Origin of the sequence: Lysobacter defluvii IMMIB APB-9 = DSM 18482, from assembly GCF_000423325.1 — a bacterium.
Taxonomy (GTDB): domain Bacteria; phylum Pseudomonadota; class Gammaproteobacteria; order Xanthomonadales; family Xanthomonadaceae; genus Novilysobacter; species Novilysobacter defluvii.
The window spans coordinates 1-53,849 of record NZ_AUHT01000012.1 but is presented as its reverse complement, the minus strand read 5'-3'; the positions used below and the strand labels follow the sequence as shown (position 1 = coordinate 53,849).

Sequence of the window (53,849 nt, the reverse complement as noted above, 5' to 3'; positions counted from 1 at the left end):
GTACAGCGCGTCGATGTCGGCGCGGATGTTGTCGGCCAGTTCGCCGGGCAGCTGGTCCAGGCGTGCGTACAGGTCGCCGATGCCGTTGTTGGCGTCGAACCCGGCCTCCATCAGCTCGCGGTCGTACTTCGCCAGCACCGGCGCGTAGAAGCGGTTGACCGCCACGCCGAAGATGATCGGGTCGGAGACCTTCATCATCGTCGCCTTCAGGTGCAGCGAGAACAGCACATCCTTGGCCTTGGCATCGTCGATCTGGTCGTCGATGAACTGCGCCAGGCGGCGGGTGTCCATCACCGCCGCGTCGATCACCTCGCCTTCGATCAGAGCCGTCTTGTCCTTCAGCACCGTGGTCACCCCGTCGGTGCCGATCAGTTCGATCCGCACGTTGCCCGCGTGCTCGACGGTGACGGACTTCTCGCTGCCGTAGAAGTCGCCGCCGTCCATGTGCGCGACGTGGGCGTTGCTGCCGGCGGTCCACTCCGCCATGCGGTGCGGGTGCTTGCGTGCGTACTGCTTCACCGAGGCCGGAGCGCGGCGGTCGGAGTTGCCCTCGCGCAGCACCGGGTTCACCGCGCTGCCCTTGACCCGGTCATAGCGCGCCTTGGCGTCGCGCTGGGCGTCGTCCTTCGGCTCGTCCGGGTAGTCGGGGATCGGGTAGCCCTTGCCCTGCAGCTCCCGGATCGCGGCCTTCAGCTGCGGCACCGAGGCGGAGATGTTGGGCAGCTTGATGATGTTGGCTTCCGGCGTCTTCGCCAGTTCGCCCAGCTCGGCCAGGTCATCCGGGACCCGCCTGTCGTCGGAGAGGAGCTCCGGGAACTGCGCCAGGATGCGGCCGGCCAGGGAGATGTCGCGGGTCTCGACCTCGACCCCTGCGGTCTCCACGAAGGCCTCCACGATCGGCAGCAGTGACTGCGTGGCCAGGAACGGGGCTTCGTCGGTGAGGGTGTAGATGATCCTGGGGGTGTTCGACATGGAGCCTCCGGTGGGGGAGCGCGCCGGCGACGGCTGCGCGGGAAGGTGGGTTGGCCATTGTCGCGCCCGGGGCGCGGTTGGGCAAAAGACCGGTAGGATGCCGAAGTCATGGACAAACCCGCATCACACAGCACGGCCGCCAGGGTCTTCTTCTGGCTGGCGGTCATCCTCGCCGGCCTCAACCTGTTCCGGTTCTTCTTCTCGGGTTGGGCGCTGGACGACCTGTTCGCCGGAGCCGGCTTCGTGCTGATCGCCTACGGCGCGACCCGCAATGGCTTTGGCCGGCCGGTCGACGCGGATGGCGAGCCGCTTCCGGTGGATCCGCGGGCGCGAATCGCGACGCTCGCCGGCATGGCGCTGGTGGTGGTCGGCCTGGTGCTGGAAGCCGGCGCCCGGGGTTGAACATGCAGGAAATCGGCTGGGAAGACTTCAGCAAGGTCGAGCTGCGCGTCGGCCGGATCAGCCGCGCCGAGCCGTTTCCCCAGGCCCGCAAGCCTGCGTACATCCTGCACGTCGACTTCGGACCCGACATCGGCGTGCGCAAATCCAGCGCGCAGGTCACGGCCCTCTACTCGGCGGAGGAGCTGGTCGGACGGCAGGTGGTGGGGGTCGTGAATTTCCCGCGGAAGCAGATCGGTCCGCTGATGTCGGAATGCCTGGTCACCGGCTTCGACGACGGGGAAGGAAGGGTGGCCTTGTGCGTGCCCGATCGCGAGGTTCCGCTGGGCACCAGGCTGCTGTAGGCGGAGCCCGCCGGAACGGCGCTACATTGGCGCTTCCTGTCCAGAGGGCGGCGGCATGAACGGGCTTGGTCGGAAGATCCTCGCGGTAGTGGCCGGCCTCGTCGCCGGCAGCCTCGTCAACATGGCGGTGCTCGGCATCGGGGGCCAGGTCATCGCGCCGCCGGCGGGCAGCGACACCAGCACCACGGAGGGGCTCGCGGCCTCGATGCACCTGTTCGGTGCCCGGCACTTCGTCTTCCCGTTCCTGGCGCACCTTGTGGGCACGTTGGCCGGTGCCTGGCTCGGGACGCGCCTGTACCCGGGCCGGCGCGCGCTGCCGGCGGTGCTGGTCGGAGCGTTCTTCCTTGCCGGCGGGATCGCCGCCTCGGTGATGCTGCCCGCCCCGGCGTGGTTCATCGCCGCCGACCTGGTGCTGGCCTACGGACCGGCCGCCTGGCTCGGCTGGCGCCTGGCGCAGGTGCGGGGGCGCTAGGGTCGCGCACCTGCGGCGCTCAGGACGACAGCTTCATCAACACCAGCCCGGACACGATCAGCACCGCGGCGGCCACCCGCATCGGCGTGAGCGGTTCGCCGAGCATGGCAGCGCCGACCACGAACGCGCCCACTGCGCCGATGCCGGTCCACACCGTGTAGGCCGTGCCCAGCGGCAGCGTGCGCATCGACCAGGCCAGCAGCACGAAGCTCACGATCATCGCGACGATCGTCACCACGGTCGGGCCGAGCTTGGTGAACCCGGCCGACTGCTTCATCGAGAACGCCCAGACCACTTCGAACAGTCCGGCGATGAAAAGGGAAATCCAGGCCATGCGGCCCTCCTCGTGTTGGGGCCGGGCCGTCCCGGTCGTGCTTCCCGTCGCGGGGGAGGTCGTCCTCCTGGCGCGGGATCCTAGTGCCCTTCGAGGTAATCCAGCGTGACCTGCAGCATCGCCCGCAGCCCCACGTCGAGCGAGGCCTCGTCGAGCAGGAACTCGGGCGAGTGGTTGCTGGGGGCGGTGGCCGGGTCGATGCCCTCGGACGTCGCACCCACGAAGAAGAACATCGACGGCACCTCGCGCGCGTAATAGGCGAAGTCCTCCGCGCCCATCTGCAGCGGCGGCTCGATGACGTTTTCCACCCCCGCGGCCGCGCGCAGGCTCGGCAGCATGCGTGCAGTCAGGTCCGGGTCGTTGACCGTCACCGGGTTGCCCGTCCCCGCCGGGATCTCGGTGGTGACGGTGGCGCCGTGGGCGGCGGCGACGTGGCGGGCGACGTTGTCCAGGTCGGCGTGGATCTTCGAGCGCATGCCCTCGTCGAAGGTGCGGATGGTGCCGGCCATCTCCACCTGGTCGGGGATGATGTTGTAGCGGATGCCGCCGTGGAACTCGCCGAAGCTGACCACCGCCGGCTGGTGGGCCAGGTCGCTGCGGCGGCTGACCACGGTCTGCGCGCTGCCGACCAGGTCGGCAGCGGCGACGATCGGGTCCACCCCGCCCCAGGGGCGCGAGCCGTGGGTCTGGCGCCCCTGCACGGTGATGGTGAAGCGGTCGGACGCCGCCATCAGCGGTCCGCCGCGCACCGCGATGGTGCCGACCGGTAGCGAGGAGAACACGTGCAGGCCGAACATCGCCTCCGGCCTGAAGTCGGCGAACAGGCCCTCCTCCAGCATCAATGAGGCGCCGCCCTCCTCGCCCGGGGGCGCGCCCTCCTCGGCGGGCTGGAACACCAGCATCACCTCGCCCGGCAGCTCGTCGCGCATCGCCACCAGCGCGTCGGCGACGCCGAGCAGGATCGCGGTGTGCGCGTCATGCCCGCAGGCGTGCATCACGCCGGTCTCCTGGCCGTTGAAGGTGGTGGTCACCTCGGAAGCGAAGGGCAGGCCGGTGCGCTCGGTTACCGGCAGCGCGTCCATGTCGGCGCGCAGTGCGACGCGCGGGCCCGGACGGCCGCCCTTGATGATCGCGACCACGCCGTGGTGTGCGATGCCGGTGCGGGGTTCCAGGCCCAGCGCGCGCAGGTGTTCGGCCACCTTCGCCGAGGTCTCCACCTCGCGGTTGGAAAGCTCGGGGAACTGGTGGAAGTGGCGGCGTAGCGCGACCACCTCCTCGCGAAGGCGCTCGGCGGCGGCGCCGACCTCGGGACGTCCGGATGCGTCCTGTGCGGTCGCGGCAACGGGCGTGAGCAGGCTGGCGAGCAGGACGGGCAGGAGCAGCTGGCGCATGGTCGGGTTCCCCGGGGCGGTCCGCCGATCCTAGCGCCCCGGTCCTGACGGCGTCAGGCGCTGCGCGGCAGCGGCGACCAGCCAGGCCCGTGCGGATCGTTCCAGGTCTCCGGCGTCAGCGCCGGCAGCCCGTGGGCGGCGCGGGCGCGATCGCATTGCGGGCTCGGCTCCCCGTTTTCCCACGCCGGCTGCAGCTCGCGGCAGGGCGAGGGGCGCAGCTCATAGATGCCACAGTTTGCCGCGACGCCAACCTCGCCCTGCAGCGACACGCAGCGCGGCGCGTGGCCACCGCGGGTGCCACGCATCGCCACCCGGTGAGGATCGAGCTTCTCGGTCAGCGACGCCGGTGTGGCCCCGCCCATGAACGGCTCGGTCTCGGACCAGTGGAAGGCGACGCGGAAGTGGGCGCAGCAGGCGCCGCAGGACAGGCAAGGGTGTTCGGGCATGGCGCGGCGTTCGCGGGTCGCGTTCAGTCAGCCCCGCAGCACTTCTTGTACTTCTTTCCGCTGCCGCAGGTGCACGGGTCGTTACGGCCCGGTGCCTCCTCGCGGCGCACCGGCTCGCGCGGCGTCATCGCCTGCACGCGGTGGTGGTTGAGGTCGGCGAGGATGTCCGGCAGCCCGGCGATGATCTCCAGCCGGTCCCTGTAGGCCAGCGGCGTGCCGTCGGCCGTTGGATCCTCGGCCATCACCTCGCCGCTGGCGAGCCGGTCGAGCAGTTCGAAGGCGTGGTCGATCCAGTCGTGGTCATCCAGCCACTGCTCCCACTCCATCTCGCGCAGCTCGACGGCGGTGAAGAAGCCCAGCGCCCAGTCGCGGCCGACGTCGAGCTCGTCCAGGTTCTCCTCCGCCTCGGCTTCCTCGTCGGTGGGCAGCCACAGCAAGGGCGCGAGGTGGTCGGGCAGGCTGTCGCCGTCGTGGCGGACCCGGGCCGTCGCCATCGAGTGGTGGGCCTGCAGCAGGCGCTCGATCGACGCGCGCTCTTCGGCATCGTCCCAGCGGGGCGGCGTGCCCCAGACGGCGGGTTCCCACTCCTCCATCGGCATCGGCTCACCCGGGCTTACCGCCAGTGCCGACAGGTATCCGTCCAGCGCCTCCAGGTTGAAGCCGCGGTGCGGCACCGCGCGCTGGTCGAGCAGGTCGGCGAGACGCTCGATGGCGGCATCGTCCAGGTGGGTCTGGGGGGTCTGGGCAGCCATGGGACGCTCCTGGCCTGGCGGGGGCTCCATGGTACGTGGCCCTCGTGGTCAGAAGTAGAAGCCGACGTTGAGGTTCAGCCGCGAATGCCAGCCGGCGTTGGCCTCGTCGACGATGCCGATGCCCGGACCCCCGGCGAACCACATGTTGCGGCCGGCGATCCAGTCCAGGTAGGCCACCATCGGTCCGCGGGAAAAGCTGCAGCCGGTGACGTTCTGGATCGAGTCCGCCAGCCTGGTCCCGTGCACGCGGGTGCTGCTGGCATCGTTGTAACAGGTGATCGAGTCGAACCAGCCGGCCGGCTCGAAGGTCCAGGCGACGTTGCCGGTGAAGACGTCCGCCTCGGCCGCGACCTCGAACGGCGCACCGAACGCGGACAGCGCGATCCGGTTGCCCGGCACGTCGTAGCGGTAGCGGATCCACTGTGCCTGCAGTTCCAGCGGCCCGCGGGTGGCCATCGCGTGCAGCGCGCCGGCGTGGTGGTCGAAGTGCCGGCCGTCGGGTCGTCGCTCGATCCGCCCCAGGGAGGCCGAGGCGCCCAGGTCGAGCGTCCACTCGCCGTGGTCCAGCGTCCTTCCGATGCGCCCGACCACGCGCTCGCGCTCCCGGTAGGGGTGCGCCTCGACCGTGGCCACGTCGAAGGAGTAGCGCTCGTGCCTGCGCCCGGTCCCATACTCGTCGGACACGAACACCGCCAGGTCATGGCGCCATCCGTCCCGTTCGCGCTTCCAGGCGACGCCCAGGTCGTAGTCGTCCTCCAGCCCGAGGTAGTAGCCCGACCCGAACCAGAAGCTGTGCGACGCGACCGGAAGCAGGCCGAACGGCACCTGCTGCACTCCTGCGCGGATCCGCTGCGAATCGTCCGGCTCCCAGCCAACCCAGGCGTGCTGCAGGGTGTCGAACCCGTCGTACCAGCGGTGCTGCAGCGAACAGGTGATCCGCCCGGCCCCGCAGGACAGGTCCACCCGCACCAACTCGAGCTCCACGTCGGTGTCGGGGCCGAAGTCCGTCCATCCGTAACTGAAGCGCACCGCCCCGCCCACATCGAGGAACGGCTCCCGCGCGGCGGGCTCCGCCTGCGCCATCGCCGGCGCGGCCGCCGTGGCGAACGACACGGCCAGCAGCACGGCAGTCATTGTCTGCATGCGGAGGAACATGTGGCCGGAAAAAAGAGGGCGCGGACCCACCCGCGCCCAGCTTGCCCGCTCAGGGCGGGAGAGAGAGGGTTACTGCACGGTGAAGCTGGTCGAATCGGCGCGCACGCCGTCGACCATCACCTCCACCGTGTAGGTTCCGGCAGGCCAGGCACTGGCGTTGTCGAAGGTGATGTTGGTGGTCTCCTGGCCGGTGGTGTTGAGCGCCTGGCGCTCCTCGCCAGCGACCTGGCCGTCCTGGTAGATCAGCCTGGCGCCGATCTCCACGTTGCTGGCGGCGCCGTCGGTCTGCACTGACACCACGACCGGATCGTCGGCACCGAAGGTGGTGGTCGGGTTGGCGATCGAGCGGTCGGCACCGGCCTCGGTGCCCAGGGTCACCGAGGTGACGTTGACTGCGGTTTCCGGGGCGGTGGTTGCCGGCGGCGGCATGGTCCCCGCCGGTGCCGGCGTGGTCGCCGGGGCGGCCGGTGCCTGGGACAGCTCGCCCGCGTCGGTGCGCTCCGCCTCGCGGTTGCAGCCGGCCAGAGCGACGGCGACCACGGCTGCGGCCAGGGCGAGGTGCATGGGCTTGTACGTCATCGGAGGCTCCTGGTGGAAACGGTGGGCGCGTTCAGCGCTCCGGGCTGATCTGGGGGATCCTGAGCACCTGCCCCGGCTGGATCCGGTCCGGGTCGTCGAGCTGGTCGCGGTTGGCCTCGAAGATCTCGTGCCAGCCGCTGGCCTTGCCGTAGAACCGCTGGGCGATGTGGGACAGGGTGTCGCCGCGCTCCACCACGTAGGTCTGGGTCGCGGGATCACCCACCTGCCCGGCGGTGCTGTCGGTGCTGCTGCGCACGCCGGAGAAATCGGCCTTTCCTTCCGCGGCAGGTGCGGCACTGCTGTCCACAGTCGATGCAACGCCCGAAAAGTCGGGCCTGCGGTCGCGGTTGCCGGTCATCCGTTCCTCCTGCCATGGCGGCTTCGGCACACCATGGCAGCGCGATTGTTAAGAACGGATCGTGCCGCGGTGAAACCGGCTACTGGCGCAGGTCGCGGCCCGCCGCGGGTGGCGGGACACCCGGGCTCGCGCGCCACGGGTTGATGTCCAGGCCGCCGCGCCGGGTGTAGCGCGCCTCCACGGACAGCCACTCGGGAGCGGCGACACGCACCAGGTCGAGGAAGATCCGCTCCACGCACTGCTCGTGGAACTCGCAGTGGTCGCGGAAGGACACCAGGTAGCGCAGCAGTGCTTCCCGGTCGAGCCGAGGCCCGCGATAGGAGATGGAAACGCGTGCCCAGTCCGGCTGGCCGGTGACCGGGCAGTTCGACTTGAGCAGGTTGCTGGTCAGGGTCTCCTCGACCACGCTTGCCGCGTCCGCGGAGAGCAGGGTCGCATCGGGAGGACCGTAGCGGTCGATCGCCACGTCCAGGCCGTCGATGCAGGTGCCCCCGGCAGTGTCATCGAAGCCCGGCAACCCGAACGTCACCGTGACCGGAGCCCCGGCGCAGGTGGACAGGTCGGCGGCGATGCGCGCGCGCACGTCCTCCGGATCCGCGAAGCGGCTGGCGTTGAAGGAGTTCAGGTACAGCTTCAGCGACTTGGACTCGACCAGGCGCGGCGACGTGGCCGGCACGGTCAGCGTCGCGGTAGCCACCACCGGCTTGCCGCGCAGGTCCAGCCAGCCCAGTTCGTAGGCATGCCAGCGATCGTGGCCATGGAACGGCAGGGCGGCCCCGGCCAGCCCGATTTCGTCGCGGCCGTTCGCGCGCGGGATCGGGAACAGCAGGCTGGCGTCGTATTCGCGCGGGTACTCGACCTGGCGGCCGAGGGGGAGATCGCTGGACATGCGCGCATTATCCCGCACGATGCGTGTCGACTCAGCCGCGGTGTTCGCGCGCCAGGTACTCGGCCGACTGCATCTCGATCAGCCGCGAGGCGGTGCGCTCGAACGCGGCGGTGAGGCGGTGCCCCTGGTACAGCCCGGGCGGCTCGGCGGCGGCGGTGCAGACCAGGTTGACCTGGCGGTCGTAGAGCTCGTCCACCAGGTGCACGAAGCGCCGCGCCGGGTCGTCATTGCGCCCGTCGAAGAGCGGGACGCCGCCGACCAGCACCGTGTGGTTCTCGGTCGCGATCTCGATGTAGTCGCTGGCCGCGCGCGGGCCCTCGCACAGGGCGGCGAAGTCGAACCAGGCGTGGCCGGCCGCAAGCGCGCGCGCCGGGATCGACCGCCCTTCCACCTCGAGCTGCCCCGGGGTCGCCGGCTTGCCTTCGGTGATGTCCTGCCAGCGCCCATGCAGCCAGTCGTCGGAGCCGGCGTCCAGCGGCGCCCGGTACACCGGAGAGCGGGTCAGCGCACGCAGCCGGTAATCGGTGTCGCTGTCCATGTAGAGCACCTTGCAGTGCTTCTCGATCTGGGCGATCGCCGGCAGGAAGCGCTCGCGCTGCAGGCCGTGCTTGAACAGCCCGGACGGCTCGATGTTGGACGTGGTGACCAGGGCCACGCCCTCGGCGAACAGCCGCTCGGTCAGCCGCCCCAGCAGCATGGCGTCGCCAATGTCGTCGACGAAGAACTCATCGAGCACCAGCACCCGCAGGTCCTGCCGCCAGCGCGCGGCGATGCGCTTGAGCGGGTCGGATTCGCCGGCGTGCTCACGCAATTGGGCGTGCACCTCGCGCATGAAGCGGTGGAAGTGCGTGCGGCGCTTGCCCACGCCCTCCTCGAGCGGCAGGCCCTCGTGGAACAGGTCGATCAGGAAGGTCTTCCCGCGGCCGACCCCGCCCCACAGGTACAGGCCCTTCGGCGCCGGCCGCGGGCGGCCGCGCAGGCGGTCGAGCAGGCCGCGCGGGTCGGGCTCGAGCAGCGCGGCGTGCAGCCGGTCCAGCTCGGCCAGCGGCGGGTGTTGTGCGGGATCGTCGTTCCAGTCACCGCGTGCAACCCCGCGGGCGTAGCGCTGGCTCGGCAGGGCCGCACCAGCGGCTTCAGCCATCGGCGCCTTCCACCGGGGGCGGCAGCCATGGACGGACGCCGTTCTTCACCGCGCCGCGCAGGTCGACCAGCTTGCGGTGGAAGAAGTGGCTGCTGTCAGGGATGCGGACCAGCTCCGGACGCTGCGGCAGCCGGTCGACCCAGTCATAGACCTTCTGCGGGTCGACGATCTCGTCGGCCTCGCCCTGGATCACCAGCCACGGCCCGTCGAAGGGCGTGATGTCCTCGAAGCCGTAGCTGGAGCGCCCGGCGGGGGGGGCGATCATGATCAGGGCGCCGGGCTTCACGTCGGCGGCGACCTTGTAGGCCATGCCGGAGCCGAAGCTGAAACCGGCCAGCCACAGCTCCGCCCCAGGGCGCTGCTCGCGGACCCAGGCGCAGACCGCGCGCACGTCGTCGGCCTCGCCGTTGCCCTCGTCCCAGCTGCCCTCCGACCCGCCGACGCCGCGGAAGTTGAAGCGCACCGTGGTGGCGCCGCTCTGCTGCAGCGCGCGGGCGGTCATGGTGACCACCTTGTTGTGCATCGTGCCGCCCTCGGTGGGCAGCGGATGGCACACCACCGCGACCAGCTCGCGGCGCGGGCAGTCGGTGTCGTGGCCCTCGACCACCGCCTCGATGGCACCGGCCGGACCCCGCAGGGTGACGGGAACGGCCTTGCCCTCGTCGAGCGCGGACCGGGAGGGGAACTCGGGATTGCTCATGGGCCACATGATACCGGCGGGCCTCCGCGGCTCCCATCACCCCGCGGCCACCGGCGCCGGAAACGACGACGCCGCCCGGAGGCGGCGTCGTGGAGAGCGGGCGAGGCGGGGCGCCTACTCGAGGTTGTCGAGCATCCAGTCCACGGCGGCGACCACCTGCTCGTCGGTCAGGGCCGGGTTGCCACCCTTGGGCGGCATGATGCCGCTGTTGCCGGTGAAGCCCTCGATCGCGTGGGTGTGCAGAGTTTCCACGCCCTGGGCGATGCGGCTGGTCCAGTCGGCACGGCTCAGGGTCGGCGCGCCGCCGACACCGCTGCTATGGCAGCTGCCGCACAGGTTGTTGAAGATCACCGAGCCGTCCAGGGTGCCGTCATAGGCGACGTTGGCACTGGCCGCGGCGGCCGCGGCGGCCGCGGCGGCGGCCTGGGCCGCGGCGCCGGTGCTGCCTGCGTAGACGGCGCCGACGGGGGCGATGCGCGCCTCGACGGCCCGGGTGACGGACTCGGGCACCTCGACCGGCTGGGACTTGTGGATCCACCACGCGCCCACCAGCAGCCCCAGCGTCAGCAGCGCCAGCAAGCCGATCATCAGCGAGAACTTCTTGAGGAATTCCAGGTCGTAGTTGCGCACGATCCACCCTTGGCAGAGATGGCGCGCCTGGAGGGATTCGAACCCCCGACCAATGGCTTCGGAAGCCACTACTCTATCCGGCTGAGCTACAGGCGCGCTGTCCGGTGCGGCCCGGGGCCGCGCGGAGGGGCATTCTACCGGCAAATCCGCGCGCGCTGCACGCATTCGCTGCCGGCCCCGGAACGCTGCTCCATAATTGCGCCATGAGTTCCCCCGCTCCGCACCTGCCGGCCCGTCCGGCATGGAAGTCGCGCCTGGACGCGTACTGGCGCCTGACCCGCAACGACCGCCCGATCGGCTGGCTGCTGCTGCTGTGGCCGACGTGGTGGGCGCTGTGGATCGCGGCCAGCGGCGTACCGCCGTTGTGGACGCTGTTCGTGTTCACCGTCGGGGTCTGGCTGACCCGCTCCGCGGGCTGCGTCATCAACGACTACGCCGACCGCTGGCTGGATCCGCACGTGGAGCGCACCCGGGACCGTCCGCTGGCGACCGGCGAGGTGTCCGGCCGCGAGGCGCTGGCGCTGTTCGCGGTGTTGATGCTGGCGGCGTTCGCGCTGGTGCTGACGATGAACCGGCTGACCATCGCGCTCAGCTTCGTCGGCCTGTTCCTGGCGGCCACGTATCCCTACCTCAAGCGCTACACCCACCTGCCGCAGGTGTACCTGGGGATGTCCTTCGGCTGGGCGATCCCGATGGGCTTTGCCGCGGTCCAGGGCGAGGTGCCGGCGGTGGGCTGGCTGCTGTACGTGGCCAACATCATCTGGTCGACCGCCTACGACACCTGGTACGCGATGGTCGACCGCGAGGACGACCTGAAGGTCGGCGGCAAGTCCACCGCGATCCTGTTCGGCGAGCTCGACCTGCACATCCAGGGCGTGCTGTACGTGCTGGTGTTCCTGGCCCTGGCGCTGGTGGGGCAGCGGGCCGGGCTCGGCGCTCCCTATTACGCCGGGCTGGCCGTGGCGGTGGTGCTGGTCGCCTGGGAGTTCTGGATCTGCCGCCGGCGCGGGCGGGGGCCGTGCTTCCGGGCCTTCCTGCACAACCACTGGGTGGGGCTGGCGATCTTCGCGGGCATCGCCGCCGACTACGCGCTGCGCTGAAGCCGGGCGCCGGCCTCACAGCGCCCGCCCGCAGACCCAGGCGTCCACCCGCGCCGCCCCGGCGTCGAGCAGCGCCTCTGCCGCGGCGTGCAGGGTGGCGCCGGTGGTCATGACGTCGTCGACCAGGGCGATGTGCGCGGGCAGGGGCTCGGTGCCGGGCACCACGAAGGCATCGACCAGGTTCTCCCGGCGCGTCGCTGCGTCCAGGGTGGACTGCGGTTGCGTGTGGCGCTGGCGCACCAGCAGGTCCGGGCGCAGCGCGATGTCCAGTGCGCCGGCGAGCGGCCGTGCCAGTTCGAGCGCCTGGTCGTAGCCGCGGCGCCGCAGCCGCGCGCGATGCAGGGGGACCGGCACCAGGGCGTCCGGCCGCGGCACCCCGCTGAACGCCCGCGCCATCAGCTGCGACAGCAGCCGCCCGGCGGCCAGGTCGCCATGAAACTTGAAGCGCGGCAGCAGCCGGTCCAGAGGCGCGTCGTACAGGCAGGCGGCACGGGTGGCGGCGAGCGGTGGCGGGTCGAGCATGCAGGCGGCGCAGGTGTCGTCGCCCGTCGGTATCCGGAGCGGCAGGGCGCAGCGGATGCACGAAGGAGGCTGCCACGGCAGTGCCGCCAGGCAGTCCGCACACAGGTCCAGGCCATCCACTCCGGGCTCGCCGCAGGCCAGGCAAACGGAGGGAAACAGCAGCCGGGTGGCATCGTTGCGCAGCCAGAACCCGATCCGTTCGCGGATCCCGTAGGCGGGGCCTGCTTGGTTGACAGTGTCCGGCATGCTTCCGAGACTGCCGGTTCGGCCACGTGGCCGCTGTCGGAAAACCTCGATGAACGCCGTCCTACAACCACTCGTCGAGGTGCCGCTGCGCCATGATTGGGAGCGCGACGAAATCCTCGCGTTGATGGGGTTGCCGCTGCCCGAGCTGCTGTTCCGGGCCGCCGCCGTGCATCGGGAACACTTCGATCCCGCCCAGATACAGGTCAGCACCCTTCTTTCGGTGAAGACCGGTGGCTGCCCGGAGGATTGCGGCTACTGCCCGCAGGCGCAGCGCTACCACACCGGGGTGGATGCCTCGAAGCTCATGGACACCGGAGAGGTGCTCGAGCGTGCCCGCGCCGCCAAGGCGGCCGGCGCTACCCGTTTCTGCATGGGCGCCGCGTGGCGTTCGCCCAAGGACCGCGACATCCCCAAGGTCGCGGCGATGGTCGCCGGGGTGAAGGCGCTGGGGCTCGAGACCTGCGCCACGCTGGGCATGCTCGGGGCCGACCAGGCCCGCACGCTCAGGGACGCGGGGCTCGACTACTACAACCACAACCTCGACACCGCGCCGGAGTTCTACGGCCAGGTGATCGGCACCCGCGCATACCAGGACCGGCTGGATACCCTCGGGCATGTCCGGGACGCGGGGTTGAAGACCTGCTGCGGCGGCATCGTGGGCATGGGCGAGACCCGGCTGCAGCGCGCCGGGTTGCTGCAGGGGCTGGCCAACCTGCCGGCGCATCCGGAGTCGGTGCCGATCAACCTCTTGGTCGCGGTGCCCGGTACTCCACTGGCTGACGATCCGGAGCGGAGCGAACTGGATCCGTTCGAATTCGTCCGTACCGTCGCGACCGCACGACTGCTGATGCCGCGCTCGATGCTGCGGCTCTCCGCGGGACGGGAAACCATGGGTGACGAGTTGCAGGCGCTGTGCTTCCTGGCGGGCGCGAACTCGATCTTCTTCGGGGAGCAGCTGCTGACGACGCCCAATCCGGCGACGTCACGGGACGTGGCGCTGTTCGAGCGCCTCGGGCTGCAGGCGATGCAGGCCTGACATGTCGCGCCCGGGCTGGCGGCAGCGCATTGAGGCGGCCCGGCTGGTACGGGAAGCCACCTCGCGCAGGCGCGTCCGACGGCTGGTCGAGCGCCGCCGGGGCATGCGCTTCTTCGTCGACGGCCGCGAGCTGCTCAACTTCTCCAGCAACGATTACCTAGGACTGTCCCAGCACTTCACCGTTGCGTCCGCGCTGCAGGACGGCGCCGCCCGGGAAGGGGCCGGCGCGACCGCCCCGCACCTGGAATGCGGCCACCACGCCGCGCACCAGGCGCTGGAGCGGGAGGTCGCCGATTGGCTGCAGGTCCCGGCCGCGCTGCTGCTGGGGAGCGGCTACCTGGCCAACCTGGCGGTGCTGCAGTCGCTGCTGGGCGAGGGCGACGCCTGCGTGCAGGACCGGCTCAACCACGCCAGCCTGGTCGATGGCGCGCGGCTGGCGGGCTGCAAGCTGCGGCGCTACCCGCATGCCGACGCCGAGGGCGCGCTGCGCCAGCTGCGGGCGCACACCGGCGGCATGGCGGTGGTGGCGACCGACGGGCTGTTCGGCATGGACGGCGACCTCGCCCCGCTGCGCCAGCTCGCGGTGGTGGCGCGGGTGCAGGGCGCGCTGCTGTACGTGGACGATGCCCACGGCGTCGGCGTGGTGGGTCCGGAAGGACGGGGCAGCGTCGCCGCCGCCGGGCTGGACCATGTCGCCGTGCCGCTGCAGCTGGTCAGCCTGGGCAAGGCGCTGGGCGGCTATGGCGCGGTGCTGGCGGGGGACACCGCCCTGGTCGAGCACCTTGCCGAGACGGCACGGCCTTACGTCCACAGCACCGCACTGCCGCCGGCGCTTGCCCACGCCAGCCTGGTCGCGGTGCGTCAGGCGCGGTCGCAGGAGTGGCGGCGCGAACGCCTGCAGGGGCTGATCGCGACCTTCCGCGCCCTGGCCGGGACGGCCGGGCTGGACCTGCTGCCTTCCGATTCGCCGATCCAGGCGGTGCTCGTCGGTGCGGACCACGCCGCGTTGGCGATGTCGGCGGACCTGGAGGACGCCGGTTATTGGGTCGGGGTCGTCCGCGCGGCACCGGGGCAGGCGCGCCTGCGCGTGGGCCTGAGCGCGCTGCATACCCCGGCGGAAGTGGTCGGCCTGGTCGAGGCGATGGCCAGGGCCCGCGACCGGGTGGCCGCCGCATCCCCCTCCCCCGACCCCACGATTCCCGAGCCGGCCTGATGCGCGTCGAGACCCGCGGGCAGGGGCCGGCGCTGGTGCTGGTCCACGGCTGGGCCATGCACTCCGGGCTGTTCGGCCCGCTCGCCGCCCGCCTGGAAGACCGCTACACGCTGCACCTGGTCGACCTGCCCGGCCATGGCCACGCACGCACCAGCACCGCCGCGCTGGAGCCGGCGGCCCTTGCCGGCGAACTGGTCGGCCAGTTCCCCGGCGCCGCCTGGCTGGGATGGTCGCTGGGTGGCCTGCTTGCGCTGCATGCCGCGCTCGGCCACCCGGAGCGCGTGCGCGGCGTCGTGATGGTCGCCTCCTCGCCGCGCTTCGTCCTGGGGACCGACTGGCCGCACGGGGTGGGGGCGAGCCTGTTCCGCGAGTTCGGCGAGGCCCTGGGGCGGGACTTCCGCGGCACGCTGGAAGGCTTCCTTGCGCTGGAGGCGCTCGGCTCGGAAGACGCGCAACGGGAACTGCGGCAGCTGCGTGCCCAGGCCTTCGAGCGCGGGGAGCCGGACCCCCGCATCCTGCAGGAAGGACTGCGCCTGCTGGACTCGGTCGACCTGCGCGACGACCTTGCGCAGCTGCGAGTGCCGAGCCTGTGGCTCTCCGGGCGCCGCGACCGGCTGGTCCCGCAGGGGGCGATGCCCGCCGCGGCGGCGCTGGCACCCGGGGCACGCGCTGTGCAGATCGACCAGGCCGGTCATGCCCCGTTCCTGGGCGCCCCGGACCAGGTCGCCGATGCAGTCGACGGCTTCCTCCGGACACTCCCCTCGCCGTAGCGGCGACAATGGCGCCATGGCCGAACTCTTCGACACCCGCCAGGTCCGCCGCGCCTTCGATCGCGCCGCTGGCAGCTACGCCGACGCGGACGCGCTGCACCGCGAGGTCGGCAGCCGCCTGGCCGAGTCGCTGGACTACCTCGATGATCCTGCGCTCGCCCGCGATCCACCGGAGCTGGTCGTGGACGTCGGCAGCGGGCCGGGCCACCAGGCCGCGGCCCTGCAGGCGCGCTGGCCGAAGGCACGGGTGGTCGCGGTCGACTCCGCCGGCGGGATGCTGGAGAAGGTGCGGGGCCAGGGCGGCCGCAAGCTGAATCCCTTTGCGAGGCGGCCGGAGCCGGTGCGCGCCGACGCCCGCGCGCTGCCGCTGGCGGACCGCAGCGTCGACGTGCTGTTCTCGAACCTGTGCCTGCAGTGGGTCGATGACCTGCCGGCGGTGCTGGCCGGATTCCGGCGCGTGCTCAAGCCGGCCGGGATGCTGCTGGTCTCGACCTTCGGCCACGACACGCTCGTTGAGCTGCGCTCCGCCTTCGCTGCCGCCGACGATGCCCCGCACGTCAGCCCGTTCGTGCAGATCGGCCAGTTCGGCGATGCGCTGATCGAGGCCGGGTTCAAGGACCCGGTGCTCGACCGCGACCTGTTCCACGCCGCCGAGCCGGACATGGCCGCGGTGATGGGCAGGCTGCGCCAGCTGGGCGCGACCAATGCACTGTCCACGCGCCGGCGGACCCTCACCGGGCGCGGCAGGTTCGAGCGGGCCGCCGCGGCCTACGAGGCGATGCGTACCGGGGACGGCATGCTGCCGGTCACCTGCGAGGTGATCTACGCCCAGGCCTGGGGGCCGCCGCCGGGGGCCCCGATCCGCGTGGCCGGCGTCGACGAGGTGCAGGTCCCGTTGTCGGCGATCCGCGTCCGGCGCCGCTGAGCCACCGTGGACCGCCGCACCACCGCGCTGCTGGCCGTGGGCCTGGCCCTCGCCTCGGCGCTGTTCTTCACCTCCAGCTACGTCCTCAACCGGGCGGCGGCGAACGTCGGCGGCCACTGGGCGTGGACCGCCAGCCTGCGCTACCTCATCACCCTGCCGCTGATGCTGCCGCTGGTGCACTGGCAGGGCGGCATGGGGCCGGTCTGGCAGGCGATCCGCGCCCGCCCCGGTGCCTGGCTCGGCTGGAGCACGGTGGGATTCGTCGTCTTCTACATGGGCCTGAGCTACGCCGCCTCCAGCGGGCCGTCGTGGCTGGTCGCGGGCACGTTCCAGCTCACCGTGGTGGCCGGCACGCTGTGCGCGCCGCTGCTGTACGACGACGAGCGGCGCCGGATCCCGTGGCAGGCGCTGGTGGTCGGGCTGGTGATCGTGGCCGGCGTGTTGCTGATGCAGGCCGGCCATGGCGGCGGCATCGACCGCGCCGGCTGGGTCGCGCTGGTGGTGGTGGCGATCGCCGCGTTCGCCTATCCGCTCGGCAACCGCGGGCTGCTGCTGCACCTGGAGCGCAACGCCGGCCGGGTCCCGGAGCTCAACGCCACCCAGCGCGTGTTCGGCCTCACCCTGGCCAGCCAGCCGGCCTGGATCGTGCTGGCGCTGTACGCCGGCGCCGTGTCCGGACCGCCCCCGGTCGAACAGGTCTGGATGACCGCCGGGGTCGCCGTGGGCGCGGGCATCATCGCCACGGTGCTGTTCTTCCAGGCCACGGGGATGGTGCGCGACAAGCCGGTGCCGCTGGCGGCCGCGGAGGCGATGCAGGGGTCGGAGATCCTGTTCGCGACCGTCATCGGGGTGCTCTGGCTGGGCGAGGCGTGGCCGAGCGGCCGCTCGTTGCTGGGCGCGGGGCTGGTGATCGGCGGGATCGTGGTCTTCAGCTGGATCGCCGCGCGCAGCGCCACCGCCGACGAACGCGAGGCGAAGGCGCTGCGCAGCGCCCGCGGCCGTTGACCGGGGCGCGGCATTCAGGCGGGTGCCGCTACAGTCGGGCCGAGTACCGCAACCGCGTGCCGCCCATGCGCAACCCCGTGCTTGCCTGTCTGGTGCTGTCGACCGCGCTGGCGCTGCCTGCCGCGAAGGCGCAGCAGGCCCCCGACCTGTCGTGGCTGGCCGTGGATCCGACCCTCCTGGTGGCCGGGGGCGAGGACCTCGTCCGCCGTGCGCCGCCGGAGGCGATCGACGCGGTGCTGCAGGCGATCACCGCCAGTGCCCGTGATCCCGCGGAGGCCGCAGCGGTGTGCACGCTCTTCGATCCGGGCGCCGATCGCGGGCTGGACGGCCTCAACGACGCCGCAGGCCGCCTCCCGCCACGCAGCCGCGATCGCCTGGTCACGGCGGCGGCCGGGATGATGCTGGGAGCGCTGCAGGCACCGCCGCAGCCGTGGGACGAAGGCGCCGCGCGGCAGGCGCTCAAGCAGGCCGGGGTGCGCGCCGCGCTCACCCGGGACGGGTTCATGGCGGGCTTGCAGGGCCCGGACCACCAGGCGCGCTGCCGGTCGGTCGGGACGCTGCTGGAGGTGCTGGCCGCGCGGCCGCTGGAGGAGCGGGTCGGCGTCGCCCGCCTGTTGATGTTCGAGGGACTGGCGCAGCTGCAGGCGCAGGTCGCGGCCGATCCGCCGGGGCGGGCCGGCGCGGCGGGTTCCTGAACGCTTTACGTCGCCCCGCAGGCCGCGGTCAACGCGCGGTGAAGCTGTACGTTTGAAATGTATTGGCGCCAGAACCCGGAGACACCCATGTTCCGCAAACTCCTGCTCCCCCTGTTGGCGGTGGTCCTGCTCGGCGGGTGCGTGAGCACCGGCTACGGCTACCGCGACTCCCCGCGTGGCGACTACTACCACGGCTATCCGTCGACGGACTACCGGGTCTACGGCGACTACCGCTATGGCCGCGGCTACGGGTACTGGCCGTACGCCGGCTATCGTGGCTGGTACGGCCCGCGCTACTACCGAGGTGGCTACTACGGGTATCCGGGATACCGTCCGCCGATCGTGGTGCGCCCGCGCCCGGACCAGGGGCACGACCGCCCGCGCAACGACCGCGACCGCGCGCCCTGGCGCGACCTCGAGCGGATCCGCAGGGAGCAGACCCCGACGGTCGAGCGTCGTCCGTTGTCGACGGCGCCACGCCCCGCTGCGCGCCCGCCTGCGTCCGCGCCGCGGCCGCCCGCCAACCGCGGCAGCAATGATCGTGGTTCGCGGATGGGGCGTGCGATCCGCCAGGCCCGTGACAACGGCGCACGGCAGGTCGAATGAAGGGCGACTCCGGTCACGCTTCGCGGGCGGCGGGGTGACGCGATCGCGGTTGGGTATTGACAGGATGCGTCCAAATGCGACGTAATCGGGTTGCCGCTTCGATGTCGGCGCCCGACGAGGAATCACGGATCCCCCCTGTTCCGGCCTCGTCCGGCGCCGGCGCCCACAACGCAACAAGCCCCGCCTGGTGCGGGGCTTGTTGCGTTACGGGGCACCAATGGCCGGCATGCAGGCAAAAAAAAGGGCCGGACGTCCCCCGACATTCCGGCCCTGGCTTCCCTTGCAGGCGCGTGGTTGGCCCCTGTTCCAATTCCAACCGGCGCTGCGCGCCTGCCCTGCAAGGTGCAGGAAGATAAACGCACGATCCGTGCCAAGGTTTACCTACACCAGCGTGCGGGGGCGTCAAAGGTAGAATCCCGAGGGCATGAACGACTTCTTCCGCCATGACGTGATCGTGGTCGGTGGCGGCCACGCCGGCACCGAAGCCGCGCTCGCCGCCGCCCGCGCCGGCGCACGCACGCTGCTGCTCACCCACGCCATCGAGACCATTGGCGCGATGAGCTGCAATCCCGCCATCGGCGGCATCGGCAAGGGCCACCTGGTGCGCGAGATCGACGCGCTGGGCGGGGTGATGGCGCGCGCCGCGGACGCGGCCGGCATCCAGTGGCGGCGGCTCAACGCCAGCAAGGGGCCGGCGGTGCGCGCCACCCGCTGCCAGGCCGACCGCAACCTCTACCGCGGCTTCATCCGCCGCGCCGTCGAGGCCCAGCCCGGACTGACCGTGTTCCAGGCCGGCGTCGACGACCTGCTCTTCGAGTCCGGGCGGGTGACCGGCGTGCTGACCCAGACCGGCCTGCGCTTCCACGCACCGGCCGTGGTGCTGACCGCCGGTACCTTCCTGGCCGGCAAGGTCCACGTCGGCCAGGCCACGCATGCCGCGGGCCGCGCCGGCGAGCCGCCGGCCAACACCCTGGCCAGGAAGCTGCGCGAAGGGCCGTTCAAGGTCGACCGGCTCAAGACCGGTACGCCGCCTCGCATCGACGGCCGCAGCCTCGACTACACGGTGCTCGAGCGCCAGCCCGGGGACGATCCGCGGCCGGTGTTCTCCTTCCTGGGCAGCCGCGGCGACCACCCGCGCCAGGTCGACTGCTGGATCGCCCACACCAGCGAGCGCACCCACGACATCATCCGCGGCGCGCTGGACCGCAGCCCGCTGTACACCGGCCAGATCGAAGGCATCGGCCCGCGCTACTGCCCCTCGATCGAGGACAAGGTGGTGCGCTTCGCGGACAAGGCCAGCCACCAGGTGTTCGTCGAGCCCGAGGGCCTGGACGTCACCGAGATCTACCCGAACGGCATCTCGACCTCGCTGCCCTTCGAGGTCCAGCTGGAGCTGGTGCGCAGCATCCGCGGTTTCGAGAACGCCCACGTCACCCGGCCGGGCTACGCCATCGAGTACGACTTCTTCGATCCGCGCGGCCTGAAGCCGACGCTGGAGACGCGCACGGTCGAAGGGCTGTTCTTCGCCGGCCAGATCAACGGCACCACCGGCTACGAGGAAGCCGCCGCGCAGGGCCTGCTGGCGGGACTCAACGCGGCGCGGCAGGTACGGGGCGAGGAGGGCTGGTGCCCGCGGCGCGACCAGGCCTACCTGGGCGTGCTGGTCGACGACCTGATCACCCACGGCACCAGCGAGCCCTACCGGATGTTCACCAGCCGCGCCGAGTACCGGCTGCAGCTGCGCGAGGACAATGCCGACCTGCGGCTGACCCCCATCGGGCGGGAGTTCGGGCTGGTCGATGACACGCGGTGGTCGGCATTCGAGGCCAAGCGCGAGGCGATCGGGCGCGAGTCGGCGCGGCTGGCGGCGCTTTGGGCCTCGCCCGGCAACGCCCTGGGGCGGGAAATCGCCGCCACCCTGGGCGTCGAACTCAGCCGGGAGACCAGCGCGCGCGACCTGCTGCGGCGCCCCGAGGTCGACTATGCGCAGCTGCTCCGGGTGCCTTCGCTGGCACCCGCGGTGGAGGATCCGGCGGTGGCCGAGCAGGTCGAGATCGACGTCAAGTACGCCGGCTACCTGGAGCGCCAGCGCGGGGAGATCGAGCGCGCGCTTCGGCACGAGGAGACCGCGATCCCGGAGGACTTCGACTACGCCGGGGTGCGCGGGCTGTCCGCCGAGGTCGCCGGCAAGCTCGAGCAGGTCCGTCCGCTGACCGTCGGCCAGGCACGGCGGATCCCGGGCATCACCCCCGCGGCGATCTCCCTGCTGCTGGTCCACCTGGAGCGCGCACGGCGGACGCGGGGTACCCTCCCGCCATGCGAATCCTGACCGTCCTTGGCCTGATCGGCCTGCTTGCCGCCTGCAGCCCGGCGGAACACGAAACCCCGGCCCCCGCGGTCGACGCCGCCGCACCTGTGCTGGAGGCCGAGGACTGGCCGCTCCCGGCACCCGACGGTGCGGCGCAGGCGGACCTGGTCCGTGCCCCCGACGGCGACCTGCTGCTGTCCTGGCTGGAGCCGGACGCGGGCGGCCATGCCCTGTTCTTCTCGCGCTGGGCCGCGGACGCCTGGTCCGGGCGCCGGCAGATCGCCCGCGGCAGCGACTGGTTCGTCAACTGGGCCGATTTCCCGCACATCCTGGCCACGGCCGACGGCGCGCTGTGGGCGCACTGGCTGCAGAAGTCCGCCGCCGCGACCTACGCCTACGACGTCGCGCTGGTGCGCTCGGTGGACCAGGGCGGGAGCTGGTCGGTGCCGGTGCTGGTCAATGACGACGGCACCCCCACCGAGCACGGGTTCGTGTCGCTGTGGCCCGCCGGCAGTGACGGAATCGGGATCGCCTGGCTGGACGGCCGGGAAATGGCACATACGCCGGACGCGCCGCCCGCAGCGGGACGCGAAGGACATGCCGCGCACGGGGGCGCGATGACGCTGCGGGCCGCGCGCTTCGACGCCGGACTGCAGCGACTCGACGAGGTGCGCATCGACGGGCGGGTGTGCGACTGCTGCCAGACCGCGGTCGCGATCACCGATCGCGGGCCGCTGTTGCTGTACCGCGACCGGGGTCCCGGCGAGATCCGCGACATCGCCGCCGCGCGCCTGGAGGACGGCGCCTGGACCGGGCTGGGCACGGTGCATGACGACGGCTGGGAAATGCGCGCGTGCCCCGTGAACGGGCCGGCCGTGGCGGCATCGGGAAAGGACGTGGTGGCGGCCTGGTACACCGCGGCCGGCGGGACACCGCAGGTGCGGCTTGCGCGTTCGGCCGACGCCGGCGACCGCTTCGACCTGCCGCTGATCGTGGACGAGGGCGAGGCCGTGCAGGGGCGGGTGGACGTCGTGCTCACCGCCGGCGCGGCCTGGGTGCTCTGGCTGCGCGAGGAAGCGGGCAGGCAGTCGCTGTGGCTTGCCCGCTACGGTGCCGGCCAGGGTGATCCAGCGAAGGTCGAGCTGGCGACGCTGCAGGGCCGCGGCCGTGGCACCGGGTTCCCGCACCTCGTCGCCGATGGCGATGGCGTGCGGGCGGTATGGACCGAGGTGGCGGGTGGGATCCCAACCCTACGGGGAGCCCGGGTGCGCGTGGCGCAGGGCCCTCCCGCGAACGGCTGAAGTCAGGCCCGGGCCGGGAGCACCGCCGGAGCCGGCGCCCGCCCGGCGCGCGGCCGCGCGGGAAGCCCGAACAGCGGCCGCAGCAGCGGCGTACGGCGGATCACCAGTTCGTGCAGTACGGCACACCCGCCGATCGTCGCGATCAGTACCAGCAGCGGCTCGGCCACCGGACCCAGGTCGTACGGGATCAGCCAGTACGCCGCGGCAACGGTCAGGCTCTGGTGCAGCACGTACCAGGGGAACACCGCCTCGGTGGCGTAGGGCAGCCAGCGCCAGGGACGATCCAGCAGCACTTTGCCCCACGCGAGCAATGCCAACAGTGCCGTCCACCAGTACAGCGCGTGGGCCGCGCGGGAAACCAGCCACCACGCCTGCGGCGGCAGGAGCGCCGGTGCTTCGGCCGGCAGCACCCGCCCCGCCACGCGCAGGCCCATGTAGACCGTGGCCGCGGCAAAGGCCACGGACGCGAAGCGCCAGCGCAGCTTCACCAGCCCCTCCCAGAAGCCCTCGCCGCGGCTGGCCAGCAGCCCGGCGACGAATACCGGGAAATACTCGGCATGGTTGCCCCAGTCGTCCGCCAGCGCATGGGTGCTGGGGAAGCGGGGATCGATCCACACCAGCACCGCCATCATCCACAGCGGCGGCAGCGTCCACAGCAGCCAGCGTCCGCGCGAGCACAGCCAGTCGCGCGCGCGCGTGGCCGCCGTCCCGCGGAGCGCCGCCCAGCCGGCGATCGCGACCAGGCTGTACACCCACAGGTAGGGCAGGTACCACAGGTGGTTCCAGGTGAAGCCGTACTCCGCGCCCGCGAAGCCGGCCTCCGGCCACGGCCGCAGCTGGAGGTAGCGGGCGAGGAAGGCCCAGAACCCGGGTTCGACCGTGCCCAGCAGGCGCGCCTCGCAGTACGCCTGCATCGGTACCACCAGCACGATGCCCGCCACCAGCGGCAACAGCAGGCGCCAGCTGCGGTCACCCGCCCAGCGAAGTGGTGAACGCCGCGGCAGCGCCAGTCCCAGCGTGATGCCGGACAGCAGGAACAGCAGCGCCATCCGCCAGCGGTTGACCAGGACCATCGGCCACTCGACCCAGCCGAGTACGTGGGGGCTCTTCACGTGGAAGCCCCAGCCGTCCACGTAGACCATGCCGGCGTGGTACAGGATCAGGACCGCGAAGGCGGCGACGCGAAGGGTGTCGATGTCGTGGCGGCGTTCCATGGGGATGCGGGGCAGTCGGGGTGGACCGAGGCTGGCCCGCACGGCCGCGTCGCGCTCCACGCAAGTGATTGATCCCGCGGGAACAGTGATGAACGGTGGAATGGCGGGACGAGTCGCCACTGCCCCTTGGTTCATCGCCCTAGAATCGCGGCATGCCTGAACTCCCCACGCCGGTGGGCACGGGCGCGGCCGTGCCCACCGGCGCCGCGCATCCGGTGCCCCGTCCCGTCTCCCGCCGGCGGCCGCTGGAGATCGCGTTCTGGGTCATCGACGCGGTCGTCGGCACGGTGGCCGCAAGCCTCACGGTGCACATGGACCACGTGCGCGAGGGGCTCGCGTACGCAGCGTGGGAACCCTGGGTCTGGGAAGGCTCCAGCCGGTTGATGGTGCTGCTGCTCGTGCCCGCGGTGGTCTGGTTCACCGCGCGCTGGCCGCTGCACTTCGACACCTGGCGGCGGCACCTGCCGCTCTACCTGCTGGCCAGCCTCGCCTGGTCGCTGCTGCACGTGGGCGGCATGGTCGTCCTGCGCGAGGCCGCCTACGCGATGCAGGGCCTGGAGTACGACTTCGGCGACGTGCTGCGCCAGTTCGGGTACGAGTACCTCAAGGACATCCGCAGCTTCGCCGGCATCGTGCTGGTGCTGCACCTGTACCGCTTCGTCCTGCGCCGGCTCCAGGGCGAGGCCGCGCTGCTGGCACCGCCCGACGACGGCAGCGCCCCCGTGGAGCCGGTCGACCGGCCGGAGCGTTTCCTGGTCCGCAAGCTGGGCCGCGAGTTCCTGGTCGCCGCGCGCGACATCGAGCACGTGCAGGCCGCCGGTAACTACGCAAACCTGCACGTCCACGGCCGCGAGTATCCGCTGCGCACGACGCTCTCGGAGCTGGAGCAGCGGCTCGACCCGGCGCGGTTCACGCGGGTGCACCGCAGCTGGATCGTGAACCTGGATGCGATCGAGTCCATCGAGCCACTGGAAAGCGGCGATGCCCGGCTGCTGATGCGCGGCGGCACGCAGGTCCCGTGCAGCCGCCGCTACCGCGACCGGCTGCGGAACGGGTAGGCGCCGCCGTCCTACACGCACGTCCAACACCGCCTTTGCTTTGCTCGGCAGTCCCCCACCAGGAGCGAGGCGATGGCGACCAGCAAGAGTGCCAAGAAGGCGGTCACGAAGAAGACCACCGCGAAGAAGACAGCCGCGGCCCGCGGAGCCGCCGGCGGCGGGACGGACCAGGGCAAGCCCGGCCGCAAGCTCGCGCGGCAGGCCGAGGAGGTCGCCCGCGAGCAGCGCGAGGTGCAGGATGCCATCGAGGCCAAGCCCAGGAAGAAGGCGAAGAAGGCCCCGGCGAAGACCGGCGCCCGCAAGCAGCCGCGCAACCCGATGCCGGCCCAGCACCTGGAAAAGCCCGGCAACGAGCACGAGCTGGAGCTCGCCCCGCGCTACATGGCGCCGGACTACAAGGGCAGCGGCAAGCTCGAGGGCATGGCGGCGATCGTCACCGGGGCCGACTCGGGCATCGGCCGCTCGGTTGCCGTGCTGTTCGCCCGCGAGGGCTGCGACGTGGCGGTGCTGCACCTGGACGAGGACGAGGATGCCGACACCACCCGCCAGGCGGTCGAGGCCGAGGGCGCGCGCTGCATCGTCCTGAAGGGCGACGTCGGCGACACGAAATTCTGCGAGAAGGCGGTCAAGCAGACGCTCAAGGCCTTCGGCCGGCTCGACGTGCTGGTGAACAACGCGGCCTTCCAGCAGCACGCGCAGTCGATCACCGACATCAGCGACGAGCAGTTCGACCAGACCCTGCGCACCAACATCGGCGGCTACTTCCGCATGGCGCGCGCCGCCATCCCGCACATGCAGGAAGGCGCGAGCATCATCAACACCGGCTCGGAGGTGGCGCTGTTCGGCAGCCCGCAGCTGCTGGACTACTCGATCACCAAGGGCGCGATCCACGTCTTCACCAAATCCCTGGCCTCGCAGCTGCTGGGCAAGGGCATCCGCGTGAACTGCGTGGCCCCCGGCCCGATCTGGACCCCCCTCAACCCCGCCGACCGCCCCGCCGAGGAGGTCGCCGAGTTCGGCAAGGACAGCGACATGGGCCGGCCCGGGCAGCCGGAGGAGATGGCGCCGGCGTACGTGCTGCTGGCCTCGCCGGTGTGCTCGAGCTACATCAACGGCGCGATCCTGCCGGCGATGGGTGGGCCGAGGGGGTAAAGCAAAAGCAGCCCTCATCCGCCCTTCGGGCACCTTCTCCCGCAAGCGGGAGAAGGGACGGGGCGGTGCGCGGAGAAGGGAAGGACTACCGCTCCGTCCGCCAGTTCACCGAGCCGCGGTTCTCGATCGTGCTCGACTCGATCTCGATGTCGAAGCCCCGCGACAGCAGGTACTTCAGCGTCAGCACCTGCCCGGTGCCCAGCAGCGAGACGCCGTAGCTGACGTACAGGCGGGGCGAGAGGTACTTGCCGACGCCCAGCACGCTGCCGCCCAGCGCGCGGCTCTGCATCAGGCCGGCGTCGTCCAGGCCGATCTGCTCGCCGACGCGGGAGGCGAGCAGGCCGCTGCCGGCGGTGAGGGCGGCGCTGGCGGCGTTGAGCTCGCCGCGTTCGGCGCCGGTCAGGGTCGACAACGGGCGGCCCAGGGTCAGCCACGCGAGCGCCTCGGACTGGGAGCTGGCCGGGTTGGCCCAGACCTCCGCCTCCAGGCTGCTGACGCGGCCGGTGACGTTCACGCCGGCGGTGACGTCGCCGATCACCCGCTCGGCCACCAGGTTCACGACCGGGTCGCCGATCGGGTCGTTCGACCAGCTCAACCGGCCCGTGCGCACCCGCAGGTCCTGCCCGTAAGCCTGGTAGCGGCCGCGGACGTCCAGGTGGCCGGAAGCCGCCATCTCGCGCCCCGGACGGGAGCGGATCCGAAGCTCGCCGCCCAGGCCGGCGTCCAGGCCGAAGCCGGTCAGCTCGACGTCCTCGCCCACGCGCAGCACCAGGTCCATGTCCAGCGGAGCCGCCGGGCCCCCGGTGTCTTCCGGGTCGACGGGGTCGAGCACCACGACGTCCTCGGACGGCGAGACGCCACTGTCCAGGTCCTCCAGGTCGATCCGTGCCTCCGGCACGGTGACCGAGCCGGTCAGGCGCAGCGGTTCGCCGGCCCGGTAGCGCACCTGCAGGTCGGGGCTGGCGGTGGCGTGCAGGTCGGGGGTGTTGACCACCAGCACGTCTTCGCCGGTGATCGCCAGTTGCAGCGGGGTGTCCTGGCCACGCCAGCCGAGGCTGCCGTCGACCCGCAGGACCCCACCACCTTCGCCACCAGCGGCCGGCGTCGTGCGGATGCTGCCGGCGATGCGGGCGTTGCCGTCGGGGAGCGCATCCAGCTGGACGGTGCCGTCCTCGATGCGGATCGCCAGTGCCGGCAACTCGGTACGGAAACCGGTGAGCCGCGCCTCGCCGCCGATTGCCGGCGCATCGCGGGTTCCGCCCAGCTGCAGCCGTGCGGTCAGCAGTCCCTCCGGCTCGACCACGTCGGGCGAGAACAGCTCCAGCCAGGTCAGCTCGTGGATCCGCAGGTCGAGCTGGCCGTTGAGCGGCGCGTACGCGTCCCAGCCCGTCACCACCGTGGCGTCGATGCGGCCCTGTTCGTTGAGGTCGGCGGCGAGCGTGGCGTCGATGCCCTGCGGGCGCAGCTCGGCCTCCAGCTGCAGGTTGCGGTAGGCAAACAGCGCGCTGCGTGCCCGTTCGCTCCCGCGCAGGCCGCCGGCGGCAGAGTCGACCCGCACGTGACCGGTCCAGCCGTTGCCTTGCGGGCGGAGAAGAGCGTCGATGTCCACCTCGCCATCGAGCACCCACGGACGGCCCGGCTCCTGTTCAGGCAGCCATGCCGCGGCCAGCGAGAGCGGCAGTCCGTTGCCGTCGACCTGCAGGCCGTTGCGGGGCCAGTCGGCATCGGCGCAGAGGCTGCCGCCCGCGGAGGACGCCAGGCAGGCGCCGTCCAGCCGCAGGTTGCCGCCGCCGAAGGCGAAGCGGGCCGGCTGCTGCAGGGTCCACCCGGCGCCGCGCGCGGGGTCCAGCTGGAGGCTCGCGAGCTGCCCGCTCCATCCGGCGCCTTGCTGCCCGACATTGCCGGTGAGCGCCACGCTGCCCAGCTCCGCGTCGGCGCTGCCCTGCAGCTGCATGTCCTGCAGGGTGCCGGTCGCCGCCAGCTCGACGCGATCCAGGGCCAGCCCCGCCTGCACGCCGCTGGCGCTCACCTGCAGAGCGCCGGCGCGCCCCGCGGCGGGCAGCCGGCCGTCCAGGCGGAGCGACGCGGCCGCGTAGTCGTTCCAGGCCAGGCCCTCGCCGGTCAGGTCGGCTTCGATGCCGGGCAGCGGCAGCGGACCGTCCAGCCGGACCTGTCCCTGCAGGGTGCCGCCCGCACCGGGCAGCAGGTCCGACAGGTGCAGGGGGCGCAGGTCGATGTCGGCATCAATGGCCTCGGCGAAGGTGCCGCGGGCATCGATGCGCGAATTGCCCACCGACAGCGCGGCCTCGCCTTCGAAGCGGCTCGCCGCGTCCGGCCTGGTGGCACCATGCATGGCGAAGCGTGCCTCCCCGTCCAGCGCGCGCCCGCGCAGGGTGCCGCCGATGCCGGTGAGCGCCGCCTCCAGGTCCAGCCCGCCGTCCTCGCGCGTGGAGCCGCTGGTCACCAGCCGCCCGTCGACGGCGCCATCCCAACCGGGTGCGAAGTAGCCCGGATCGAAGCCGCGCAGGTCGCCCTCGATGTCCCAGCCCAGCCCCGGGGCCCACGCGACCTGGCCGCTGCCCTGCAGCTCGCCGCCGGGCATCAGCACGGCGAGCATCGGCAACTGCAGGCGCTCCTTGTCGCCGCGACCGTCCACGCGCACGGTCGCCTGCTGCTCGCCGCGGTCCAGCCGGGCCTCGCCTGTGACGGTCCAGTCGTCCATCACCCCGGCGATGCCCAGCTCGGCCGAGGCGCGGACCACCGGGCCATCGGGCGCATCCACGCCGCCGCCCCACTCCAGCCCGCGCGCCGCGACGCCGGCGCGGAAGCGGCCCGCCCCCGGTTCGCTGAAATCGCCACTACCGGTTACCCGCAGCGTTCCGCCCAGCAGTTCGAGCTCCAGCGGATCGACCTCGATCGCCTGCTCGGCCAGGTGGACCCGCGAGGGCAGCAGGCGGACCTCGAAGTCGCCCTGGCGGAATTCACCGCGCATCCTCGCGTCACCCGCCAGCCCGGTCGCGTGCAGCTCCAGCTCCATCGGCGCGGCCGCCGGGTCCGCTTCCGCCCCGGTCAGCAGGCCCGGGTCGAGTGCATCGGCGAACGCGTCCAGTTGCCACTGCGGCGCTTCCCGGCTGGCCATGCCGGGACCGTCGCCAACCACGCCGTCGGGCTTGCCGCGCAGGACCAGCGTCGCGCGTACCTCGCCCGGGGCACGCCCGGCGACGGCGACCTCCATCTCCGCCAGGTCGCCACGCGCGACCAGGCCCAGCCGGGCCGGGGTGCGGCCCGCTGCCGCCGGCAGCACGGCGGTGGCGAGCAGGTCGGTGCGATAGTCGTCCCGCGGCGCGTAGGTACCCTCGGCGGTGAAGTGGCCCATGTCGGTGTCGGCGTCGACGGCGCGCAGCTCCAGCCGGCCATCCTCGGCCAGCAGCCCGCCGCGCAACCTGCGGACGTGGATCACGTGCTCGCCCGGTGCGGCGTCCTCGTTGAGCACGGTGAAGTCGTCGACGCGGATGTCGTTGGCCAGCACGTCCAGCGGCGGCGCGATCTCCGGCAGCACCTCCGGCCATTCCGGCAGCCGGAACGGCGCCTCGGTGTGCGGCAGCAGCAGGGTCGCGCCCTCCACTTCCAGCGCGTCCAGGCGCAGCCGCCGTCCCAGTAGTGGACCCAGCGCGGGGTCGATCATCACCCTGCGGGCGAAGAACTCCAGCGTGCCGGTCTCGCACGGGGTGTCCGCGCTGGGAACGCACTCCGCGTCGCGCTGGCGCGGCATCGTAAAGCGCACGTCGTACAGCGCCAGCGGCCCGGAGGCGGGGCCTTCCGCGCGCTCCCAGGTCAGCGTGGTGTCGGCCGGCAGCCGCGCCACGATCTGCGCCATCAGGAACTCGCGGCCGCCGATCGTGCCCAGCACCCAGTAGCCGACCACCACCAGCAGCAGCACCAGGCCGCCGGCCACGAACACCGAGCGCACCGCCAGCTTGCGCAGCCGCGCCTCGCGCCGGGCCCGCAGTTCGGCGATGCGCGCCTCGCGCTCCTCGCGCGTCGGCTCGCCGGGACCGGGCTCGCGGAATACCGGTGCCATCAGAGGTCCGCTCCCACGCTGAGGTAGATCTGGAAGGAGGAGTCCGGGTCGTCCAGGCCGTGTGCCACGTCGAGGCGCACCGGCCCGACCGGCGACCGCCAGCGCACGCCCGCGCCCACGCCGGTGTGCCAGTCCGGGTCACTGTCGAAGGCGCTGCCGCCGTCCACGAACGCCGCCGCGCCCCACTGCTCGGTGAAGTAGTGCTCGAACTCCACGCTTCCGGTGGCGACGTTCTTCGCACCCAGCGCGTAGAGCTTGCCGTCGGGTCCCAGGTGCCGCGGCCCCACCTCGCGCCATGCATAGCCGCGGATGCTGCGGTCGCCGCCGGCGAAGAAGCGCAGGCTCGGCGGCATCGCCACCAGCTCGTCGGTGAAGGTGTGGCCGAGTTCGCCGCGCACGATCAGCCGGTTGCGCTCGCCCAGTCCACGGAACCAGCTCACCGTCGCCCGGACCTGGCCGAAGTTGGCGTCGGTGCCGAGCCCTTCCACGCCGCCGCGCAGCATCAGCGTGCCGGCCAGGCCGTCGCGCGGGTAGACCAGGTCGTCCGCGTCGATGTACTCGGCGCGGATCGAGGGGAAGGTGTAGGTCGCGTAGCGGAAGTCCGGCGGGTCGGGATCGCCGTTGCCGTTGACCGCCACGTAGGACCAGCGCTCGCGCAGCGCGTGCAGCGACGCGATCGCGGTGAGGTGGTCGTTGACCTCGCCGCTGCGGCTGGCGACGAACTCGATGCGGCGGTTGTCCAGCCAGTCGGTCTGCTCGTCGGCGGCCTGGGCGCTGAAGGTGTACCAGCCATCGAGCCAGGCGAAGGCGGGGATGCGGTACTGGGCGGTCAGGGTCTTGCGGCGCTGCGCCCAGTCCAGCTGCGCCAGGGCCTTGTGGCCACGGGTATTGACGTAGCGCCGCTCCAGGCCGAGCCGGATGCCGGCGCCGGAGTCGGTGCCGTAGCTCAGGCCCGCGCTGTACACGCTGCGCTTGGCCGGCGTCAGCACCACGTCCACCGGCACCTGCAGGCCCTCGGCATCATCCGGGCGAGGCTCGATGTCGATGGCGGCGAAGTAGTCGAGCCGCGTCAGCGAGTCGCGCAGCCGGTCCAGCTTGCCCTGGTGGTAGTAGCTGCCCTGCTCCCAGTACACCAGCTTGTCGAGGAGGGACTGGCGGATGATCGTCTCCGGCGTCTGCTCGAAGTGGATCGGGCCCATGTCGTAGCGCGGGCCGCTGTCCCAGACCAGCTCGATGTCGGCCGCCTCGTCGGCGCGGGTGACCTCGACCCGGCGGCTGATGAAGTCGGCATCGAAGTAGCCGCGCTCGCCCAGCCGGCGGCTGATGCGGTTGCGGCTGGCCTCGTACAGCAGGTGCTCGAACACGTCGCCCTGCCGCGGCAGGAACGCCGCCAGGTCCTGCTGCAGGTAGAAGTCGTCGGTGCCCTCGCCCTCGATCGCGATGTCGGCGTGGCGCACCCGGACCGGCGCGCCCGGCACCACGGTGATGTCGACCACGAAGCTCCCGCGGCCATCCCCGCTCTCGCTGCGCTCGACGTGGATCTCGGGGGAGTAGTAGCCGAACGGCTCAAGCGCCTCGCGGGTTTCGTCCTCGGCCTCCCGCACCAGGTGCCCGAGGCGGCGCCACGACATCTCCCGGCCCTGCCCCCGGACCAGCGAGAGGGAGGCGAGCACGTTGTCCTCCATCGCCTCCTCGAGGCCATGGACACGGACCGCGGTGACCTCGGCCGCGTGGGCCGCGCCGCCGGCGAGAAGGATCAGCCCGAGGGCGGCAAGGCGGGAGCGAAGGCGCATCGGTGCAGGATACCGTCCGGGCGTCCACGGGCCGTCACCGGCGGGCCCGCGGCGCCCGGTGCATCAGGTCGACAGGTGCTCGATGGCGGCAACGGCCCCGAGCCGGTCGCTCAGGCGCCGCAGCAGGGCCAGCCGGTTGCCGCGCAGCGCCGGGTCCTCGGCATTGACCATCACCGCATCGAAAAACGCGTCCACCTGCGGCCGGAGCTTCGCCAAGCGCGCCAGCGCGGCGACGTAGTCACGCGCGGCCAGCAGCGGGTCGGTATCGGCGATGGCGGCGTCCACTGCCGCGGCCAGCTCGCGCTCGGCGTCCTCCACCAGCAGCGCCGCGTCGACGGCCTCCGGAACCTCGGCCTCCGCCTTGCGCAGGATGTTGCGGCTGCGCTTGTTGGCGGCGGCCAGTGCCTCGGCTTCCGGGCGCCTGGAGAAGTCGGCGATCGCGTGCAGCCGGCGGTCGAAGTCCGGCAGCGACAGGCCGCCCCCGCTGTCCGCGACCGCAAGCACCGCCTCGAACTGCTGCGGGGTGATGCCGCGCTCGGCGTAGTAGCCACGCAGGCGGTCATGCACGAAGCCGCGCAACTCGCCCGCGTCCGCGCGCGACGGTTGCTTGCCCACCTGCACCTCGCCCACGCCTTCCACTGCCCGTGCGAGCAGGGCGTCGAGCGGCAGGTCGATGCCGCCCTCGATCAGCGTGCGCGCCAGGCCCAGCGCGTTGCGGCGCAGGGCGAAAGGATCCTTGTTGCCGGTCGGCTTGAGCCCGGCGGCGAAGCCACCGGCCAGGGTGTCCAGGCGCTCGGCGATCGCCAGCACGCGGCCCAGGGGCGAGGGCGCGATCGCATCGGCGGCGAAGCGCGGCATCCAGGCCTCGTCCAGCGCCGCCGCGAGCTCCGCCGGCTCGCTGGCGGCGGTGGCGTAGTGGCGCCCGGCGATGCCCTGCAGCTCGGGGAACTCGCCGACCATGCGCGACTGCAGGTCCGCCTTGGACAGCCCCGCGGCGCGGCCCGCCAGCGCCGCATCCACGCCGACCTGCGGCGCGATCCACTGGGCGAGCGCGCCGACCCGCGCCACCTTGTCGGCCACGCTGCCCAGCGAGGCCTGGTAGGTCACGTTGGCCAGGCCCTCGTTCATCGCCGCGAGCCCGTCCTTCAGGTCCTCCTCGAAGAAGAACCGGGCGTCGGCGAAGCGCGGGCGGATCACCCGCTCGTAGCCCTTGCGGACCTCGTCGACATCGTTCGACTCGATGTTGGCGATGCCGACGAAGTGGCGGGTGAGCCGGCCCTCCGCATCCAGCACCGGGAAGAACTTCTGGTTGGCCTCCATGGTCGCGACCAGTGCCTCGGCCGGGACCTTGAGGAAGCCCTCGTCGAAGCTGCAGGCCACCGCCGACGGCCACTCGACCAGGCCGTTGACCTCCTCGAGCAGGCCCGGGTCGATGCGCGCGGTGCCACCCGCGGCGGACGCGGCCGCTTCGGTTTGCTCGACGATGCGCCCGCGGCGCTCGGCCGGATCGACCAGCACCTTCGCCGCGCGCATGGCCTCGACGTAACCGCCGGGGGCATCAATGCGCACCGCCGCCGGGTGCATGAAGCGGTGGCCGCGGCTGTGGCGGTCGCTGGCCACGTCCATGACCGTCGCTTCGACGACCTCGTCGCCGAGCAGCACCACCAGCCAGTGCACGGGCCGGGCGAAGGCGTGCGCGTGGTCACCCCAGCGCATCGGCTTGGGGATCGGCATGGCGTCGATCGCCTCGGCGATCACTTCGCCCAGCAGCGCCGCGGTGGTGGCGCCCGGCCTCACCGAGCGGTGCACGAAGCGCTCGCCACGGGCATCGGTGGTGCGCTCCAGCGCCGTCCACTCGACCCCCGCCTTGGTGGCGAAACCCTGCAGCGCGCGGGTGGGCTGGCCGTCGGCATCCAGGGCGATGTTGAGGTACGGCCCCAGCACCTCGGACTTCTGCTCCGGCTGCTCGGTGGCCACCGCCGGCAGCAGCACCGCGAGCCGGCGCGGGGTGTACAGCGGCTTCGCATCGCCGCGCTCGACGGCGATCCCGCGCGACTCGAGCGCCGCCAGGACTCCGTCGAAGAACGCTTGCGACAGCCCCGGCAGCGCCTTGACGGGGAGTTCGTCGGTGCCGAGTTCGATCAGCAATGGTTGCATCTGGCTCATGGAATGTCCTTGCGGATCGACAGGTGGGCGCCCAGGTCCTCCCCGGCGGGGGCCGGCGGACGGTCGCGGTTGAGCATCAGCAGCATCACGCCCGCGATGGGCATCAGCACCAGTCCGAACACGAACCACACCCACGGGTTGCGGTTGTTCTGCTGCGCCCAGTAGGCAGCAAAGAACGCGAAGGCGGCCGGTGCCGAATAGAGCAGCAGGAACGCGGTACCCAAAGCCTCGCTCATGCCGCGCGCTCCGTCTTCAGCCCCGGGAAGCCCAGCTTCTCGCGCTGGGCGAAGTACGCCTTCGCCACCGACTGGGCGATCTTCCTCACCCGCAGGATGTAGCGCTGGCGCTCGGTGACGCTGATCGCGCGGCGGGCGTCGAGCAGGTTGAAGCAGTGGCTGGCCTTCATCACCTGCTCGTAGGCGGGCAGCGGCAGGTCCAGCTCGACCAGCTTCGCGGCCTCGGCCTCGCACTCGTCGAAACGCCGCAGCAGCACCCCGACATCGGCGTGCTCGAAGTTGTAGGCGCTCTGCTCGACCTCGTTCTGGTGGTAGACGTCGCGGTAATGCACCGGGGTGCCGTCCGGGCCGTGGGTCCACACCAGGTCGAACACGTCGTCCACGCCCTGCAGGTACATGCACAGGCGTTCCAGGCCGTAGGTGATCTCGCCCAGTACCGGCTTGCACTCCAGGCCGCCGGCCTGCTGGAACCAGGTGAACTGGGTCACCTCCATGCCGTTGAGCCAGACCTCCCAGCCCAGGCCCCAGGCACCCAGCGTCGGCGACTCCCAGTTGTCCTCGACCAGGCGCAGGTCGTGCACCAGCGGGTCCACGCCGAGCGCGCGCAGCGAGTCGAAGTAGAGCTCGACGATGTTGTCCGGCGAGGGCTTCATCGCCACCTGGTACTGGTAGTAGCGCTGCAGGCGGTTGGGGTTCTCGCCGTAACGGCCGTCGGTCGGGCGGCGGCAGGGCTGCACGTAGGCGGCGTTCCACGGCTCCGGCCCGAGCGAGCGGAGGAAGGTCGCCGGGTGGAAGGTGCCCGCGCCCACTTCGAGGTCGAGCGGCTGGATGAGCACGCAGCCCTGCGCCGCCCAGTAGTCGTTCAGGCGCTGGATCAGCTGCTGGAAGGTCGGCGGCGCGGTGCCGGCGGCGGGGGCTTCGGCCATGGGTCATCGGGGCGTGCGGGAAGCCCGCTAGTATACGGCCCACCCCCGTTCACCCTTGCAGGCAGTGCCTTGGCGTCCCGTTCGTCCTCCCCGTTCCTGATCCTCGTCGCCGGCCAGCCGGCAGCGCCCCTTCGCCGCCACGGCGGCTTCGACCACTGGATCCGCGTGGCCGCCGGCCTGGGCCGGGACGACGCCGTGGCCGTCGACGTGGAGCGGGGCGACGAGCTGCCGGGCTTCGACGCGTTCGCGGGCGTGGTGGTCAGCGGTTCGGCGGCGATGGTCACCGAGCGCCGGGAGTGGAGCGAGCGCGCCGCGGCTTGGCTGGCGGAGGCCACCAAGGCCGGATTGCCGGTGCTGGGGATCTGCTACGGCCACCAGCTGCTGGCGCATGCCCTGGGCGGGACCGTGGTCGACAACCCGGAGGGGCGGCGCATGGGCACCTTTGGTGTCGAGCTGCTGCCCGAAGCGCGCAACGATGCGCTGCTGGCACCGCTGCCAGAGCGCTTCCCGGCGCAGATGACCCACGTGCAGCACGTGTCGGTGCCCCCGCCGGGCGCGGTGGTGCTGGCCCGCGCCGAGCATGACCCCTGCCACGCCTTCCGTGTCGGCGACAACGCCTGGGGCGTGCAGTTCCACCCGGAGTTCAGCGCCGCCCACATGCGGGGCTACATCCAGGCCCGGGCGGCGGTGCTGGCCGAAGAGGGCTTCGACGTGCGCGCGCTGATCGATGCGGTCGGCGCGGCACCGCAGGCACGCCGGGTCCTGCGCCGTTTCGTGCATCATTCACGCAACGCGGCGCGCTGAACGCGCGCGTCCAACGAATACCGGGGAACAAGATGGAACCGAACAAGGTCAACGCAGGCAGCGGCGCGCAGTGGCTGCTCGACGGCATCGCGCTGGTGCGGCGCCATCCCGGCCCGCTGCTGGTGATCGGCCTGCTCTACGGCGTGCTGGCCAGCATCCCGGTGCTGAGCCTGGTGGTCGGCGCCCTCGGCGTCGTGCTGATGGGCGGGGTGCTGCTGGCGATCCGCCAGGCCGACCAGGGGCAGTCGCCTGGGGTCGGCACGCTGTTCGCCGCGTTCGGCTCGGGCAAGGTCGCCAGGCTGCTGGTGCTGGTGCTGATCGCCGTCGCCTTCATGCTGCTCATCGCACTGCTGCTGGTGCTGATGCTCGGTGGGGAGGGCATCACCCTGATGCAGCGGATCATCGAGACCACCCCGTCCGGCGGGCAGCCGGACCCGGCGCTGATTGCGCAGCTGCCGGCGGGCCGCCTGCTGGGCTGGTTCGCGGTGATGGTGGTGGTGGCGGTGCTGGTGGGCGTCTACACCTTCTTCTACACCGCGCTGGTGATGTTCACCGACCTGACCGCCGGCCAGGCGCTGCGCACCAGCATGCGCGCCGGTGCGCGCAACCTGCCGGCGCTGCTGGTCTACATGCTGGTGAGCGTCGTGTTCAGCGTGATGGTCATGCTGCTCGCGACCCTCGTGACCAGCCTGCTCGGGATCGCGATCGGAGCGACATGGGCGCAGCTGCTCGCCGGCGTTCTGGTGACCACGGCGGTCGTCCCGGTCGCCGCCGGCGCCATGTACTACGGCTGGCGCCAGGTGTTCGGCGACCGGCTGCCCTCGGCTCCGCTGCAGCCGGAAGACACCGGGTCGGGCTTCCACGCCTGACCCGAGCGGCGCGCGCGCGGCCGGCCGCCACGCATGGGCGCCGCCTTGGGGAAGGCGGCCTGAAGGACCAGGGGAGTAAGGGAAATGATCCGATCGGTATCGGCTTCGGCCGGCGTGGACTGGTTGAAGAACGCGATCAACCTCGGGCGGGGGAACCCGCGCGCGTTGTTCGGGGGGGCGGCGCTGGCGGTGGTCGCCATGGTGGCGCTGATGTTCGGGCTCGGGATCGTGCAGGGCCTTTTGCTGGCCGGCATGGGTTCGGCGGGCGCGATGGTGGCGGGCATGGCGGTGACCATGGTCGCGGTGGTGGTGGTCATCTCAATGCTGCTGGTCGGCTTCCTGCGCCTGGTGGACGACGTCGAGAACGGGCGGCCCACCAGCGCCGGGCGCGTGTTCGCCGGCTTTGGCGACCTTGGCGCCTCGCTGCGGGTCATCGGTTTCACGCTGGTGCTGACGCTGCTGCAGTACGCGGTGCTGGGGCTGTTGCTGGCCGTGCTCGCCCGCGACGCGCTGGGCTGGTATGCCCGGATGATGACGATGTCCGATCCCACCACGATGGACCCGGCGATGCTGGCTCTGCCCGATGGGATCGCCCTGGCGATGGTCGTCACGGTCGTGGTCGGGCTGGTGATGTACGCCGTGCAGGCGATCGGTGCCTGCCAGATCGCGCTGAAGGGGCGCGGGGTGTTCGGTTCCGTCGGTGACGGCCTGTCCGGGACCTTCCGCAACTTGCTGCCGCTGGTGGTACTGCTGCTGGTGGTGATCGCGGCGGCGATCGCGGTCGCCATCGTCGCCGGCATCCTCGCACTGGTGGTCGGGATGCTGGCCAAGCTTGCCGGGGCCTGGCTGGGCCTCGTGCTCGGCGTGCCGCTGTACCTGGCCTTCATGCTCGTCCTGTGGGTGGTCGGCATCGGGATCGCCTACCACCTGTGGCGCGACATCTGCGGCGGCGCGGACGACGCCCCGTTGCCGGTGGAGGCCGCTTCGGTCGGCGCCTGACCGGCGACCGTCAGGAACGGGGAGGGCGGCCCAGGGCCGCCCTTTTCCTTTGGTGGCCTAGTACCAGAACGCCTGCTCGAGCAGGTACTGCAGCCGCGCCGCCGTGCGGCTGCCCAGCCACCCGGCCGCGGCCACGGGCGCGAGCATGGCGAACAGCAGCCAGGGCCAGGCCCACGCCGGCAGTCCGCGCCGCGCCGCCACGACCCGGGTACGCGCGAGGCGATCGTGCAGCGCGCGGTGCTCCGGCCCGGCCAGTGCCATCAGGTGCCCCAGGTTGAGGGTGGCCCACGAGAGGCTGCCCGCCAGTTGCCGGACGAGCGCTTGGCCAAGGCCCAACCGGTCGCCGTCGGCCCCGGTGACGCGGAGTCCCAGCAGCCGCTTGCCGGGGCTCGCCTGGGCGCGCGAGGCCTCGAACCCGCCGAACCAGGCCACCAGCAGGACCACGAACGCGAGCAGGGGCGGCCACAGCGCCGCCCACACGGCGGGCGAAAGCCGGGCGGCGGCCTGCAGGGTCGGGGGCAGGAGCAGCAGGGGGAGGTCGGCCAGCCCCGCGCTGCCCCCGATCTGCGCATGGAGCGCCTCTGCCATGGCCGAGGCCAGCTCGTGCAGACCCGCGTCGGTCACCGCCTCCAGCCTCGCCAGCGCAGGCGCCAGCAGCGGCCAGGACAACACGAGCGCCAACAGTCCCGGCACCAGCGCATCCAGGGACCACGCCGTCGCGCGCTGCCAGAATCCGGCGGCGTGGGGACCGCGAACCACCGCCTCCTGCATGGGCGCCGTCACGCCTCGCGCCGCGGCCGTACCCAGCCGGCGGCGATGATGCCCGCCTCGTACAGCAGGCACATCGGGATCGCCAGCATCAGCTGCGACACCACGTCCGGCGGGGTGATGACCGCGGCGACGATGAAGACGCCGACGATCGCGTAGCCACGCGCCTCGCGCAGCTGCGCCGGGGTGACCAGCCCCAGCGCCGAGGCCACCACCAGCGCCACCGGCAGCTGGAAGCACAGCCCAAAGGCCAGCACCACCACCAGCACGAAGTCCAGGTACGCGTTGATGTCGGTCATCATCGCGACCCCTTCCGGCGCGACCATGACCAGGAAGCGGAACACCATCGGCAGCACCAGCCAGAAGGCGAAGGCGCAGCCCGCGTAGAACAGGCCCACCGCCGTGGCCAGCAGCGGCGCGGCCAGCCGCCTCTCGTGGCGGTACAGCCCGGGCGCGACGAAGGCCCAGGCCTGGTACAGCAGCCAGGGCATGGTCGCCAGCAAGGCGACGAAGAAGGCCAACTTGAGCGGCGCGAAGAACGGGCTGGCGACCTCGACCGCGATCAGCTGCCCGCCGGGCGGGAGCTTCTCCAGCAGCGGCGTGGCCAGCCAGCCGTACAGGCGGTTGGCGAACGGCAGCAGGCCCAGCAGCACCAGCAAGAGCCCCGCGATCGCACGCAGCAGCCGGGCGCGCAGTTCGACCAGATGGTCGACCAGGCGGGCTTCGGTGGCTTCGGGGCCGGCGTCCGGCATCGATCCGGAGGAACTCATGGGGCTTCGCGGGGTGCCCGCGGCGGGTCCGGTTCGCGGACGGGGGCGGGGTGCCCCGGCTCGTCCGGTGCCGGTGTCCCCGGGTCCGGATCATGCAGCGGCGGTTCGACGGGATCGGGATCGCCCTCGGGCGGAGTGTCCGGGCGCGGGTCCTCGACCGGCGGATCGGGCCGCTGCCCCGCGGCTCCGTCGCCCGGGCTTCGCCGGGCGGCGCGCTCCAGGCCGGCGGCATCGCGCTCGATCCCGGCGCGGGTCTCGCGCACGGCCGCTTCGGTTTCCTGCATCGAGGCCCGGGCGTGGTCCATGCTGCGGCGCAATTCGTCGGCGGCGATCTCTCGCTCGAACTCTGACTTCACCGAGTACCACTGCGCGCGCGCCCGGCGCACCCACAGGCCGGCGAACTTCGCCGCCCGCGGCAGCCGCTCGGGACCGAGCACGACCAGCGCCACTACTGCGACCAGCAGCAGCTCGGTAAAGCCGATGTCGAACATGCCACCCGGGCCCCCGGCCCGACGTCAGCGGCCGTCGCGGTCGCGCGGGGCGGGCTCGTCCTCGCGCCGCCGCGCGGCCACGTCGTCGGCGTCGCCGGGGCGCTCGTCCGGCAGCCGCTGCCGTGGCTTGTCGGCGTCCTCGTCGGACAGGCCCTGCTTGAAGCCCTTGACCGCCTCACCAACGTCACGGCCGACGTTCTTCAGGCGCTTGGTGCCGAACACCAGCACCACGATGACCAGCACGACGACCCAGTGCCAGATGCTGAAAGTGCCCATGGTTGAACCTGCCGGAGCCGTGAACGGTGCTCAGGATACCGCAGGGTCCCCGCACCTACGATGACAGGCGGCCGCTCAGGGAAGCGGCTCGCTGCGGACGCGGTCCTCGTCCGGTTCTACCGGCTGGAAGCCCTGCTGCGCCGGCGCGCTCGGACGCTCCTGCCCGGCGGGGACGTTGAGCGGCTGGCTGCCCCAATCCTGCTGGGCGGCGGGCGCGGCAGGAGCCGCCGGGGCGACGGCCGGCGCCGTCGCGGCTCGGCTCGCGGGAACGCTGCCGGCACGGCTCGCGTGGGCGGCCGCGGAGGCTTCCTCCAGCTGGTCGCGGAACGAGACCACCTCGGCGGACGGACGCTGCGGGGCGCGGTCCTCGAAGATCATCCGCGGCGTGGTGCCGGCGCCGTAGACGGCCTGGTTGGCCTCGTCGTCGATGGTCAGCACCGCGCCGTCCAGGGCCACGCCGGCGAACAGGCCGCGCGCGCGCGACCAGGACCAGATCTCCGCCTTCAGCTGGCCGTCGGTGGCCATGCCGGTGGTGCGGCCGATCGGGCCGGCGGCGACCGAGGCATCCGCGCCCAGGGTGATCTTGCCGTTGACGATGGAGTCCAGCCCGCGCTGGGTGGTGAAGGCCAGCACCACGTCCGAGGACTGCACGCCGGCCTGGAAGCCGATGCTGCCGCCGGTGAGCTTCACGAACGCGGGGTTCGACCAGGTGCCGTCGGCCGTCTTCACCGACAGCAGCCCGTGCCCGCGGCGGCCGCCCAGGACCAGGCCGATCTTGAGGGTGTCGGGGATGACGACGATTGCCTTGGCCTCGTCGAACATGGCCGCCGGGATGCCCGACTCGGGGATTGCCTGGATCTCCTGCAGCACGCGCAACGAGTTGCGGGCGCGCTCGTCCTCCTGGACGCCGGCGGTCGCCGGCAGGGCCACGGCAAGGGCGAGGACAACGGTGGCAAGGCGCGGCAGGATCGACATGTGCACTCCGGCGGTGAATGGCGGGACCGGGCCAATATAGAGGCCCGTGAAGGCTTCGACCGCGGACCGGCGCGAACGTTCAGCCAACGGTTGGCGGGCGGGCGTTCCGCTTGCCCCCGGTATCCTTGGGCGCATGAACGCTTCCACCGCCAGTGCACCCGCGCCCGCGCGGGCCTCGAGCGCCGTCGTGCTCGCCAACCTCGGCACCCCCGATTCCCCCACCCCGCCGGCCGTGCGCCGCTACCTGGGCGAGTTCCTGGGCGACCCCCGCGTCGTCGACCTGCCGCGCCTGTTCTGGCTGCCCCTGCTGCACGGGGTGGTGCTGCCGCTGCGGGCGCCGAAGGTGGCGCCGAAGTACGCGAGCGTCTGGATGGAGGGCGGCTCGCCACTGGCGGTCTACACACGCGGACTGGCCGACGCGGTGGCCGAGCGCATGCCCGGCGTGCGGGTGGTCGACGCGATGCGCTACGGCAACCCCTCGCTGGCCGCCGTGCTCCAGGACCTGCGCGCCTCGGGATTCGAGGACATCCTACTGGTGCCGCTGTACCCGCAGTACTCGACCACCACCACCGCTTCGATGCAGGACGTCGTCGACCGGGTTGGCGGCACCGGCATCCGCGTGGTCCAGGACTACCACGACGACCCGGCCTGGGTGGAGGCGGTGGCCGCTACGATCCGCGCCCGCCACCGCGAGCACGGGCCGGCGCACCTGCTGTTCTCCTTCCACGGGCTGCCGCAGAAGGTGGTCGACAACGGCGACCCCTACCAGCGCCAGTGCGAGGCCAGCGCCGCCGCGATCGCCGCCGCCGCGGGCCTTGAGCCGGGACAGTGGGACGTGTCCTACCAGTCGCGCTTCGGAAAGGCGAAGTGGCTGGAGCCGTCCACCTCCGGCACCCTGCAGCGGCTGGCCGACCAGGGCGTGCGCGAGGTCGACGTGATTGCCCCGGGCTTCGCCTCCGACTGCCTGGAGACGCTGGAGGAGATCTCCATGGAGCTGGCCGAGGAGTTCGCCGCGCGCGGCGGGAAGCTGCGCTACATCCCCTGCCTCAACGACAGCCCCGGGCACGCCGACGTGATTGCCGCCCTGGCCAGGCGCCACCTGGACCGCGACTGATGCGCGAGTTCGCCGTCGACACCGCGTTCGGCCGGCTGGCCGGGCTGCGCCGCCCGGGACCGCCCGGCGCGCCACGGGTGCTGGCGCTGCACGGCTGGCTCGACAACGCCGCGAGCTTCCTGCCGCTGCAGGAGCACCTGCCGGGCATCGAGCTGGCGGCCCTGGACATGCCCGGCCACGGCGCCAGCGCACACCTGCCACCCGCGGCCGAGTACACCGTCCCCAACACCGCGCGCGCGGTGTTTGCCGCGGCGGATGCGCTGGGCTGGGAGCGCTTCGTGCTGCTCGGCCACTCGCTGGGCGGCGCCGTCGCCAGCGTGATGGCCGCCGCGATGCCGGCCCGGATCCAGCGCCTGGCGGTGATCGAGTCGCTCGGCGCCCTGACCGAGGAAGAGGCCGAGAGCGGCCGCCGCCTGCAGGAGGCCTTCGCCGCCAGCGCGGCCCCGCAGCGCCCGCTGCGGCGCTTCCGTGATCCCGCGGTTGCGCTCAAGGCGCGTGTCGCGGCCGGTGGGATCGACGAGGCAGCCGCGCGGCTCCTGGTCGAGCGCGGGATCGCCCCGGTGCGCGGCGGCGAGGAGCCTCCCGGCTTCAGCTGGCGCAGCGACCCGCGCCTGACCCGCCCCACCGCCGTGCGCATGACCGAAGGCCAGGTGCGCGGCATCCTCGCCGCGATCGAGTGCCCGGTGCGCGTGGTGTACGCGAACCCGCCGCAGTCGTATTTCCCCGAGGAGCAGCGGCAAGCCCGGTATGCCTGCCTGCGCGATGCCAGCCTGGTCACGCTGGAAGGCGGGCACCACCTGCACATGGAGCAGGCGGAGCGCGTTGCCGGCGAGCTGCGCGGCTTCCTCGAAGGCACCGCCTGAGCCCTGCCCCCGTCGTTCCCGCGAAAGCGGGAACCCACGAGTCAGCTCCCGGCACCCCCGCCCAGCAACGCCTTCAAACGCGCCTTCACCCTACCCCCGTTCTCCCGCAGCCAATCCCGCTCCTCCCGCCAGGCCGGGAACCGCGCCTCCACCTCCGCCCAGAATCGCGGCGAGTGGTTGGCCTGCAGCAGGTGGCAAAGCTCGTGCACCAGCACGTACTCGAAGGCCGAAGGCCGCGCCAGCACCAGCGCCAGGTCCAGCGACACGGTCCCGTCCGGCGCCAGCGAGCCCCATTGCGAACGCACGGGCCGGATGCGGAACGACCGGGGCGCGCGGGGCAGACCGGAAAGGTACGAAGGCAGCCAGCGACCCACCTGCGCGCGGGCGTGGGCGAGATAGAACTCGCGCAGCACCCGCACCGCGGCGGCGGGGGTGGCCCGTTCCGGGAATTCGAACAGCAGCCCGTCCGGATCAGAGGGGTCCTCGCCCAGCCGCGCAAGGCGGGCAGGCTGCCAGCGCAACGGGCGCTCGGCGCCCTGCAGCGGCAGGGACGCGGTCGCGAATGGCTCGAGTGGCGCCTGCGACGGCGGCGCGTGGCGATGCAGCTGCGTGGCCAGCCAGCCTGCGTGCTCGGCCACGAAGCGCTCGCCAGCGGCGAGGCTGGCGCGCGGGGGCAAGGTCAGCCGGGCGCCGCGGTCATCGACCGAGAGCTTGATGCGGCGGGCACGCGGGTGGCGGGCGTAGGGGACTTCGACCGTGCGGCCGTCGGGGAGGACGGCCTGCAGGGAGGCTCGGGTGGATGGCGATGCCGGAGGAAGGTCCCTGGATCCCCGCGTGCGCGGGGATGACGGCGCAACGGGGTTCACCCCTCGGCGCGGCTCAGCTTCATGGCCGACTCCAGCACCGAGAACAGCCGCTTCACTTCGGCCGCCATCAGGATGAAGCGGGCGTCCATCTCGGCGCGCACGTCGTCGGCATCGGTGGACTCCAGCTCGTCGACGGCGCCCTCGAGCAGCTTGAACTTGCGCACCACCAGGTCCTCGCCCAGCACGAAGCTGACGTGGTCGTCCAGGCTCAGTGCCAGGCGGGTGACCTGCTTGCCGGACTCCAGGTGGCGGGCGATCTCGTCGCTGTGCAGGTCCATGCGCTGCACCTTGACCACCGCGCCCTGGTCGACCGGGTCGCGCAGCTCGCACTCCTCGCCGATCACCAGGCCTTCGGGCATCTCGCCGCCGGCGACCCAGCCGGTCAGCACCGAACGGGGGGCGATCTCGGCATTGAGCGGCAGGGCCGGGAAGCTGCCCAGGGCGCGACGCACCTCGCTCACCAGCGCCTCGCCGGTCTTGCGGCTGGAGGTGTCGATGGCGATCACGCCGTGGGTGGTGTCGATGAGCGCGTCGGTCTTCGAGGGCTTCACGAAGGCGCGCGGCAGCAGCTCGGTGATGAGCTCGTCCTTCAGCCGCTTGCGGGTGCGGCCGCCGGGGCGCTGGCCTTCCTTCTCCTCGATCTCGTCGAGCTTGCGCGAGAGCATGTCGTTGACCACCGCGCCCGGCAGCAGCCGGTCCTCTCCGCCGAGGGTCACCCACACTGCGTCACCCTGGCGGGCGGCCAGCACTTCGGAGTCACGACCGTAGGGGGAGATGAACCCGCGGGTGGACAGTTCCAGCGGGCCGACGGGGCGGAGCTGGCATTCGTCCAGTCCGGCGTCGAGGGTGTCGAGCTTGAGCGAGGTGGGGTAGCGGAAGAAGGTCAGGTTGCGGAAGAACATTCAGGAATCCGGTTGGGTGGGCCTGAGCCCGAGGAAATCGAACAGCTTCGGGTCGGCCAGCTGCGAGGGCCGGATGTCGCCCAAGGCCCGGGCGATGGTCTCGATCCGCCCCGGCGTCTCGCGCTCCCACTCGGCCATCATCCGCTGCACCTGCTTGCGCTGCAGGTTCTCCTGGCTGCCGCACAGGTTGCAGGGGATGATCGGGAACGCCTTGAGTTGCGCGTAGCGGGCGATGTCGGCCTCGGCGGCGTAGGCCAGCGGGCGGATCACCACGTGGCGGCCGTCGTCGGACAGCAGCTTGGGCGGCATGCCCGACACCTTGGCGTGGAAGAACAGGTTGAGGAAGAAGGTCGCCACCAAGTCGTCGCGGTGGTGGCCCAGGGCGATCTTCGTGATGCCGTTCTCGGCCGCCCAGGTGTACAGCGAGCCCCGGCGCATGCGCGAGCACAGCGAGCATAGGGTCTTGCCCTCGGGCACCACGCGCGTCACCACCGAATAGGTGTCCTGCTCGATGATGTGGTGGGGAACGCCGATGGACCGCAGGTACTCCGGCAGCACGTGCTCCGGGAAGCCGGGCTGCTTCTGGTCCAGATTCACCGCGACCAGCTCGAACTTCACCGGTGCCTTGCGCTGCAGCTGCAGCAGCACGTCCAGCATGGTGTAGCTGTCCTTGCCGCCGGACAGGCAGACCATCACCTTGTCGCCGTCCTCGATCATTCCGAAGTCGGCGATCGCCTGGCCGACCTGGTGGCGCAGGCGCTTGCCCAGGCGCTCCAGCTCGCCGGCGGAGCTGCGGGGTGCGGGTTCGGCCAGGGGCAGGACGATGCTCATGTGCCCGCCAGTTTAGCTGCGTGCGCCCCGGCCAGGCCGCCGAGCCGGGCGCCGATTGTGCACACCTTGGCAGTTCCCGCCCGCAGATCGCGATCTACCAGCATTCGGCCCCGTGTGCGCCCGGCCTTTCCCCCTTTGCCGGGCGCCGCGGGGCCGATCTTCATCCAAAGGGAGAGTGGATCATGATCAAGAGAACGACCTGGATCGTCGGCGCCTTGCTGGGCGGCCTGATGGCCTGCACCACGGCCGCGGCGACCGCCCGGGATCCGGGGCCGCGCCTGGGCGACGGGGCCATCGACGATGCCGCCGTCACCGCGCGCGGCCGGACCATCCGCATTGACGTGCTGGCCAACGACCCGGGGGCTGGCTGGAACACCCCGGTGCACCTGCTCCGGCGTCCCGCCAACGGGCGGGCGAAGGTAGTGGGCCAGCAGGTGGTCTACACGCCCAACCCGGGGTTTACCGGTCGCGACACGCTGAGCTACATGGTCAAGACCCCACGCCGCCCCGGCATGGCACAGGTGACCATCGATGTGGGCGAGGCGCTGAGGCTGGAGGGGCGGGTGACCGAGGGTAGTGGCGGCGCAGCGGTCACGGCGTGGGTCGGAGGCCATCGGTTCGGCACCAGGGCGGATGTCCGCGGCAACTACGCGATCGAGGTGATCGGTCTGGGCGATCGGGTCGTCCGGCTGGAGAGCCGCCAGGGGCAGATCGTGCTGGCCAGCATAGTCGGCGGTTTCGAGCACCTTCGCGTGGAAGCGGGCAGCGACGGCATCCTCACCCGCGACGAGAACAACCAGGTCCAGGTCAGCCGCCTGAGCACGGCACATGCCTTCCTGGCACAGCTGGCCAACGACGGCGAGCCGATCGAGAGCGGGGCGGGACTCGCTGCCGTGGGGTCCGCGATGGACCTGGACGAGCTGCTGCCGATGTCGGCGGCACTGAAGCTGGTGGTCGACGGCAGCCACGCGTTGCCCCGGGGCGTCAGGGACACCATGGAGCTGATCAGCGATGCCGACGCGTATCGACGGTTCATGGACTCTGTCGATGCGGCTGCCCCCGGCGCGATCGATGCGGCCATCGCCGCCACCCTGACGGACCCGGAGGTGATCGCCCCTGCGGACATTGCAGCCATGACGGGAGCGAAATGGCTGCTGCCGGGCAGCGCGGCCGGCACGATCCGCGTGGGCGTCATTGGTGGCGAGCGCCTGGTCCTGGAGGCTGGCGGCTCTGGCACCTACGTCGATACCCGGCCGGTCCTGGACACCGGGGCGACGTGGGTCATGTCCGGTCCCGCGGCGACCATCATGCTCGACACCCCGCGGCCGCGGGAGTACGTCGGATACCGCGACGGCGCGCAGGTCCGCCAGGTCTTCAGCACCGTGCGACTGGACGTCACTCCCCTGGTCGCAGGTGGTGATGGGCGCGACATCTTCGCCGTCACCTCCCACAACGTCGTTTCCCACCCCGACAACCCGGAGCACCCCGACGTCGCCAGCACCCACACGCGCTCCGTGCTCGCATATCGGGATGGAGTGGCCGAGGTTCCCTTCCGGGCAGGGGAGATCCCCGCCGTCCGCGCGCTGCAGCTGCACCGGCCCGAGATCTACGGCCGGGGCAGCGAGGAAAGGACCTCCGGATCGAACTACGCGCTGCACCGGTTCGACATTGGTGGCGGTGGCGCGGTGCTCGACGACGGGCAGTCGTTCGCCTGGACGCTGGATGGACGTGGGCGCCTGCACGTCTCCTACGGCGACGGGGATGCTGCCGAGTTCGTGCGCGTACTGCAGGACGGCCGGAAAGGGGATGGAGTGGTGGGCGCCTTCCGGCTCGCCGACGGCCGCAGCAAGACAATCTTCGCCATGTCCGCCGTGCGGGACGGCAGCCTGGAGTTCGATGCCGGCAACCTGGCCAGGTCGTGGCGCTCCGGGTTCAATGCCTCCGAACCCACCGACGCCGGTGGGCAGCCGGTCGATTTTTTCATCGTCCTGGACGGCCCCGGGCAGACCGGGCGCCAGGTGTCCGTCGATGTTCGCGGGGTGGGTTGGTCACCGCTGGTCTGGGAGCTGGCGGAGGGGATGATGGTGGCGCGGCGCTACCGCGACCACAGCGGCTGGACCACCAAATGCACCCCCGGGGTCAACGGCTGTTACCTGTTCATGGAGCGGCGCTGGGTGCCGGTCTCCCGGCACGGGGGACGGATTTACGTGCACGAGGAGCTATGGAGCGTGCAGGACACCGCAGGCACGGGACCGCTGGAGCTGCTCAGCCAGCGCGGCAACTTCTACCAGCTCGAAGCGGCGCCATCCCCCTGAGCAAAAACCCTGGACGCGCCGCCTGGTGCCGGCGGCGCGTTCCCCTTGCCGCTACGGACCAGCGAGCCGGTCGGCGGTACGGTCCTGGAAGTCGCTGGCCGCGTGCCGCTCATGAAGCTGTTCAGACAGCTCGCCCCAAGTGCGGTTGACCATGCGGCCGCGCTGCACAGCTGGGCGCTGGAAGATCTCCCCGGCCCAGCGTGCCACGTTGCGGTAGCTGGCGGCGTCGAGGAACTCGGCGGCGCCCTCGTACACCTCGCCGCGCACGATCTGCCCGAACCACGGCCAGTTGGCGATATCGGCGATGGTGTACTCGTCGCCCGCCACGTAGCGATGGTCGGCCAGCTGCCGGTCGAGCACGTCGAGCAGGCGCTTGGTCTCCATCGTGTAGCGGTTGATCGGGTACTCGTACTTCTCCGGCGCGTAGGCGAAGAAATGCCCGAAGCCGCCGCCGACGAACGGCGCGCTGGCCATCTGCCAGAACAGCCAGTTCAGGCACTCGGTGCGGCGCGCCGTGTCGGTCGGCAGGAAGGCGCCGAACTTCTCCGCCAGGTACAGCAGGATCGAGCCGGACTCGAACACCCGCACCGGCGGGTCCATGCCACGGTCGAGCAGGGCCGGGATCTTGGAGTTGGGATTGATCTCGACGAAGCCACTGCCGAACTGCTCGCCCTCGCCGATGGTGACCAGCCACGCGTCGTACTCGGCACCGGCGTGTCCGGCCTCCAGCAGCTCCTCGAGCATGATCGCCGCTTTCATCCCGTTGGGCGTGGCCAGCGAATACAGCTGCAGCGCGTGCTCGCCGACGGGGAGCGCCTTGTCGTGCGTCGGCCCGGCGACCGGCCGGTTGATGCTGGCGAACTTGCCGCCGCTGGCGGCCTCCCACTTCCAGACGCGCGGCGGGGTGTAGGTGGGGTCGGTCATGGCGGACTCCATGCGTGGGGGAGTGGCCCATTGTGGGCCAGCAGCGCTTCCATCGTCCGCGCCGGGTACTGCACCACCATGGGCGTGCCTGGCCGCGGCGGCGGAGCATCCGCCGGCCTGAGTGATGCCTCCAGCCCGCTGTCGCTGCCGTAGATCGGTGCCTTCACCATCAGCGGCCCCGGGGCGGGGAGCGCTCCATGCAAGGCCCGGTAGACGAGTACTGCATTGAGCAGGGCCAGGTCCTTGCCGGGGTGCATACCGTCCGCCGCGAACCAGTCCAGCTCCGGTTGCACGTTGCGCAGTCGCCGGAGCGTTTCCGACACTTCGACATAGGCGATCCCCGCCTCGTCCGCAGCTTGTGCCTCCGCTTCCACCAGGCGCTGCGAGGCCGCCGGGTGGGACTGGTAGGTGCCGAGGAGGACGACCCGGACCCCGTTCCGGCTGGCGAGATCCGAGAGGTTCCGGATGGCGTGGCGTGAGTCCGCGCACGAGTCAGGGCCGAAGGCGCACAGGAGATCGCCCCCGCGCTCCTGGAGGACCAGGGCGGTATACCGGCGTCCTGCCAAGGCATCGCCCACGGAGTGGTCGGCCACCCGCTGCGCGAGGGTGGCCCCGCCCTGGACGATCATGTCCGCGTCGGCAGGTTCCCCATTCGCAGCGGCAAGGGCGGAATAGATCGCGGGGACGTTGCCGAAGTAGGTGAGGCTGTTGCCGACGAACAGCACACGGGCTGGCTGCTCCTGCCGCACCGGTGCGTGGCACGCCCCGAGGCTCAGGAAGAGCAAGGCGACAAGGGCAGCCCGCATGGCCAGGACGCTCATCCGGCGCACCACAGCGCAATGCCGCCGATCGCAAACAGGACCACCCAGGACAGGTGCTTGCCGCGGGTGAGCACCAACGGCAGCACGCCGGACGCAAGGAAGGTCACTCCGATGACCTGGAGCATGCTGGACGCGTTGGGGCCGTGGCGGCCCGCAAGCGCCAGCAATCCGGCAAAGCCGAACCAGGCCACCGTGGTGATGTGCCAGGCGAAGCGCAGCGTCCGCGTCGTGAACTCGGTGCCGCCGAAGAGGCGGGGCAGATCACCTCGGCGGAACAGCCGCCGGAGGATGTAGCGCTCGCCGAGCAGTGAATGGGCCATGCCCAAAGCGACGGCGAGGAATGCTGCGAGGTAGAGGAGACCGTCCATGGCGGTTACCGACGCGTCCGGAGGCGGCCGCTCAAACCTGATCGAGGATCTGCGATCTCTTCATCTCGTACTCCGCGCTGCTGACCATGCCCTGCTCCTTGAGATCCTGCAGGCGTCGTAACCGGTCGCCTGCCTCGGAAACCTCAGCCGGCATGGGTTTGCCGCCAGGTTGACGCTCCAGGCGACCCGCCCCGCGTCTCGACAGCCGCACTGCGACCCAGACGGCGAGGCCGATCACCATCGCCGGTACGAAGACGATCAGGACCAGCACGAGCCAGTGCCACAGACTGAAGCTCCCCATGTACCCCCTCCTTGGATCGATTCAGGGCGTAAGGGCGAGAACCGCGTCCTGCGCCGAGACAACAACGGAGTTGTTACGGACCTCGGAACGGTAGCTCGCGGACCGCCCATCGGGAGCGACGGTGACGGAGAACATCAAGCTGATCGCGTCCGGTGCGCCGGTCGTGCCGACCTCGACCTTCGCGGGCACGCCGGGCTTCACGGTCAAGCTGGGACCCGCCAGCACCCGCCCGTCCCGGGCGTCGGTAACCACCGCACTGACAAGGAACGAATCGGTGTCGCGGATCGGCTTTACGCGCACCCGGACGTCCGGCTGTGCGCCCTTCCAGGCGTCCGGGTCCGACGGGGCGGGGTGTTCGACGGGAATCGGTGGCGAGCCAGCGGCAAGCGCAGGGAACGGGAGGGCGAGCAAGACGATGGCCAGCAGATTTCTCATGCAATCTCCTTGAAACTCAAGGCCCGAACCTCAAGGCCACGGAACCCAGGACCAGGCCGAAGCCGGCATAGCCGAGGACGCGAGCGGGCGAGCGCGCAGGCCTTCCCTCGCGAAATCCCAGATGCGGATGACCGCGAAGAACGCCAACAAGGCAGGAACAGGTACCCCATTACGCCCCCGTCAGCCGCAGTGCAGCTGTGCTGCGTCGATGCTACAGCATTGGCTCAGCGGGGCGGCCCGCTTGAAAAACGGGCCCGGACCGAATGGACCGTCGGGTGCGACACCGCCACCTAGGTGTTTGTGGGATGCGGCGCAAAGTCGAGACCGAAGTAGAACCTGTCCTTCGGAGCTGGTGGGTACGTCCGTGCCCGGATCGACTCCTCAAGGCAATGCGCGAACTCAGTGTCGGCGCTCGTAAAGAAGTCTCCTACCGCTCCATCCGCCTCGACTACGAAAACCAGGCCCAGGGTAGTGAGTTCCTCCCCTTGTGCCAGCGACGCGCAGCGGCCCAGGCCAGCCTGGAACGCGGGCGCAAACGCAGGGCGCATCTCCCCCAAGTACCACTCCTGATACTCAGGATTGGTTGCGTCCTCGCGACCCTGGCTCCTCGCAGCATCGAAGGGAGTGTCGATCCCGATGGCACCGGCAACGGGAGCGAAGATCAGCAATGCCAGTGCCGCGGTACGAATATGCATGTTGCCTCCATGGCGTAACACAAGAGTCAAGCCACGCTGCCACGCGTGGGCGGCTTGAGTGATTAGTCAGGTGCCCAGAGGCTCAAGGCAGCGAGCACCAACAACGCGTAGACCGCCGAAAGCCCCACCCACGCGGCCATCATGCCAAAAAGGGTGATGCCAGGCAGGTGGCTGTCAGCCAGCGCGAACAGTGTGCCTTGGCCAATAGTCAGAGCAATGATCGCTGCGGTGAGCCGCCAGGTGTTCACGCGATACAACACGTCGCGAAAGACGAAGCATGCTGGTGCATGTCCCACCACCGAGCAGCACCAAGCAACACCAGTAACGAAAGCAAAGATTTGTACGTCTCCTGCGCAGCCGAATTTCGGATCGCAGTTTCCACATATGTAGGCATCGAAGAGCGCATGGCTGACGAGCCCCACCCACGGGATGGCGCCAGGTACCGCAGCTGCTACTACAGATCGCCACAGCCGCATCATTTGGGCGCCTAGCACTCTGAGTCAAGCCGAACCGCGAAGCGGTTTCGGCTTGAATGAGCTATTAGGCACCTGACCGGTGAGCCGCGCCTGTCGAAGGAGTTTGCCCGAAACCCATAGATTTCTGGCTGGGACCACGAGACCCGACTCAAAAGGCGTGAACAGCACGGTCATGATGAGCATTGGGGCCAGTCCGATGGTCTTGGCTCGGGGATCGATGGATCGGCAGGTCCGGTGAACCGCAGTTGCGTACGCGATCACCGGTGGCACCGTTACCAACGCCAGCAGGATCGCGGCGGCGATTGTGGCCCGGGATGCGTGGGTGACAGCTGTGACGATCATGGCAGTGAACCAAGCGAGGTGTATCACGTAGCTCTGTAGCAGACGTTTTCGTTGCCTCTGTAGCTTCGTGAGGGCGCAAGGTTCCATATCCGCCTAACGCCTGGATTAAGCCGAGCCGCGAAGCGGCTTCGGCTTGAATGAATTGTTAGGCCGCGGCGCAGTCAACGCCGCGCAACCGGAGTGCTTTACAAAGGGAATCAAGCCTGGCCTCATTGTCACCGTCCGCGACGAAATAGCGGCCACTCTGTAGGGCACGCATGCCGGAGTCGAATGCGAACACAGGCGGATCGTAGTCTTTCACGGAGCCCTCTAGATAGTAGCTAAGCGGGTTATCGGGCCGCTTATTTGAATATACGCACTCAAGCTGGGACAACCACTTGCCGAGCAAAGAGCTAATTTTGTGCAAGCCTGGGAACTTCTGCCGAAGCGGAGTGGAAAGAAAATGCACCTCTCCGACGGTCCAGAGTTGACCGCGACGGATACGAGGGAGAAAGACAGTGACGACCGGAGATCCGCCAGGGTCAATGGTTCCATCCGGACGATAGGAAAGCGGCCCGTACGCAGGGAAGGAAAGGACGAGTCCTCGGGCCGACGGTATCTCCATCGGGGCTTGGCTGAGAGAACGGAACCATTCGAGGACTTCGGAAGGTTCGGTGGGGTCTGCAATAAATCTATGAGTGGTGCCCATGTCTCATCCGCGGCCTAACACCTGAGTTAAGCCGACCCGCGAAGCGGGTTCGGCTTGAATGACTTGTTAGGCCTCACTAGATGTGGCCTTGGCGAATCGGTCTTGGAAGTCAGTGCCGAGCATACGATCAACTGCGCCAAGCCTCTCGATGGCTTGTTCGGCGTCGAACGTGTTGCCCCGAAGCGCATTATCAGCCTCATTGTGCAAGGCGTAGGCCAGATGTGCGGCTGCACGAACCGGTAGCTCGGATGTGCTTTGGCTACCGAGGTGTCCAGCCAAGAGAAGGCGGATCTCGTAGACGGCAAACGCGAGCAGTTGTTCTTGTTGGCTCATGCGAGAATCTTCTTCTGAGGCCTAACACCTGAGTTAAGCCGCGCCGCGAAGCGGCGTCGGCTTGGACGAATTGTTAGCAGCGTTGCTCGGGAAGTGAGTAGCTGACCTTGGTTTCATTGACCGACACGTAACCCTTGTTCTGGAGCGCCTTGAGCAAAGATGACAGTTCGTCCTCAGCTAGAGCCTTCTGGAATAGCGAACTAATCGTGCTTGCCAGGGTCTTGACTGTGCGCGGTCGCGACGACCCGCGCTGCTTGAGGTTGGCGACAACTACTTCGAGCTTTTCCGCCGGGCTCTTGGAGTTTGCGGCCTTTACAATCGGCATGTCGCCGATGTCTTTCGAACGGCACGCGTAGATCTTTTTGGTTTTGAGGTGGGCGATTAATGGATCAAAGCCGGTGTCCTTCGAAATGATGTGGAAGAAGCTGTTTGGATCAGCTGCGGCTAGCTGGCCGATGTAGAACGCGACGTGAAAATCGAGAGCGTTTGGACCGTTGCCAGCGATCTTCACGTAGCTCGCCTTCGGCCCGAGACGCTGAAGAGTGTCCGCGATCTCGTAGTTCACCTTGGCCTGGTTCGCGCCGACAAAGACGTAAATCTGGAAATGTTCCTTTTCTAACGCCGCCAGCGCCGATGGCTGCACGTTCTCGTAGTCAATCAGCACATAGTTGGTGCGCAAACGAGATACTCTCCTTGGCTGCTAACACC

Annotated in this window: 57 protein-coding genes, 1 tRNA gene and 1 pseudogene (1 of these 59 running past the window's edge); 21 read left to right on the top strand and 38 right to left on the bottom strand. The window is 71.0% G+C overall.

Annotated elements, in window-relative coordinates; translation table 11 throughout:
• Positions 1 to 972 carry the 5' end (the start) of an NADP-dependent isocitrate dehydrogenase gene (locus tag G545_RS0110810; protein WP_027070396.1) on the bottom strand. 1,254 nt of this gene lie to the left of the window's left edge, so only the first 972 of its 2,226 coding nucleotides appear in the window; the start codon lies at positions 970 to 972; its stop codon lies off the left edge, out of view.
• A 108-nt stretch (positions 973 to 1,080) separates the two neighbouring features.
• Here G545_RS0110810 and G545_RS0110805 point away from each other — a divergent pair, with 108 nt between their 5' ends.
• The 3 genes from G545_RS0110805 to G545_RS0110795 are packed head-to-tail and all read left to right on the top strand — an operon-like array spanning position 1,081 to position 2,187.
• The gene (locus G545_RS0110805; RefSeq protein ID WP_027070395.1) at positions 1,081 to 1,374 is read left to right on the top strand and encodes a hypothetical protein; all 294 of its coding nucleotides are present in this window, start codon (positions 1,081 to 1,083) and stop codon (positions 1,372 to 1,374) included.
• Between the two features lie 2 nt (positions 1,375 to 1,376).
• Complete coding sequence (locus G545_RS0110800) at positions 1,377 to 1,715, top strand: tRNA-binding protein (protein ID WP_027070394.1); 339 nt, start codon at positions 1,377 to 1,379, stop codon at positions 1,713 to 1,715.
• A gap of 55 nt (positions 1,716 to 1,770) precedes the next feature.
• Entirely contained in the window at positions 1,771 to 2,187 is a 417-nt protein-coding gene (locus G545_RS0110795) for a hypothetical protein (RefSeq protein ID WP_027070393.1), read from the top strand.
• A 19-nt stretch (positions 2,188 to 2,206) separates the two neighbouring features.
• On the opposite strand, the gene G545_RS0110790 is transcribed toward G545_RS0110795, so the two are convergent.
• From G545_RS0110790 to G545_RS0110735, 12 genes are all read right to left on the bottom strand, one after another.
• Positions 2,207 to 2,521 carry a DMT family transporter gene (locus G545_RS0110790; RefSeq protein WP_027070392.1) on the bottom strand — a complete coding sequence of 105 codons (315 nt, stop codon included), beginning with the start codon at positions 2,519 to 2,521 and terminating at the stop codon, positions 2,207 to 2,209.
• A gap of 80 nt (positions 2,522 to 2,601) precedes the next feature.
• Entirely contained in the window at positions 2,602 to 3,912 is a 1,311-nt protein-coding gene (locus G545_RS0110785; protein ID WP_027070391.1) for a M20 family metallopeptidase, read from the bottom strand.
• 53 nt (positions 3,913 to 3,965) lie between these two features.
• Positions 3,966 to 4,358 (bottom strand): YkgJ family cysteine cluster protein, encoded by a 393-nt coding sequence (locus tag G545_RS0110780; protein ID WP_027070390.1) that lies wholly within the window; start codon positions 4,356 to 4,358, stop codon positions 3,966 to 3,968.
• Between the two features lie 23 nt (positions 4,359 to 4,381).
• Positions 4,382 to 5,110 carry a UPF0149 family protein gene (locus G545_RS0110775; RefSeq protein ID WP_027070389.1) on the bottom strand — a complete coding sequence of 243 codons (729 nt, stop codon included), beginning with the start codon at positions 5,108 to 5,110 and terminating at the stop codon, positions 4,382 to 4,384.
• A 48-nt stretch (positions 5,111 to 5,158) separates the two neighbouring features.
• Complete coding sequence (locus G545_RS0110770; protein ID WP_231553178.1) at positions 5,159 to 6,253, bottom strand: porin; 1,095 nt, start codon at positions 6,251 to 6,253, stop codon at positions 5,159 to 5,161.
• Between the two features lie 81 nt (positions 6,254 to 6,334).
• Complete coding sequence (locus G545_RS0110765; protein WP_027070387.1) at positions 6,335 to 6,844, bottom strand: hypothetical protein; 510 nt, start codon at positions 6,842 to 6,844, stop codon at positions 6,335 to 6,337.
• Positions 6,845 to 6,875: 31 nt separating this feature from the next.
• Positions 6,876 to 7,202: a LysM peptidoglycan-binding domain-containing protein gene (locus G545_RS0110760; protein ID WP_027070386.1), complete on the bottom strand. Its 327-nt coding sequence runs from the start codon at positions 7,200 to 7,202 to the stop codon at positions 6,876 to 6,878.
• A gap of 79 nt (positions 7,203 to 7,281) precedes the next feature.
• Complete coding sequence (gene queF / locus G545_RS0110755) at positions 7,282 to 8,091, bottom strand: NADPH-dependent 7-cyano-7-deazaguanine reductase QueF (protein WP_027070385.1); 810 nt, start codon at positions 8,089 to 8,091, stop codon at positions 7,282 to 7,284.
• 31 nt (positions 8,092 to 8,122) lie between these two features.
• A complete protein-coding gene (gene zapE / locus G545_RS0110750) occupies positions 8,123 to 9,232 on the bottom strand; it encodes a cell division protein ZapE (RefSeq protein ID WP_027070384.1) in 1,110 nt (369 codons plus the stop codon).
• A complete protein-coding gene (locus G545_RS0110745) occupies positions 9,225 to 9,932 on the bottom strand; it encodes an alpha/beta hydrolase (RefSeq protein WP_027070383.1) in 708 nt (235 codons plus the stop codon). The genes zapE and G545_RS0110745 overlap by 8 nt, the downstream gene beginning before the upstream one ends.
• 114 nt (positions 9,933 to 10,046) lie before the next feature.
• Entirely contained in the window at positions 10,047 to 10,562 is a 516-nt protein-coding gene (locus G545_RS0110740; RefSeq protein WP_027070382.1) for a c-type cytochrome, read from the bottom strand.
• A 19-nt stretch (positions 10,563 to 10,581) separates the two neighbouring features.
• Positions 10,582 to 10,658: transfer RNA gene (locus G545_RS0110735), tRNA-Arg, on the bottom strand.
• A 107-nt stretch (positions 10,659 to 10,765) separates the two neighbouring features.
• Here G545_RS0110735 and ubiA point away from each other — a divergent pair.
• Positions 10,766 to 11,662, top strand: a complete 897-nt coding sequence (gene ubiA / locus G545_RS0110730; RefSeq protein ID WP_027070381.1) for a 4-hydroxybenzoate octaprenyltransferase — start codon at positions 10,766 to 10,768, stop codon at positions 11,660 to 11,662.
• A gap of 15 nt (positions 11,663 to 11,677) precedes the next feature.
• Here ubiA and G545_RS0110725 read toward each other — a convergent pair whose 3' ends face one another.
• Positions 11,678 to 12,430 (bottom strand): ComF family protein, encoded by a 753-nt coding sequence (locus tag G545_RS0110725; protein ID WP_154656578.1) that lies wholly within the window; start codon positions 12,428 to 12,430, stop codon positions 11,678 to 11,680.
• 49 nt (positions 12,431 to 12,479) lie between these two features.
• On the opposite strand from G545_RS0110725, the pseudogene bioB reads away from it, so the two are divergent.
• The 9 genes and pseudogenes from bioB to G545_RS0110680 all read left to right on the top strand — a co-directional run.
• Positions 12,480 to 13,460: pseudogene (gene bioB, locus G545_RS14465) on the top strand (biotin synthase BioB); the annotation flags it as partial.
• Between the two features lie 7 nt (positions 13,461 to 13,467).
• Entirely contained in the window at positions 13,468 to 14,679 is a 1,212-nt protein-coding gene (locus G545_RS0110715; protein WP_027070379.1) for an aminotransferase class I/II-fold pyridoxal phosphate-dependent enzyme, read from the top strand.
• Positions 14,679 to 15,449, top strand: coding sequence for a pimeloyl-ACP methyl ester esterase BioH (gene bioH / locus G545_RS0110710; RefSeq protein WP_027070378.1), 771 nt, complete (start codon positions 14,679 to 14,681; stop codon positions 15,447 to 15,449). Before G545_RS0110715 ends, bioH begins: the two co-directional genes overlap by 1 nt.
• Before the next feature lie 16 nt (positions 15,450 to 15,465).
• Positions 15,466 to 16,374 carry a methyltransferase domain-containing protein gene (locus G545_RS0110705; RefSeq protein WP_027070377.1) on the top strand — a complete coding sequence of 303 codons (909 nt, stop codon included), beginning with the start codon at positions 15,466 to 15,468 and terminating at the stop codon, positions 16,372 to 16,374.
• Between the two features lie 6 nt (positions 16,375 to 16,380).
• Positions 16,381 to 17,379, top strand: a complete 999-nt coding sequence (locus G545_RS0110700) for a multidrug resistance efflux transporter family protein (RefSeq protein WP_052106911.1) — start codon at positions 16,381 to 16,383, stop codon at positions 17,377 to 17,379.
• Between the two features lie 65 nt (positions 17,380 to 17,444).
• Positions 17,445 to 18,074 (top strand): hypothetical protein, encoded by a 630-nt coding sequence (locus G545_RS0110695; RefSeq protein WP_027070375.1) that lies wholly within the window; start codon positions 17,445 to 17,447, stop codon positions 18,072 to 18,074.
• 87 nt (positions 18,075 to 18,161) lie between these two features.
• Positions 18,162 to 18,680 (top strand): hypothetical protein, encoded by a 519-nt coding sequence (locus G545_RS14460; protein WP_052106896.1) that lies wholly within the window; start codon positions 18,162 to 18,164, stop codon positions 18,678 to 18,680.
• 424 nt (positions 18,681 to 19,104) lie between these two features.
• A complete protein-coding gene (gene mnmG, locus G545_RS0110685; protein ID WP_027070374.1) occupies positions 19,105 to 21,009 on the top strand; it encodes a tRNA uridine-5-carboxymethylaminomethyl(34) synthesis enzyme MnmG in 1,905 nt (634 codons plus the stop codon).
• Positions 20,997 to 22,289 carry a sialidase family protein gene (locus G545_RS0110680; protein ID WP_052106924.1) on the top strand — a complete coding sequence of 431 codons (1,293 nt, stop codon included), beginning with the start codon at positions 20,997 to 20,999 and terminating at the stop codon, positions 22,287 to 22,289. The genes mnmG and G545_RS0110680 overlap by 13 nt, the downstream gene beginning before the upstream one ends.
• A 2-nt stretch (positions 22,290 to 22,291) precedes the next feature.
• On the opposite strand, the gene G545_RS0110675 is transcribed toward G545_RS0110680, so the two are convergent.
• A complete protein-coding gene (locus G545_RS0110675; protein WP_027070372.1) occupies positions 22,292 to 23,503 on the bottom strand; it encodes an acyltransferase family protein in 1,212 nt (403 codons plus the stop codon).
• 152 nt (positions 23,504 to 23,655) lie between these two features.
• Between G545_RS0110675 and G545_RS0110670 the strand changes: the two genes are divergently transcribed.
• On the top strand, positions 23,656 to 24,561 hold the full coding sequence (locus tag G545_RS0110670) for a LytTR family DNA-binding domain-containing protein (RefSeq protein ID WP_081677856.1): 906 nt from the start codon (positions 23,656 to 23,658) through the stop codon (positions 24,559 to 24,561).
• A gap of 72 nt (positions 24,562 to 24,633) precedes the next feature.
• Positions 24,634 to 25,713, top strand: coding sequence for an SDR family oxidoreductase (locus G545_RS0110665; protein WP_027070370.1), 1,080 nt, complete (start codon positions 24,634 to 24,636; stop codon positions 25,711 to 25,713).
• 85 nt (positions 25,714 to 25,798) lie between these two features.
• Here G545_RS0110665 and G545_RS0110660 read toward each other — a convergent pair whose 3' ends face one another.
• The 5 genes from G545_RS0110660 to glyQ form a co-directional block, all read right to left on the bottom strand.
• Positions 25,799 to 29,794 (bottom strand): translocation/assembly module TamB domain-containing protein, encoded by a 3,996-nt coding sequence (locus G545_RS0110660; protein ID WP_043711706.1) that lies wholly within the window; start codon positions 29,792 to 29,794, stop codon positions 25,799 to 25,801.
• Complete coding sequence (locus G545_RS0110655; protein WP_027070368.1) at positions 29,794 to 31,587, bottom strand: autotransporter assembly complex protein TamA; 1,794 nt, start codon at positions 31,585 to 31,587, stop codon at positions 29,794 to 29,796. The genes G545_RS0110660 and G545_RS0110655 overlap by 1 nt, the downstream gene beginning before the upstream one ends.
• Before the next feature lie 63 nt (positions 31,588 to 31,650).
• The gene (glyS, locus tag G545_RS0110650) at positions 31,651 to 33,753 is read right to left on the bottom strand and encodes a glycine--tRNA ligase subunit beta (RefSeq protein ID WP_027070367.1); all 2,103 of its coding nucleotides are present in this window, start codon (positions 33,751 to 33,753) and stop codon (positions 31,651 to 31,653) included.
• Complete coding sequence (locus G545_RS0110645) at positions 33,750 to 33,989, bottom strand: hypothetical protein (RefSeq protein ID WP_027070366.1); 240 nt, start codon at positions 33,987 to 33,989, stop codon at positions 33,750 to 33,752. Before G545_RS0110645 ends, glyS begins: the two co-directional genes overlap by 4 nt.
• Positions 33,986 to 34,915 (bottom strand): glycine--tRNA ligase subunit alpha, encoded by a 930-nt coding sequence (gene glyQ, locus G545_RS0110640; protein WP_027070365.1) that lies wholly within the window; start codon positions 34,913 to 34,915, stop codon positions 33,986 to 33,988. Before glyQ ends, G545_RS0110645 begins: the two co-directional genes overlap by 4 nt.
• A 69-nt stretch (positions 34,916 to 34,984) precedes the next feature.
• Between glyQ and G545_RS0110635 the strand changes: the two genes are divergently transcribed.
• The 3 genes from G545_RS0110635 to G545_RS0110625 all read left to right on the top strand — a co-directional run bounded on the left by G545_RS0110635 (position 34,985) and on the right by G545_RS0110625 (position 37,587).
• Complete coding sequence (locus G545_RS0110635; RefSeq protein WP_027070364.1) at positions 34,985 to 35,719, top strand: glutamine amidotransferase; 735 nt, start codon at positions 34,985 to 34,987, stop codon at positions 35,717 to 35,719.
• Between the two features lie 32 nt (positions 35,720 to 35,751).
• The gene (locus G545_RS0110630) at positions 35,752 to 36,588 is read left to right on the top strand and encodes a BPSS1780 family membrane protein (protein WP_027070363.1); all 837 of its coding nucleotides are present in this window, start codon (positions 35,752 to 35,754) and stop codon (positions 36,586 to 36,588) included.
• An 84-nt stretch (positions 36,589 to 36,672) separates the two neighbouring features.
• On the top strand, positions 36,673 to 37,587 hold the full coding sequence (locus tag G545_RS0110625) for a hypothetical protein (protein WP_154656576.1): 915 nt from the start codon (positions 36,673 to 36,675) through the stop codon (positions 37,585 to 37,587).
• 57 nt (positions 37,588 to 37,644) lie between these two features.
• Here G545_RS0110625 and G545_RS0110620 read toward each other — a convergent pair whose 3' ends face one another.
• From G545_RS0110620 to G545_RS0110600, 5 genes are all read right to left on the bottom strand, one after another.
• Entirely contained in the window at positions 37,645 to 38,370 is a 726-nt protein-coding gene (locus tag G545_RS0110620; protein WP_027070361.1) for an RDD family protein, read from the bottom strand.
• Positions 38,367 to 39,107, bottom strand: coding sequence for a twin-arginine translocase subunit TatC (tatC, locus tag G545_RS0110615; RefSeq protein ID WP_027070360.1), 741 nt, complete (start codon positions 39,105 to 39,107; stop codon positions 38,367 to 38,369). The genes G545_RS0110620 and tatC overlap by 4 nt, the downstream gene beginning before the upstream one ends.
• A 14-nt stretch (positions 39,108 to 39,121) precedes the next feature.
• Positions 39,122 to 39,616 carry a Sec-independent protein translocase protein TatB gene (tatB, locus tag G545_RS15420; RefSeq protein ID WP_027070359.1) on the bottom strand — a complete coding sequence of 165 codons (495 nt, stop codon included), beginning with the start codon at positions 39,614 to 39,616 and terminating at the stop codon, positions 39,122 to 39,124.
• A gap of 24 nt (positions 39,617 to 39,640) precedes the next feature.
• Positions 39,641 to 39,892 (bottom strand): Sec-independent protein translocase subunit TatA, encoded by a 252-nt coding sequence (gene tatA, locus G545_RS0110605; protein WP_027070358.1) that lies wholly within the window; start codon positions 39,890 to 39,892, stop codon positions 39,641 to 39,643.
• Positions 39,893 to 39,967: 75 nt separating this feature from the next.
• Positions 39,968 to 40,867, bottom strand: coding sequence for a lipid-binding SYLF domain-containing protein (locus G545_RS0110600; RefSeq protein WP_043711703.1), 900 nt, complete (start codon positions 40,865 to 40,867; stop codon positions 39,968 to 39,970).
• Positions 40,868 to 41,000: 133 nt separating this feature from the next.
• Here G545_RS0110600 and hemH point away from each other — a divergent pair, with 133 nt between their 5' ends.
• On the top strand, positions 41,001 to 41,981 hold the full coding sequence (hemH, locus tag G545_RS0110595; RefSeq protein ID WP_052106912.1) for a ferrochelatase: 981 nt from the start codon (positions 41,001 to 41,003) through the stop codon (positions 41,979 to 41,981).
• Entirely contained in the window at positions 41,981 to 42,844 is an 864-nt protein-coding gene (locus G545_RS0110590) for an alpha/beta fold hydrolase (protein ID WP_027070355.1), read from the top strand. Before hemH ends, G545_RS0110590 begins: the two co-directional genes overlap by 1 nt.
• A 41-nt stretch (positions 42,845 to 42,885) precedes the next feature.
• Here the strand turns inward: G545_RS0110590 and G545_RS14455 are convergent, their stop codons facing one another.
• From G545_RS14455 to ttcA, 3 genes are read right to left on the bottom strand one after another with little or no spacing between them, the layout of a single operon-like run.
• On the bottom strand, positions 42,886 to 43,710 hold the full coding sequence (locus tag G545_RS14455; protein ID WP_052106762.1) for a YgjP family zinc-dependent metalloprotease: 825 nt from the start codon (positions 43,708 to 43,710) through the stop codon (positions 42,886 to 42,888).
• Positions 43,707 to 44,612: a recombination-associated protein RdgC gene (locus G545_RS0110580; protein WP_027070354.1), complete on the bottom strand. Its 906-nt coding sequence runs from the start codon at positions 44,610 to 44,612 to the stop codon at positions 43,707 to 43,709. The genes G545_RS14455 and G545_RS0110580 overlap by 4 nt, the downstream gene beginning before the upstream one ends.
• Complete coding sequence (ttcA, locus tag G545_RS0110575) at positions 44,613 to 45,443, bottom strand: tRNA 2-thiocytidine(32) synthetase TtcA (protein ID WP_027070353.1); 831 nt, start codon at positions 45,441 to 45,443, stop codon at positions 44,613 to 44,615.
• 182 nt (positions 45,444 to 45,625) lie between these two features.
• Here ttcA and G545_RS0110570 point away from each other — a divergent pair, with 182 nt between their 5' ends.
• Positions 45,626 to 47,758 carry an Ig-like domain-containing protein gene (locus G545_RS0110570; protein WP_027070352.1) on the top strand — a complete coding sequence of 711 codons (2,133 nt, stop codon included), beginning with the start codon at positions 45,626 to 45,628 and terminating at the stop codon, positions 47,756 to 47,758.
• A gap of 51 nt (positions 47,759 to 47,809) precedes the next feature.
• On the opposite strand, the gene yghU is transcribed toward G545_RS0110570, so the two are convergent.
• The 10 genes from yghU to G545_RS0110530 form a co-directional block, all read right to left on the bottom strand.
• On the bottom strand, positions 47,810 to 48,682 hold the full coding sequence (gene yghU / locus G545_RS0110565) for a glutathione-dependent disulfide-bond oxidoreductase (protein WP_027070351.1): 873 nt from the start codon (positions 48,680 to 48,682) through the stop codon (positions 47,810 to 47,812).
• Complete coding sequence (locus G545_RS0110560) at positions 48,679 to 49,503, bottom strand: hypothetical protein (protein ID WP_027070350.1); 825 nt, start codon at positions 49,501 to 49,503, stop codon at positions 48,679 to 48,681. Before G545_RS0110560 ends, yghU begins: the two co-directional genes overlap by 4 nt.
• A complete protein-coding gene (locus G545_RS0110555; RefSeq protein ID WP_027070349.1) occupies positions 49,500 to 49,871 on the bottom strand; it encodes a hypothetical protein in 372 nt (123 codons plus the stop codon). The genes G545_RS0110560 and G545_RS0110555 overlap by 4 nt, the downstream gene beginning before the upstream one ends.
• Positions 49,872 to 49,902: 31 nt before the next feature.
• Positions 49,903 to 50,172 carry a Sec-independent protein translocase family protein gene (locus tag G545_RS0110550; RefSeq protein WP_027070348.1) on the bottom strand — a complete coding sequence of 90 codons (270 nt, stop codon included), beginning with the start codon at positions 50,170 to 50,172 and terminating at the stop codon, positions 49,903 to 49,905.
• A 21-nt stretch (positions 50,173 to 50,193) separates the two neighbouring features.
• Entirely contained in the window at positions 50,194 to 50,607 is a 414-nt protein-coding gene (locus G545_RS0110545; protein ID WP_027070347.1) for a hypothetical protein, read from the bottom strand.
• A gap of 290 nt (positions 50,608 to 50,897) precedes the next feature.
• Complete coding sequence (locus G545_RS0110540) at positions 50,898 to 51,302, bottom strand: hypothetical protein (RefSeq protein ID WP_027070346.1); 405 nt, start codon at positions 51,300 to 51,302, stop codon at positions 50,898 to 50,900.
• Positions 51,303 to 51,364: 62 nt separating this feature from the next.
• Entirely contained in the window at positions 51,365 to 51,781 is a 417-nt protein-coding gene (locus G545_RS15675; RefSeq protein WP_154656575.1) for a hypothetical protein, read from the bottom strand.
• 21 nt (positions 51,782 to 51,802) lie between these two features.
• Entirely contained in the window at positions 51,803 to 52,120 is a 318-nt protein-coding gene (locus G545_RS15670; RefSeq protein WP_154656574.1) for a hypothetical protein, read from the bottom strand.
• A gap of 754 nt (positions 52,121 to 52,874) precedes the next feature.
• A complete protein-coding gene (locus tag G545_RS15415) occupies positions 52,875 to 53,141 on the bottom strand; it encodes a hypothetical protein (protein WP_081677855.1) in 267 nt (88 codons plus the stop codon).
• A 73-nt stretch (positions 53,142 to 53,214) separates the two neighbouring features.
• Positions 53,215 to 53,820 carry a PIN domain-containing protein gene (locus G545_RS0110530; RefSeq protein WP_027070344.1) on the bottom strand — a complete coding sequence of 202 codons (606 nt, stop codon included), beginning with the start codon at positions 53,818 to 53,820 and terminating at the stop codon, positions 53,215 to 53,217.
• Positions 53,821 to 53,849 lie beyond the last annotated feature (29 nt).

Coding starts and splice junctions, on each gene's coding strand:
- G545_RS14460 (WP_052106896.1), top strand. CDS start 18,162: ATGTTCCGCAAACTCCTGCTCCCCCTGTTGGCGGTGGTCCTGCTCGGC.
- ubiA (WP_027070381.1), top strand. CDS start 10,766: ATGAGTTCCCCCGCTCCGCACCTGCCGGCCCGTCCGGCATGGAAGTCG.
- yghU (WP_027070351.1), bottom strand. CDS start 48,682: ATGACCGACCCCACCTACACCCCGCCGCGCGTCTGGAAGTGGGAGGCC.
- G545_RS0110560 (WP_027070350.1), bottom strand. CDS start 49,503: ATGAGCGTCCTGGCCATGCGGGCTGCCCTTGTCGCCTTGCTCTTCCTG.
- G545_RS0110590 (WP_027070355.1), top strand. CDS start 41,981: ATGCGCGAGTTCGCCGTCGACACCGCGTTCGGCCGGCTGGCCGGGCTG.
- G545_RS0110670 (WP_081677856.1), top strand. CDS start 23,656: ATGCCTGAACTCCCCACGCCGGTGGGCACGGGCGCGGCCGTGCCCACC.
- G545_RS0110555 (WP_027070349.1), bottom strand. CDS start 49,871: ATGGACGGTCTCCTCTACCTCGCAGCATTCCTCGCCGTCGCTTTGGGC.
- G545_RS0110540 (WP_027070346.1), bottom strand. CDS start 51,302: ATGCATATTCGTACCGCGGCACTGGCATTGCTGATCTTCGCTCCCGTT.
- G545_RS0110795 (WP_027070393.1), top strand. CDS start 1,771: ATGAACGGGCTTGGTCGGAAGATCCTCGCGGTAGTGGCCGGCCTCGTC.
- zapE (WP_027070384.1), bottom strand. CDS start 9,232: ATGGCTGAAGCCGCTGGTGCGGCCCTGCCGAGCCAGCGCTACGCCCGC.
- G545_RS0110680 (WP_052106924.1), top strand. CDS start 20,997: ATGCGAATCCTGACCGTCCTTGGCCTGATCGGCCTGCTTGCCGCCTGC.
- queF (WP_027070385.1), bottom strand. CDS start 8,091: ATGTCCAGCGATCTCCCCCTCGGCCGCCAGGTCGAGTACCCGCGCGAA.
- ttcA (WP_027070353.1), bottom strand. CDS start 45,443: ATGAGCATCGTCCTGCCCCTGGCCGAACCCGCACCCCGCAGCTCCGCC.
- G545_RS0110745 (WP_027070383.1), bottom strand. CDS start 9,932: ATGAGCAATCCCGAGTTCCCCTCCCGGTCCGCGCTCGACGAGGGCAAG.
- G545_RS0110675 (WP_027070372.1), bottom strand. CDS start 23,503: ATGGAACGCCGCCACGACATCGACACCCTTCGCGTCGCCGCCTTCGCG.
- G545_RS0110695 (WP_027070375.1), top strand. CDS start 17,445: ATGCGCAACCCCGTGCTTGCCTGTCTGGTGCTGTCGACCGCGCTGGCG.
- tatB (WP_027070359.1), bottom strand. CDS start 39,616: ATGTTCGACATCGGCTTTACCGAGCTGCTGCTGGTCGCAGTAGTGGCG.
- G545_RS0110625 (WP_154656576.1), top strand. CDS start 36,673: ATGATCCGATCGGTATCGGCTTCGGCCGGCGTGGACTGGTTGAAGAAC.
- G545_RS0110725 (WP_154656578.1), bottom strand. CDS start 12,430: ATGCCGGACACTGTCAACCAAGCAGGCCCCGCCTACGGGATCCGCGAA.
- G545_RS0110550 (WP_027070348.1), bottom strand. CDS start 50,172: ATGGGGAGCTTCAGTCTGTGGCACTGGCTCGTGCTGGTCCTGATCGTC.
- G545_RS0110580 (WP_027070354.1), bottom strand. CDS start 44,612: ATGTTCTTCCGCAACCTGACCTTCTTCCGCTACCCCACCTCGCTCAAG.
- G545_RS0110785 (WP_027070391.1), bottom strand. CDS start 3,912: ATGCGCCAGCTGCTCCTGCCCGTCCTGCTCGCCAGCCTGCTCACGCCC.
- G545_RS0110655 (WP_027070368.1), bottom strand. CDS start 31,587: ATGCGCCTTCGCTCCCGCCTTGCCGCCCTCGGGCTGATCCTTCTCGCC.
- G545_RS0110660 (WP_043711706.1), bottom strand. CDS start 29,794: ATGGCACCGGTATTCCGCGAGCCCGGTCCCGGCGAGCCGACGCGCGAG.
- glyS (WP_027070367.1), bottom strand. CDS start 33,753: ATGAGCCAGATGCAACCATTGCTGATCGAACTCGGCACCGACGAACTC.
- bioH (WP_027070378.1), top strand. CDS start 14,679: ATGCGCGTCGAGACCCGCGGGCAGGGGCCGGCGCTGGTGCTGGTCCAC.
- G545_RS0110715 (WP_027070379.1), top strand. CDS start 13,468: ATGTCGCGCCCGGGCTGGCGGCAGCGCATTGAGGCGGCCCGGCTGGTA.
- G545_RS15415 (WP_081677855.1), bottom strand. CDS start 53,141: ATGAGCCAACAAGAACAACTGCTCGCGTTTGCCGTCTACGAGATCCGC.
- G545_RS0110645 (WP_027070366.1), bottom strand. CDS start 33,989: ATGAGCGAGGCTTTGGGTACCGCGTTCCTGCTGCTCTATTCGGCACCG.
- G545_RS0110780 (WP_027070390.1), bottom strand. CDS start 4,358: ATGCCCGAACACCCTTGCCTGTCCTGCGGCGCCTGCTGCGCCCACTTC.
- G545_RS0110545 (WP_027070347.1), bottom strand. CDS start 50,607: ATGAGAAATCTGCTGGCCATCGTCTTGCTCGCCCTCCCGTTCCCTGCG.
- G545_RS0110800 (WP_027070394.1), top strand. CDS start 1,377: ATGCAGGAAATCGGCTGGGAAGACTTCAGCAAGGTCGAGCTGCGCGTC.
- G545_RS0110600 (WP_043711703.1), bottom strand. CDS start 40,867: ATGTCGATCCTGCCGCGCCTTGCCACCGTTGTCCTCGCCCTTGCCGTG.
- G545_RS0110805 (WP_027070395.1), top strand. CDS start 1,081: ATGGACAAACCCGCATCACACAGCACGGCCGCCAGGGTCTTCTTCTGG.
- G545_RS0110570 (WP_027070352.1), top strand. CDS start 45,626: ATGATCAAGAGAACGACCTGGATCGTCGGCGCCTTGCTGGGCGGCCTG.
- G545_RS0110705 (WP_027070377.1), top strand. CDS start 15,466: ATGGCCGAACTCTTCGACACCCGCCAGGTCCGCCGCGCCTTCGATCGC.
- G545_RS15675 (WP_154656575.1), bottom strand. CDS start 51,781: ATGATGCGGCTGTGGCGATCTGTAGTAGCAGCTGCGGTACCTGGCGCC.
- tatA (WP_027070358.1), bottom strand. CDS start 39,892: ATGGGCACTTTCAGCATCTGGCACTGGGTCGTCGTGCTGGTCATCGTG.
- G545_RS0110790 (WP_027070392.1), bottom strand. CDS start 2,521: ATGGCCTGGATTTCCCTTTTCATCGCCGGACTGTTCGAAGTGGTCTGG.
- glyQ (WP_027070365.1), bottom strand. CDS start 34,915: ATGGCCGAAGCCCCCGCCGCCGGCACCGCGCCGCCGACCTTCCAGCAG.
- mnmG (WP_027070374.1), top strand. CDS start 19,105: ATGAACGACTTCTTCCGCCATGACGTGATCGTGGTCGGTGGCGGCCAC.
- G545_RS0110665 (WP_027070370.1), top strand. CDS start 24,634: ATGGCGACCAGCAAGAGTGCCAAGAAGGCGGTCACGAAGAAGACCACC.
- tatC (WP_027070360.1), bottom strand. CDS start 39,107: ATGCCGGACGCCGGCCCCGAAGCCACCGAAGCCCGCCTGGTCGACCAT.
- G545_RS0110775 (WP_027070389.1), bottom strand. CDS start 5,110: ATGGCTGCCCAGACCCCCCAGACCCACCTGGACGATGCCGCCATCGAG.
- hemH (WP_052106912.1), top strand. CDS start 41,001: ATGAACGCTTCCACCGCCAGTGCACCCGCGCCCGCGCGGGCCTCGAGC.
- G545_RS0110760 (WP_027070386.1), bottom strand. CDS start 7,202: ATGACCGGCAACCGCGACCGCAGGCCCGACTTTTCGGGCGTTGCATCG.
- G545_RS0110765 (WP_027070387.1), bottom strand. CDS start 6,844: ATGACGTACAAGCCCATGCACCTCGCCCTGGCCGCAGCCGTGGTCGCC.
- G545_RS15670 (WP_154656574.1), bottom strand. CDS start 52,120: ATGATCGTCACAGCTGTCACCCACGCATCCCGGGCCACAATCGCCGCC.
- G545_RS0110630 (WP_027070363.1), top strand. CDS start 35,752: ATGGAACCGAACAAGGTCAACGCAGGCAGCGGCGCGCAGTGGCTGCTC.
- G545_RS0110770 (WP_231553178.1), bottom strand. CDS start 6,253: ATGCAGACAATGACTGCCGTGCTGCTGGCCGTGTCGTTCGCCACGGCG.